General features: G+C 41.1%; 50 protein-coding genes, 1 pseudogene and 2 riboswitches. Of the genes and pseudogenes, 20 read left to right on the top strand and 31 right to left on the bottom strand.

What is annotated here, in order from left to right:
* Window positions 1-109 precede the first annotated feature (109 nt).
* Window positions 110-919 carry an alpha/beta hydrolase gene (locus ACFSY7_RS15700; protein WP_380148591.1) on the top strand — a complete coding sequence of 270 codons (810 nt, stop codon included), beginning with the start codon at window positions 110-112 and terminating at the stop codon, window positions 917-919.
* A 45-nt stretch (window positions 920-964) separates the two neighbouring features.
* On the opposite strand, the gene ACFSY7_RS15705 is transcribed toward ACFSY7_RS15700, so the two are convergent.
* The 4 genes from ACFSY7_RS15705 to ACFSY7_RS15720 form a co-directional block, all read right to left on the bottom strand.
* On the bottom strand, window positions 965-1,711 hold the full coding sequence (locus tag ACFSY7_RS15705; protein WP_380148592.1) for an Ig-like domain-containing protein: 747 nt from the start codon (window positions 1,709-1,711) through the stop codon (window positions 965-967).
* On the bottom strand, window positions 1,665-5,717 hold the full coding sequence (locus tag ACFSY7_RS15710; RefSeq protein WP_380148593.1) for a S8 family serine peptidase: 4,053 nt from the start codon (window positions 5,715-5,717) through the stop codon (window positions 1,665-1,667). The genes ACFSY7_RS15705 and ACFSY7_RS15710 overlap by 47 nt, the downstream gene beginning before the upstream one ends.
* Before the next feature lie 357 nt (window positions 5,718-6,074).
* Entirely contained in the window at window positions 6,075-6,314 is a 240-nt protein-coding gene (locus tag ACFSY7_RS15715; protein WP_233600620.1) for a hypothetical protein, read from the bottom strand.
* Between the two features lie 14 nt (window positions 6,315-6,328).
* On the bottom strand, window positions 6,329-6,541 hold the full coding sequence (locus ACFSY7_RS15720) for a DUF4017 family protein (protein WP_126991642.1): 213 nt from the start codon (window positions 6,539-6,541) through the stop codon (window positions 6,329-6,331).
* A 94-nt stretch (window positions 6,542-6,635) separates the two neighbouring features.
* Here ACFSY7_RS15720 and trxA point away from each other — a divergent pair, with 94 nt between their 5' ends.
* Window positions 6,636-6,944 (top strand): thioredoxin, encoded by a 309-nt coding sequence (gene trxA, locus ACFSY7_RS15725; RefSeq protein WP_139994142.1) that lies wholly within the window; start codon window positions 6,636-6,638, stop codon window positions 6,942-6,944.
* Between the two features lie 67 nt (window positions 6,945-7,011).
* Here trxA and ACFSY7_RS15730 read toward each other — a convergent pair whose 3' ends face one another.
* On the bottom strand, window positions 7,012-7,482 hold the full coding sequence (locus ACFSY7_RS15730) for a hypothetical protein (RefSeq protein WP_126991640.1): 471 nt from the start codon (window positions 7,480-7,482) through the stop codon (window positions 7,012-7,014).
* A 463-nt stretch (window positions 7,483-7,945) separates the two neighbouring features.
* Between ACFSY7_RS15730 and ACFSY7_RS15735 the strand changes: the two genes are divergently transcribed.
* Both ACFSY7_RS15735 and ACFSY7_RS15740 read left to right on the top strand, forming a co-directional pair.
* Window positions 7,946-8,788, top strand: a complete 843-nt coding sequence (locus ACFSY7_RS15735; protein ID WP_380148595.1) for a phosphotransferase family protein — start codon at window positions 7,946-7,948, stop codon at window positions 8,786-8,788.
* 68 nt (window positions 8,789-8,856) lie between these two features.
* Complete coding sequence (locus ACFSY7_RS15740; RefSeq protein WP_449274630.1) at window positions 8,857-10,365, top strand: methyl-accepting chemotaxis protein; 1,509 nt, start codon at window positions 8,857-8,859, stop codon at window positions 10,363-10,365.
* A gap of 157 nt (window positions 10,366-10,522) precedes the next feature.
* On the opposite strand, the gene ACFSY7_RS15745 is transcribed toward ACFSY7_RS15740, so the two are convergent.
* Together ACFSY7_RS15745 and ACFSY7_RS15750 are read right to left on the bottom strand one after the other, a co-directional pair.
* The gene (locus ACFSY7_RS15745; protein ID WP_380148596.1) at window positions 10,523-10,654 is read right to left on the bottom strand and encodes a hypothetical protein; all 132 of its coding nucleotides are present in this window, start codon (window positions 10,652-10,654) and stop codon (window positions 10,523-10,525) included.
* Between the two features lie 135 nt (window positions 10,655-10,789).
* A complete protein-coding gene (locus tag ACFSY7_RS15750; protein WP_126991636.1) occupies window positions 10,790-11,680 on the bottom strand; it encodes a LysR family transcriptional regulator in 891 nt (296 codons plus the stop codon).
* 252 nt (window positions 11,681-11,932) lie between these two features.
* On the opposite strand from ACFSY7_RS15750, the gene ACFSY7_RS15755 reads away from it, so the two are divergent.
* Entirely contained in the window at window positions 11,933-12,667 is a 735-nt protein-coding gene (locus ACFSY7_RS15755; RefSeq protein WP_380148597.1) for an alpha/beta hydrolase, read from the top strand.
* Between the two features lie 47 nt (window positions 12,668-12,714).
* Window positions 12,715-13,035 (top strand): SCP2 sterol-binding domain-containing protein, encoded by a 321-nt coding sequence (locus tag ACFSY7_RS15760; protein WP_380148598.1) that lies wholly within the window; start codon window positions 12,715-12,717, stop codon window positions 13,033-13,035.
* Window positions 13,036-13,076: 41 nt separating this feature from the next.
* On the opposite strand, the gene ACFSY7_RS15765 is transcribed toward ACFSY7_RS15760, so the two are convergent.
* The 3 genes from ACFSY7_RS15765 to ACFSY7_RS15775 are packed head-to-tail and all read right to left on the bottom strand — an operon-like array spanning window position 13,077 to window position 16,177.
* Entirely contained in the window at window positions 13,077-13,478 is a 402-nt protein-coding gene (locus ACFSY7_RS15765; protein WP_380148599.1) for a DUF1801 domain-containing protein, read from the bottom strand.
* 12 nt (window positions 13,479-13,490) lie between these two features.
* Window positions 13,491-14,651: an iron-containing alcohol dehydrogenase gene (locus tag ACFSY7_RS15770; protein ID WP_380148601.1), complete on the bottom strand. Its 1,161-nt coding sequence runs from the start codon at window positions 14,649-14,651 to the stop codon at window positions 13,491-13,493.
* Window positions 14,652-14,662: 11 nt separating this feature from the next.
* Window positions 14,663-16,177 carry a CoA-acylating methylmalonate-semialdehyde dehydrogenase gene (locus tag ACFSY7_RS15775; protein ID WP_380148602.1) on the bottom strand — a complete coding sequence of 505 codons (1,515 nt, stop codon included), beginning with the start codon at window positions 16,175-16,177 and terminating at the stop codon, window positions 14,663-14,665.
* A gap of 165 nt (window positions 16,178-16,342) precedes the next feature.
* On the opposite strand from ACFSY7_RS15775, the gene ACFSY7_RS15780 reads away from it, so the two are divergent.
* Window positions 16,343-16,942 (top strand): TetR/AcrR family transcriptional regulator, encoded by a 600-nt coding sequence (locus tag ACFSY7_RS15780; RefSeq protein WP_126991630.1) that lies wholly within the window; start codon window positions 16,343-16,345, stop codon window positions 16,940-16,942.
* Window positions 16,943-17,794: 852 nt separating this feature from the next.
* The gene (locus ACFSY7_RS15785) at window positions 17,795-19,261 is read left to right on the top strand and encodes an MFS transporter (RefSeq protein ID WP_380148604.1); all 1,467 of its coding nucleotides are present in this window, start codon (window positions 17,795-17,797) and stop codon (window positions 19,259-19,261) included.
* A 244-nt stretch (window positions 19,262-19,505) separates the two neighbouring features.
* Here ACFSY7_RS15785 and ACFSY7_RS15790 read toward each other — a convergent pair whose 3' ends face one another.
* A complete protein-coding gene (locus ACFSY7_RS15790) occupies window positions 19,506-19,775 on the bottom strand; it encodes a DUF7352 domain-containing protein (protein ID WP_380148605.1) in 270 nt (89 codons plus the stop codon).
* A gap of 135 nt (window positions 19,776-19,910) precedes the next feature.
* On the opposite strand from ACFSY7_RS15790, the gene cls reads away from it, so the two are divergent.
* The 5 genes from cls (at window position 19,911) to ACFSY7_RS15815 (ending at window position 24,527) form a co-directional block, all read left to right on the top strand.
* A complete protein-coding gene (gene cls, locus ACFSY7_RS15795; RefSeq protein ID WP_380148607.1) occupies window positions 19,911-21,374 on the top strand; it encodes a cardiolipin synthase in 1,464 nt (487 codons plus the stop codon).
* A 106-nt stretch (window positions 21,375-21,480) separates the two neighbouring features.
* Complete coding sequence (locus tag ACFSY7_RS15800; protein WP_126991626.1) at window positions 21,481-21,972, top strand: pyridoxamine 5'-phosphate oxidase family protein; 492 nt, start codon at window positions 21,481-21,483, stop codon at window positions 21,970-21,972.
* A 175-nt stretch (window positions 21,973-22,147) separates the two neighbouring features.
* Window positions 22,148-23,329 (top strand): NupC/NupG family nucleoside CNT transporter, encoded by a 1,182-nt coding sequence (locus tag ACFSY7_RS15805; RefSeq protein ID WP_126991625.1) that lies wholly within the window; start codon window positions 22,148-22,150, stop codon window positions 23,327-23,329.
* 95 nt (window positions 23,330-23,424) lie between these two features.
* Window positions 23,425-23,994 (top strand): chromate transporter, encoded by a 570-nt coding sequence (locus ACFSY7_RS15810; RefSeq protein WP_126991624.1) that lies wholly within the window; start codon window positions 23,425-23,427, stop codon window positions 23,992-23,994.
* Window positions 23,991-24,527, top strand: coding sequence for a chromate transporter (locus ACFSY7_RS15815; RefSeq protein ID WP_126991623.1), 537 nt, complete (start codon window positions 23,991-23,993; stop codon window positions 24,525-24,527). The genes ACFSY7_RS15810 and ACFSY7_RS15815 overlap by 4 nt, the downstream gene beginning before the upstream one ends.
* Here ACFSY7_RS15815 and ACFSY7_RS15820 read toward each other — a convergent pair.
* Window positions 24,431-25,849 (bottom strand): aldehyde dehydrogenase family protein, encoded by a 1,419-nt coding sequence (locus ACFSY7_RS15820; RefSeq protein WP_380148608.1) that lies wholly within the window; start codon window positions 25,847-25,849, stop codon window positions 24,431-24,433. The genes ACFSY7_RS15815 and ACFSY7_RS15820 overlap by 97 nt on opposite strands.
* Before the next feature lie 88 nt (window positions 25,850-25,937).
* On the opposite strand from ACFSY7_RS15820, the gene ACFSY7_RS15825 reads away from it, so the two are divergent.
* Window positions 25,938-26,561 carry a TetR/AcrR family transcriptional regulator gene (locus ACFSY7_RS15825; protein WP_139994160.1) on the top strand — a complete coding sequence of 208 codons (624 nt, stop codon included), beginning with the start codon at window positions 25,938-25,940 and terminating at the stop codon, window positions 26,559-26,561.
* Here ACFSY7_RS15825 and ACFSY7_RS15830 read toward each other — a convergent pair.
* On the bottom strand, window positions 26,548-27,219 hold the full coding sequence (locus ACFSY7_RS15830) for a GNAT family N-acetyltransferase (protein ID WP_126991620.1): 672 nt from the start codon (window positions 27,217-27,219) through the stop codon (window positions 26,548-26,550). The two genes, ACFSY7_RS15825 and ACFSY7_RS15830, sit on opposite strands and share 14 nt — an antisense overlap.
* A gap of 66 nt (window positions 27,220-27,285) precedes the next feature.
* Window positions 27,286-27,828: a TetR/AcrR family transcriptional regulator gene (locus tag ACFSY7_RS15835; RefSeq protein WP_380148609.1), complete on the bottom strand. Its 543-nt coding sequence runs from the start codon at window positions 27,826-27,828 to the stop codon at window positions 27,286-27,288.
* 163 nt (window positions 27,829-27,991) lie between these two features.
* Here ACFSY7_RS15835 and ACFSY7_RS15840 point away from each other — a divergent pair.
* Window positions 27,992-29,395 (top strand): annotated as a pseudogene (locus ACFSY7_RS15840) (DHA2 family efflux MFS transporter permease subunit).
* Between the two features lie 54 nt (window positions 29,396-29,449).
* Here ACFSY7_RS15840 and ACFSY7_RS15845 read toward each other — a convergent pair.
* The 17 genes from ACFSY7_RS15845 to cobJ all read right to left on the bottom strand — a co-directional run bounded on the left by ACFSY7_RS15845 (window position 29,450) and on the right by cobJ (window position 44,109).
* Window positions 29,450-29,692, bottom strand: a complete 243-nt coding sequence (locus ACFSY7_RS15845) for a hypothetical protein (protein ID WP_139994174.1) — start codon at window positions 29,690-29,692, stop codon at window positions 29,450-29,452.
* Between the two features lie 62 nt (window positions 29,693-29,754).
* On the bottom strand, window positions 29,755-30,075 hold the full coding sequence (locus ACFSY7_RS15850; RefSeq protein WP_380148610.1) for a hypothetical protein: 321 nt from the start codon (window positions 30,073-30,075) through the stop codon (window positions 29,755-29,757).
* 80 nt (window positions 30,076-30,155) lie between these two features.
* A complete protein-coding gene (locus ACFSY7_RS15855; protein WP_380148611.1) occupies window positions 30,156-30,749 on the bottom strand; it encodes a DUF3885 domain-containing protein in 594 nt (197 codons plus the stop codon).
* 4 nt (window positions 30,750-30,753) lie between these two features.
* Window positions 30,754-31,323: a hypothetical protein gene (locus tag ACFSY7_RS15860; protein ID WP_380148612.1), complete on the bottom strand. Its 570-nt coding sequence runs from the start codon at window positions 31,321-31,323 to the stop codon at window positions 30,754-30,756.
* A 64-nt stretch (window positions 31,324-31,387) separates the two neighbouring features.
* A complete protein-coding gene (locus ACFSY7_RS15865; RefSeq protein WP_380148631.1) occupies window positions 31,388-32,869 on the bottom strand; it encodes a cobyric acid synthase in 1,482 nt (493 codons plus the stop codon).
* A 30-nt stretch (window positions 32,870-32,899) separates the two neighbouring features.
* Entirely contained in the window at window positions 32,900-33,439 is a 540-nt protein-coding gene (locus ACFSY7_RS15870) for a cob(I)yrinic acid a,c-diamide adenosyltransferase (protein WP_126991612.1), read from the bottom strand.
* Window positions 33,430-33,990, bottom strand: coding sequence for a nitroreductase family protein (locus tag ACFSY7_RS15875; RefSeq protein ID WP_139994182.1), 561 nt, complete (start codon window positions 33,988-33,990; stop codon window positions 33,430-33,432). The genes ACFSY7_RS15870 and ACFSY7_RS15875 overlap by 10 nt, the downstream gene beginning before the upstream one ends.
* The gene (gene cobA, locus ACFSY7_RS15880) at window positions 33,968-34,744 is read right to left on the bottom strand and encodes a uroporphyrinogen-III C-methyltransferase (RefSeq protein ID WP_380148615.1); all 777 of its coding nucleotides are present in this window, start codon (window positions 34,742-34,744) and stop codon (window positions 33,968-33,970) included. Before cobA ends, ACFSY7_RS15875 begins: the two co-directional genes overlap by 23 nt.
* 3 nt (window positions 34,745-34,747) lie before the next feature.
* Entirely contained in the window at window positions 34,748-36,100 is a 1,353-nt protein-coding gene (locus ACFSY7_RS15885; protein ID WP_380148617.1) for a cobyrinate a,c-diamide synthase, read from the bottom strand.
* A gap of 12 nt (window positions 36,101-36,112) precedes the next feature.
* Window positions 36,113-37,231, bottom strand: coding sequence for a cobalt-precorrin 5A hydrolase (locus ACFSY7_RS15890; RefSeq protein ID WP_380148618.1), 1,119 nt, complete (start codon window positions 37,229-37,231; stop codon window positions 36,113-36,115).
* Window positions 37,231-38,007, bottom strand: a complete 777-nt coding sequence (gene cobM, locus ACFSY7_RS15895) for a precorrin-4 C(11)-methyltransferase (RefSeq protein WP_380148619.1) — start codon at window positions 38,005-38,007, stop codon at window positions 37,231-37,233. Before cobM ends, ACFSY7_RS15890 begins: the two co-directional genes overlap by 1 nt.
* Window positions 38,007-38,705 (bottom strand): precorrin-2 C(20)-methyltransferase, encoded by a 699-nt coding sequence (gene cobI / locus ACFSY7_RS15900; RefSeq protein ID WP_126991606.1) that lies wholly within the window; start codon window positions 38,703-38,705, stop codon window positions 38,007-38,009. The genes cobM and cobI overlap by 1 nt, the downstream gene beginning before the upstream one ends.
* Window position 38,706: 1 nt before the next feature.
* Complete coding sequence (gene cbiE, locus ACFSY7_RS15905) at window positions 38,707-39,912, bottom strand: precorrin-6y C5,15-methyltransferase (decarboxylating) subunit CbiE (RefSeq protein WP_126991605.1); 1,206 nt, start codon at window positions 39,910-39,912, stop codon at window positions 38,707-38,709.
* Window positions 39,875-41,008, bottom strand: a complete 1,134-nt coding sequence (locus ACFSY7_RS15910) for a cobalt-precorrin-5B (C(1))-methyltransferase (protein WP_380148620.1) — start codon at window positions 41,006-41,008, stop codon at window positions 39,875-39,877. The genes cbiE and ACFSY7_RS15910 overlap by 38 nt, the downstream gene beginning before the upstream one ends.
* A gap of 1 nt (window position 41,009) precedes the next feature.
* Window positions 41,010-41,705 carry a precorrin-8X methylmutase gene (locus ACFSY7_RS15915; RefSeq protein ID WP_380148621.1) on the bottom strand — a complete coding sequence of 232 codons (696 nt, stop codon included), beginning with the start codon at window positions 41,703-41,705 and terminating at the stop codon, window positions 41,010-41,012.
* Entirely contained in the window at window positions 41,695-42,459 is a 765-nt protein-coding gene (gene cobK / locus ACFSY7_RS15920; protein ID WP_139994196.1) for a precorrin-6A reductase, read from the bottom strand. Before cobK ends, ACFSY7_RS15915 begins: the two co-directional genes overlap by 11 nt.
* Before the next feature lie 12 nt (window positions 42,460-42,471).
* A complete protein-coding gene (gene cobJ / locus ACFSY7_RS15925) occupies window positions 42,472-44,109 on the bottom strand; it encodes a precorrin-3B C(17)-methyltransferase (protein WP_126991602.1) in 1,638 nt (545 codons plus the stop codon).
* Window positions 44,110-44,273: 164 nt separating this feature from the next.
* Window positions 44,274-44,450, bottom strand: a riboswitch (cobalamin riboswitch).
* A 228-nt stretch (window positions 44,451-44,678) separates the two neighbouring features.
* Window positions 44,679-44,863, top strand: a riboswitch (cobalamin riboswitch).
* 118 nt (window positions 44,864-44,981) lie between these two features.
* Between cobJ and ACFSY7_RS15930 the strand changes: the two genes are divergently transcribed.
* Genes ACFSY7_RS15930 through ACFSY7_RS15950 form a run of 5 tightly spaced genes read left to right on the top strand, consistent with a single transcriptional unit; the run spans window position 44,982 to window position 48,175 of the window.
* Window positions 44,982-45,728: an energy-coupling factor ABC transporter permease gene (locus ACFSY7_RS15930; protein ID WP_126991601.1), complete on the top strand. Its 747-nt coding sequence runs from the start codon at window positions 44,982-44,984 to the stop codon at window positions 45,726-45,728.
* The gene (locus ACFSY7_RS15935) at window positions 45,728-46,027 is read left to right on the top strand and encodes an energy-coupling factor ABC transporter substrate-binding protein (protein WP_126991600.1); all 300 of its coding nucleotides are present in this window, start codon (window positions 45,728-45,730) and stop codon (window positions 46,025-46,027) included. Before ACFSY7_RS15930 ends, ACFSY7_RS15935 begins: the two co-directional genes overlap by 1 nt.
* Entirely contained in the window at window positions 46,014-46,802 is a 789-nt protein-coding gene (gene cbiQ, locus ACFSY7_RS15940; RefSeq protein ID WP_380148625.1) for a cobalt ECF transporter T component CbiQ, read from the top strand. The genes ACFSY7_RS15935 and cbiQ overlap by 14 nt, the downstream gene beginning before the upstream one ends.
* Window positions 46,799-47,644, top strand: a complete 846-nt coding sequence (locus ACFSY7_RS15945) for an energy-coupling factor ABC transporter ATP-binding protein (RefSeq protein WP_380148627.1) — start codon at window positions 46,799-46,801, stop codon at window positions 47,642-47,644. Before cbiQ ends, ACFSY7_RS15945 begins: the two co-directional genes overlap by 4 nt.
* 33 nt (window positions 47,645-47,677) lie before the next feature.
* Window positions 47,678-48,175 carry a hypothetical protein gene (locus ACFSY7_RS15950; protein ID WP_380148629.1) on the top strand — a complete coding sequence of 166 codons (498 nt, stop codon included), beginning with the start codon at window positions 47,678-47,680 and terminating at the stop codon, window positions 48,173-48,175.
* The last annotated feature ends 405 nt before the right edge of the window (window positions 48,176-48,580 follow it).

Here is a 48,580-nt window from a genome sequence, read left to right on the forward strand (position 1 = left end):
ATCAATTAATACAAAATTAAGTTAGATATGCGTGTTGGAAAATATTTTTTTGACACTCAAAAATGGCGTGAGCCATTGATATATCAACATTTATAGAGGGAGTGATGATATGTTTCATGAAACGACAATTACAACTTTTGATGGCATCGATCTTTATTCTAGAAAGGATGAGCCAGCAAGTACCCCGCAAGCAACCATTGTAATTGTTCATGGACTTTGTGAACATGCGGGTCGCTATGATTATGTAACCAAAAAATTACTTGATAAGAATTTTGTCGTCTATCGCTTCGACCACCGAGGTCATGGCCGTAGTGAAGGGCAGCGCGTTTTTTATAAAGATTTCCACGATATTATCGAGGATGTGCGCACAATCGTCAACAAGGCAAAATCAGAAAACCCGCCACTCCCGCTATTCCTTATTGGTCATAGTATGGGTGGCTTTGCCTCAGCCGCCTATGGCACAAAATATCCTGGTACGGTAAATGGCTTTGTGCTTTCTGGAGCGCTAACTCGTTATAATACGAAGCTTGTGGGTGAGCTACCACTAGATGGTATGGGCACATATTTTGCGAATGAATTAGGTGATGGCGTCTGCAGTGACCCAGCTGTTGTAAAAGCCTATACGGAGGACCCGCTTGTTGAGAAAGAAATTTCCGTTGACCTTATTAATCACGTATTTGGCGAAGGGGTGGACTGGTTAAAAGAAGCACACGCACAATTTGTAGACCCTGTGTTTTTACTACATGGTGCAGATGATGGCCTTGTCAGTGAAGAAGATTCACGCATGTTTTTTGGTGATATTCATTCTACAAATAAATCACTTAAAATTTATGCCCATTTAATGCATGAAATTTTTAATGAGGTCGACAAAGATGCGGTAATTACGGAAGCGATTGACTGGATTGAAAAACAATACTAAAAAAAGCCGGGATCACTTATCCAGTGACTCCGGCTTTTTTATCAGTTATTTTGATTTTGCTACAACAATTTTTGTACCTTTTGAATAATTGTTTGATGAATCTTTCGCTTTTACATAAAGTGTTGTTGTTGCTTTTTGTTTTGGTAGACGCAGTACGTAGTTTCCTTTTTTATCTGTCTTCGCAGTTGCGATGACTTTACTATGTTTGTATAAGTAAACGCGTGAACCTGCTTCTGCTGTGCCTTTAATTGTTTTTGTCGATGATTTTACCTTTGTAGTTACTTTTGGTTTTGCTGGTGCTACGGCATCGACTACTTTACCTGTTTTTTTCGTTTCATTACCCGCCGTGTCCGTTACAGTCATACGCCATTTTGCATTGCCTTTTAAGTTTTTAATTGTGAACGTGTATTCACCATCTTTATTGGCTTTTTTCGTATATGTTTTGCCGCCAACTGTTAGCTTAATTATGGCATCTTTTTCTGTTTTGACAACAATCTTATTCGTTTTATTTGATGCTTTGACAGACGTTACTTTTGGTGCTGTTTTATCTGCTACTTTAATTGTTGTTATCGTTTCTTTACCGTCTTTAGATGCAATAAGTGTTAGCTTTGTATCCGCAGCTTGTTTCGGTACCTTAATTGTAAAGTTACCCGCTTCATTTGCCATCGCTTCACCAATTACTTTATTCCCGACTTTCACAACTACTGTTGCACCTGGTGTTGTTTTACCTGTGATTACACCTGTTTTATCCGAAACTTGTGCATTTGGCGTCGGTGCTACTGGGTGGCACAATGACAGTGGATGCTGCTACCTTGAATTTAGCTGCTGATTTCACAGCACCTAATGGGCTACCTGCAATCGCAAGCTGTAATGTATAATCGCCTGCTTGTGTTGGTGCATCTAGACCATGAATATGGTTGTAGAACATTTCATCTGAAGCTTTTGATACAACATTCCCCTCTGCATCTATAATAGAAGCAACTGGTTTAACGCTACCAGATACAGCGGCGTGTGTTTCACTACCATGCGCTACTTCATACGACACTTGGCCATTACGAAGAACATATGAACCTTGCTCTTCTTCATCTGCAATTGTGTAGTCATTTGTTTGGTTAACTAATACAGAGGATAATTGGTTGCCATACGCATCATTAATATGCGCTGAAGCACTTACTTCTTCGCCTGCTTTATATGTTGTTTTTGGTAACTCAACCTCAGTTGTTAACTGACCGCCAACTTTCCAAGTAGATACATCGCCTGTTGTAAAGCTTCGCGTTCCTTTTGAGAAGTAGTAATTCCAAATTTTATTGTTGTTTTCCGTATCACCAAAGCCAAGACGTACTTGCATATTCATTTTTAAATCGGCTGGTACATAGAAGTTATGACCTGTACGTAATGTCGTCGTGAATGAATCGCTATATTTATTATAAGGATATAAAATTGCCCCGCGGAAATCTTTAAATCCTTCTGTATCTGCTTTAATTTTCACCTGTGCTAAATCTTGTTTGTTGAATGTTACGGTGTTATTCGCACCTTCTGTATCATCTACAGTCACTTTATCATTTAAGAAATAGTAGTTATCTTGCTTCCCTTCTGCATCTGGTAATGTCACATAATTCCCTTCGATAACATAACCATTATCTTTTTCTGCTTCTAAAAAGACAGAGCTATGTTTGTACACTTGTAGTGTATTCGCTGTTGGATACGCTTCTTGACCGTCTACAGTTACCTTCTTCTTAATCATTAATAGCTTCGTCGAAATATTATTCATCGCTTGGTCTCCATCTTTTGGATCAACCGTCACTTCTGTCATATTTTCTGGAATGGTAATATCTTGCTGTAAATCTGACAATTCGTCAAATTGACGATAGATAAAGCCGAATTTCCCGCCTGAATTTGGTACATTATAGCGGATGATGGCGATATTTCCGCCTTCTAAGCTACTTGTTTTTAAATTGTCTGGAATATTTAATACTTTCGTGCTATCTGAGTTACGGTTATAGTATTGATTCCATTCGATGTTGCCGTTTTCATCTTTTTCAGCACGTAATAATGTTGTATACGTGGCGACATTGGCACCCTCTGCATCTTTTAGCGCTAATGTTGCGCCAGAATCAACTAAGTTCATCGTTAAGGTTTTTTCAAGACCTTTTGTTGCATCTGCAGCCTGACGTGTTAATGGGCTCGGTTTCGCTGATACCGTAATATCATACGTACCTTGTGTATACTCTACAGATGTTAAAACGATAAATGAATACATATAATACATACGATTGGCAGGATTTGTAGCATTTTTCGTATCACTATCTAATAAGACTTTGCCGTCACTATTACGCTTGATGTTATAGTTTGCATAAATATTACCGAAATCTTTTGATTCGATTTTCCATTCTTCGTCATCTGCTTTGATTTCGGTTTTTCCTGTTTCCACATCTTTTTTGTAAAGCGCATCTTCCTCTGTTAATGAGCCACGTTTCATCCCTACTAATTGGTTCCCGTATGCATCGCTAAACATTTGTTTTGTATAGAAGGCTTGATCCGCTTTATAGGCATCATTGGCCTGATCACGCTCAATATACGCTACATTACGTTGTTTAGCATAACGTGCGACTGCTTCTTGGTCTGCTTCTAATGTCATATCGACTTGACCGCCAGCTTGTAGTTTTGTTGTTTCTCCTGTTTTAACGGTTGCTTTTGTTGTTTCAGCGAATGAATAAATCCAGTTTCCTTTACCATCATTCGTATCATCTGCCACTTCAGCGTCGATTAAGTATTGGTAGTCACCAGGTGTTACATAGAAATGACGGCCTGTTGCGATTCCTTCACCGAATGCTTCGTTCATTGCATCGTTATAGACATATAACACCGCATTTTCTAATTTCCCATTATCGTTATTCACAGTGATTTGGCCTGCTTGTGCTGTATCAAATGTCAGACTTCCGGGTGCTGTGATTTTTTCATCTGTTTTAGATAAGAAATACGTATCGCCATCTTGTTTTGCATAAGCAAAAATGTTGTACGCGCCTTTATCTAAATAAACGGTTGGGCTTTCGCTAGCACCTAGTTTATTAATGTCTGTCATTTCACCGACTATATTTCCTTCATCGTCTTTCATTGTAATGAAGTATTGCGCGCCGTCGATGCCCTTGCCGTCTTTACCTGTTGTTTCAAGTGCTACTTTTTGTGTATCATCGCTTGTTAATGTAATTGCACCTGTTGTATTTAATTCACGAGAATACATGAACCATGAGTTTTTGCCTTCTGCGTCGTCAAATTTACCTTGTACAACAACACGCACATCTTTTAAATCTGTGCCGACATAGCTTGGTACACGTACAGCACCTGCATTATCCGTACCGCCTGTCCAAAGCTCTGAATAATGACCTTCATCGTCTTTTTCGTATAGCTTCACTGTCGCACCTTTTGCTACATTACCGTTTGGTGATTGAACACTAAACATATAGCCTGAAACTGGCGCGTTTTTAATATGAATTGTACGCTCTGATGCATCTAATTCTACGCCATCTTTATCATAGGCTTTCACTGTTACTGCGTAATCGCCGTCTGCAAATGCCGTTGTATCAAATGAGCTTGTGAATTGATGATCTTTTACTGTACCTGTTGTTACTTCTTTATCACCGACAAATACGCTCATTGTTTGTACCGCATCATTTGCTGTTGACACACTGATAGGTGTCACGCCAATAACATCCGCGTTTTTCTTCGGCGCGTTTACAGTGAAGGCATCGATTGAGACATTATTTTCTAATGCTTTTGCGGCATTTACTTTACCGTAACCTGTTTCTCTATCATGGCCTTCTGTATTTAGGTCTGTCGCTGTTTTTGTTAATACTTCTGACACTTCATTTGCAGAGGCATCTTTATGCTGTGCTTTGTATAAAGCGGCAACTGCTGCGACGTGTGGTGCCGCATAAGATGTCCCAGTGCCTGTCGTATAATAACCCGTTTCGTCCCCTAGGTCACCAGCAAGTGATGTACTCACTACCCCAACACCTGGTGCAACTAAATCGACTGTTTCACCTGTGTTCGAGCCAGCATAAACTTGGTCTGATTTGGATACAGAACCAACCGAAAGTACATTATCAAGTGCTGCAGGGTAATTTGTATCTGCATTCCCACCGCCATTACCTGAAGCAGCTACAACAACGATGCCTGCTTGTGCAGCTTCCTGTACGGCTGTATCGATTGCTTCACTGTATTCACCTGAAAGACTCATATTAATAACGTCTACTTTTTGGTCAATCGCATAACGAATCCCCTCAGCGATATCATTTGCTGTTCCTTCACCATTTTTCGCCATCACTTTTACAGGTAAAATTGTGACATCCTCTTTCCCAGCGACACCCGCAATCCCTTTTTTATTATTCGCATTGGCAGCAATAATACCTGATACAAATGTTCCGTGACCTTGGTCATCGTTACCTGTTTTATTGTCTGCTGCATTGTCAACAAATGTTGCACCTTCAAGTACACGACCTGCTAAATCTGTATGTGTTGCTTTCACACCCGTATCTAAAACTGCGACTGTTACACCTTCTTTTGAAGCGGCTTCAGCTTGTTTCCAAGCATTTTCTGTATCAATCGCTTTTAAATTCCATTGATTTGTATAAAATTCGTCATTCATTGCTGTATCATCAGCAATTGTATAAATTTTGTTTTCTTCTACAAACTCAATATCTTTATCTGCTTCTAATGTTTCAACTACTTCATCTACATCTGATACAGCAACGTCGATAACCGTTGTTTGATCATGTTCAGAAACAATTTCTGCGTTCAATGCTTTCGCTTGTTTTGTTGAAATTTCTGCATTTTCTTTATGTTGAACAAGTAATTGTGTCGTTTCTACTGTTGTTTCTGCCTGTGCTGATAATGTTGTTGGTAAACTTGTTGATGCTGTTAAGGCAACTGTTGCCGCCGTTGCAAGTGTTTTTTCATCATTTCTATGTACTCCCTTTGATAATCATTTTCATTTTATCTCGAAAAGAATCATAATTGAAAATGATTATCAATGTCAATTCTTTTTCTCGCAAAAATACAAAAGATAAGTCATTATACGGATAAAATTATCATCAATAGGAAATTTTTTTCTAAAAAAAAAGCGCCCCACCTTAGTGGGAACGCTTTTTTGCACAATTTACTTATCATGCTTATATTTTTTTGAGCTTGAGGACGTGCTTTTCGTATCCTCACGATTTTCCAGTTTTTCATCTTTCACTTTTTCATTTAGTTCTTCTACAGGAATCGGGTCAACGAACATCATTTCCTCATCCTTATCAAAAAGACTTTCTGTATCTGAATTCACTTGATCTGGGCTATCCATACGCTTAAAATCCGTATCTTTTTTCTTATCTTCTTTGTTCATTCGGTCACTCATAAGCTGACACCTCCTTAAACATTATTTTTATGGTCTTGACGTTTTTTGCGACGATTAAAGAACCAAATAAATAAAAATGCAAAGAAGAATACTGGTAAAGCAAGTCCTTGTCCCGCTAAAATTTGAGCTGCAACACCTTCATCTGTGCCTCGGCTCGTTGCTCTTGTAATAAAAACCCCTAATGCGACTAAATATAGCACAATGGGTATCCATAATAATTTCATCATACTCGATTCCCCCTTATAAAATAATTAACCTATCTTTCAGTAATTAAACACATATCGTGCTAAAATAAAGACAATATTAAAGGAGGCTATAACGATGGCAATTGTGAATGCGTCGGATCAAACATTTTATGAAGAGACAAAATCAGGGCTTGTACTTGTTGATTTTTGGGCAACTTGGTGTGGACCGTGTAAAATGTTAGCACCTGTGTTAGAAGAACTAGCACAAGAAATTGATGTGCCGATTGTAAAATTAGAAGTCGAAGAAAACCCTGCTACTGCAGGTGAATATGAAGTAATGTCTGTACCTACATTAGTGTTATTGAAGGACGGCGAAGTAGTTGCAAAAACGGGTGGCTATCAACCAAAAGAAGCTTTAATTGATTTTATTAATAGCTATCGCTAATAAATCCGTACAAAAAAGCACGTCTAACGAATAAAATGGTTAGACGCGCTTTTTATATTGTTAGAATTTAAAGAACGTATTTAATCGACGTTGTGGCATGTGTTAGTAATTCATTAACGGTGGCATCTTCTACTTGGAGCTCGAGCACATGCGCTTTGAGGAGACGGTGTTGTACTTTTTCAGCCTCTGCATTGTTTACCCGAAATTCTAGCATGCTTAAAATTAATTGAATTAACTCCTCATACGCACTTGGTGACTCTACGAGATTTTGTACATAGCCACGTTCTTGCCATTTCATTTGTTGTAGTATTTTGATAATTTCAGACATGGGCGCATATAAATCATGTACCTCATAATAATAGTCATTTCCCTGTAATTGCTCAAAATGCGTACGGTCTGACATTTTCCAAAGAAGGGCAAAGGTTGTTGTATTCGTACAAAACTCCTCAATTAATTGCATCCAATTCATTTTTAATTGTGTAAAAGAACAACTATGTAAATGCGTTTGTAGATTGGCAAAAGAAATTTCCCGCTGCATTTATGTGTCCTCCTTTAACAGTTTTTTTCTCTATAACAGGAACAAAAGCGCCCTTTCTCATGGAAAAGGCGCCTTTGTTTTGTGATAGAGGTTTGGTATGCGGTAAGGAATTTACCGTGTAACAAATTGCATTGGACGTTTTTGCTTAGGCTAGCACCAGCGTCCAACTGGTTAGGCATTTAAAAATAGGGATTTGACTAGCAAAGGAGCCTAGAAAATGTTTCCGCTTCATTTCCTAATAACGCCTGTAGAGTTTTCTCCATAAAAAAACCACTTTCGCTAGTTCTTATACATATTAACTCATTTTTTCTACTTTGTGTAGCTTTTTTCTAAAAAATATACCGTATGACATATATTTTATATTCCATTTAATGCTAATTCCTTATGAACCACTATTCAATTATTGAATTTCTTTATCATTCTCGTTAGAATAAGACCAACTTAATGATAACGGAGGGTAGACATGGAAAAAATCAAAAAAATAACCAAAGGATTTTCTGGAGAAGAAAAATGGCTCGTGCATTATGAGCAAAAACAATGCCTTTATCGACAATTTGATCCGCAGCAATACACACAAAAAAAGCAGGAATTTTCATTGCTACAGCAACTTTTTTCTACTGGTACACAGACCTATGAGCCGCTAGAAATTGGACCAAATTATATGATAACGAGCTTTTTAGAAGGATTGGATGCAGAGGATACAATTGGCACGCTTACAGCGACAGAGCAATATCAAGTCGGTGTGGATGCAAGCGCTGATTTACGTCGCATTCATGCGATTAAAGCAAAGGAAAATACATGGGCAAGCTATCAAAAAGCTAAATATGAGCGTTACCGAAAAACGTATCATGAACGAGAATACACATATGATTTTATGCCTGCAGTCGAGCAATTTATCAATGCACATCTCCATTTATTAAACGGGCGCCCTACGCATTTACAACATGATGATTTTCATTTGCCTAATTTAATTATTCATAATCGCCACTATGCGGGTGTTATCGATTTTGGGCGCTTTGATTGGGGTGACCCGGTTTGGGATTTTGTAAAACTCGGTCTCTTTAGTAGAGAGCATAGCATTCCTTTTTGCATGGGATTACTTGAAGGCTACTATGATCACCACTTGCCTGATGATTTTTGGACACTTTACACGCTATATGCCGGTATGCTTGCCTTCTCTTCTATCATTTGGGCGGATAATATCGGCCAATTACAAACAACATTGCCTCATGTCGAACGGATGATTCAGGACCACCATGGCTTTCAACATATCATTCCTTCGTGGTTTAAATCGATAAAATTTTAAACTTTTATTGTTTTTTATGCCAAAATATAGTAAATTATTCATAAACAAACTTGGAAAAGAGGGGTAATATGTTCTCATTTTTACAAACAACAGCAAAGGCTAGTTCCTCTCCACTTTTAGCCGTTATCGAATCATTGGTCGAAAATCTCGAAGCGGGTGGAAACCTTAACCTTACCGCTGCGATTCAACACCTCTCTCCTCACGAACAACAACTTATTCAAAAACTAACTTCTTATATAACACAGCAGCATGAACGCCTTGCACAGCATGATCAGTTATTTTCAACAATTTGTAATACAGCAAACATTGGTTATTGGGTTGCAGATGTTATGCATGGTGATTTGATGCATACGGACACAAAGTTAATAATGAGCGATGAATTGAAAGCGCTAATAGGAACGCTTGGCGATGATACAAAGCGTTCCATTATGCATTTTATTCATGAAGATGATGTCGTACATATTAAAAGTGCACTCGCGACTGCGCTTCAAACAACAGCAGAGCGTATTGAAGAGCAATGTCGCCTTGTGACACCACTGGGAGAAATCCGCTATATCGATTGTCATATTCAGCTTCTTTATAAGGAGCAAAAACTTAGTAAATGCTATGGCGTCATTCACGATCTAACCGCTCAACATATTGAAAAGCAGCGCTCAGTGCAACTACTTGAAAAACATGGATTAATTACCGAAGTCATGTATGAATCACCTTGGCATGTCCAAGTGAAAAATCCACAAAACTTAGCAGATGCTCAAAATACCGTGTGGTTTTCAGAGCAATTTTTAACAGCTTTTGGTTATACGAAAACGACACAGCCACAAACGTATAAGGATTTTGCAAATCTCATCCATCCAACAGACCGCGATGGCACAAATCCTATATTTAAAATATGTTTTAGAGAAGCGAAGCAAAACGGAAAAGCACAATGCGAGTTACTTTACCGCGTAAGAGATAGCCGCGGGCAATATATTGCGATGAGCAATCGGATTATTATTACATGTAATACAGATGGCATCGTGGAACATATCGTCGGTGTAATGCGTGATATTACACTAGAAAGTCAGGAAAAAGAACGTTCGGAACAAATGAAAGCAGGCATCCAACAATTAAATGCAAGCATTGATGAAATGACCTATGCTATGCAGGATATGCACAATCATGTAGGCGAATTGACGAATGCTCAGCAGCAATCAGCGAATGCCGCAATTGATGCTCATCAACGTGCGGACAATACCCAAAATATTTCATCGATGATTCGTGGCATTGCAGATGAAACGAATTTATTGGGCTTAAATGCCGCAATTGAATCTGCGCGTGCGGGTGAACAAGGAAAAGGCTTTGCCGTCGTTGCGGATCAGGTGCGTAAACTAGCGCTAAATAGTGCGGGTGCTACAGAAGATATTGAGCAAAGTTTAACCGATTTAAAAGTGCAAATTGATACGATTTTAATGCATATGGACCGTATTAATTCCCTTGTATCTACACAAAAAGCCTTGAGTGATTCTGTCACAACAGCGGTTGAGCATATTCAGGAAATGAGCACACAGCTCGCACAAGTTGCGACTTTAAACGGCTAATATATGTAAAAAGAGGCTGGGATAAAACACGTCATGTTCCTTTTTTAGCGTTCGCAACGAAAAACCGGAATCGCGCTATAGCGTGATTCCGGTTTTTCTTATGCTCATATGAACGGTTGTTTTTATACGTATGTCAAAGCCTCTTTTTAGTATGTATCTACTTGTCATCGGTGGCCTCTCGTTTAACGTATGAAAAAATCGCTAAGGCCAATAAAATAAGCGGAAAAACAAGCCATAAAAATGGTACGTGATAATCTTCCACTAATTCATCGAAAATGGATAAAACCATCAAAAAAGTATTATTTTTATCATACTTCTTTTGAGGAAATAATGAAATGAAGAACGTTTCAATGCAGTTTTAAATACGGCCAAAATACTGTTTTTGGGTGCCTTTTCTTTAAGAGCAGCTACCCTTTAGCATCTCTTACAGCTCTGGAAACCCTTTAAAATAATGAACAAGCTGCTCTTTCATTTCCCGCACGACAGCTGTTTCGACGACTTCCTTATTTGAGCAAATGCCGATATGACGCGCTGCTTTTTTTCCTTCAATCGGAATTTGCACGAGATCATTAAAGGCTAAATGCGTTAATTTTGGTAAAAATGAAATACCGAGATTTGCTGCAACGAAGCTAGCAATCGTTTGAACTTCTTCTCCTTCAAAGCTAATGGCTACTTGGATGCCCGCTTCTTTCAATAAATCATTTGATAAATGACGAAGCGCAAAGCCTTCTTTTAATAAAATAAACGTTTCGTCTTGTAATTCTTTTACGGTCAATGTTTCTCGCCCTGCGAAGCGGTGTGTCCGTGGCAACGTCACAAATAATTCCTCTGTTAATAGCGGCTGCCATTCAATATTTTTTTCAGTGGCTACATGCGTTGTGACACATAGGTCAATAATACCTTGTGCTAATAAATTTTTGAGTGCCTGTGAATTGTTTTGAACGAGCTTCACGCGCACATTCGGATGGGTGTCTTTGAATTGCTTCATAAAGAGCGATAAATAAGTCGCACCAACCGTATGAAGAAATCCAAGCGTTACCTCACCGGTTTCAACACCACTCATTTCTGACAAACGTGTTTTGACTGTTTCCATTTCTAAAATGATGCGATTGGTACTTTCTAAAAAGAGCTCGCCAAATTTATTTAATCGAATGGAACGGCCATTACGATCAAATAGTGACACATCCAATTCCTCTTCAATTCGCATAATAGCACGGCTTAATGCTGGTTGTGATACCGAAAGCTTCTCTGCTGCTCGCGTCATATGCTCCATCTCTGCTAAAACTTTAAAATAATGAAAATGATGCCATTCCATTATCACGTCACCCCTTATGTAACTTGCGCATGATTTTTATGATTACGATGTATTATACTCCATTAAAGCGCTTCCATTTAGAAATTTTGCTTAATTCAGGGCGAACAGCTCATAGATACTAGATTTTTAGTACTAGATTAGAAAATATATACACATTTCACTTATGCATTTTTCGCATGATTTTATTAAAAATAATGTATTATACCTCCATTTCATTGTGTGATAGTCTTTTTTTAGAAAAGAGGTTACAACATGAACATTAAATCCCCTGAGCGCTTATTTTTAGCAGGCGGTAAACATGCAGTGCTACTGCTTCATAGCTTTACGGGCACAGCCAATGAAATGAAACGTACAGCAAAACATTTACATAAAGCAGGCTTTACTTGTCTTGCACCAATTTATGCAGGGCATGGGCAGCATCCAGAAAAATTTTTCCAAACAGGTATTGCAGACTGGCTACAAACAGCGCGCGAGGCGTATTTGTTTTTACAACAGCAAGACTATGAAAAAATTGTGATTGTCGGTCAATCACTCGGTGGCGTCATTGCACTCCATTTAGCAGATGAAGTGGCACCGCAAGCACTTGTGACGATGTCATCGCCCATTGTCGAACGGGAGCTTAGCGGCCTAGAGTCACGCGTAAAAGCCTATACAACATATTATTTACGCATGCGCGACATCCCTGAGCCAGAAGCCTTTCATTTTGTGGCGACGCACTTCCCTCGTCCTGAGCATAAATTACATGCGTTGCAGCAATTTATTTTAGCGACATCTGATTTACTAGCGAATATCAACTGTCCTGCCCTTATCTTGTACGGCGAAGCGGACGCGCACATTTATCAGCATAGTGCCCAGTTAATTTATGATGGACTTGCCTCTACAACGAAGCAGTTACGTGGCTATAAGGAGGCCGGGCATCTTTTATCATTAGCGCGTATTCCTGAAATTCATGACGATATTGTCGATTTCCTTGCGGATGAATTGTAAATTTTTAGAAATTAATTTATGATGAGAGGAAACAGGGAGGTAGTTAGATGACAAATCAAGCAATGGAACAATTTTTATCAAAAATTCAGCAAGACCCAGCTGGTTTAAAAGGTTACAATGCACGTATTCAATTTGACTTTACCGATACAGCAGAAAGTACGCTCATTTCATTTGATGGCAATAACGCACATGTCGTAAAGGATGCACAGGCACCCGACTGTACCGTATCGATTTCTAGTAAAAATTTTGAAAAGCTCACAACGGGGCAAATGAATCCACAAACGGCTTTTTTAATGGGCAAATTGAAATCAAAGGGCGATATGAGTCATCTACTACGCCTAAGCAGCCTCTTAACGTATTATAAATAAACAAAAAGCCTTCTAGGGGACACTCCTTAGAAGGCTTTTATTTAGCGTTGTTCGTATACTTTAATCCACGCATCAGGCGCCATCTTCTCGACTAATTCGCCTAATAGCTCATACGGAATATGCGTCGCATTCGTCAAACGAATACAACTTTTTCCCATTTGTAATTTCGTTGACACTTCTTCCTTGTAGCGCGTCGTAAACCATTGTAGTAGCTCCGGATTGGCATAGATGCCCATATGATACACCCCAATATGATGCTTTTGCGGAATTACGCTTAAAAAAGGAAGCGGTGTACCGGGCGTCACATGATAACCTTTTGGGTAATCACGTAGTGGCACAACATAGTGAGTGCCACCATGCTCTTCACATTTTTTAAAGCCTACGGGAATATGTTTGTCAATAACAGCGATGAGCTGCTCATATGCCTGCTGTTGGTCCTTCATCACAACACCTCATTAAAACACATAATGATAAACATCCTTATACAGCTGCGCTAGCTCTTCTTCTGTCGGGATGCGCGGATTATTCGCTGGACTGCCACTGGTTATCGCATCAACGACCATTTTTGGAATCGCTGCATAAAACGCCGATTCCTCAATGCCATAACCCTTTAAATTTGGAATGTCTAAGCTACGACATAATGCTTTTACAGCCTGAATAACTTCCTCAGCAAGCTCCTCCTCGCTCAGATCGGCTGTTTGCTCAATGAAAAACGGCGCCATTTTTGCAAGTTGCGGCGTACAGTTTTCCTTTGAAAATTCAAGCACCGCTGGTAACAGCATCGCATTTGAAATACCATGCGGGACGTGGAATAGTGCACCGATTGGGCGAGACATGCCATGTACAAGCGCCACAGAAGCATTTGAAAATGCCATCCCCGCTTGCAACGAGCCAAGTGACATCGCCTCACGTGCCGTCAAATTGTGACCATCACGATATGCCGGCAGTAAGTTCGCGGTAATTAATTCAATAGCAGACAGCGCCAATTGATTCGAAAATGGATGCGCTTTGCGTGATAATAAACTCTCAATCGCATGGCTCATCGCATCAACGCCGGTTGCAGCGGTAATATGCCGTGGTGACGATACTGTTAGCTGTGCATCAACAAGTGCCACATCTGGCATAAAGGCTGCATCTTTAATCATCATTTTAATGTCTTCTGCAGTATTCGTAATAACCGTCACATCGGTTGCCTCACTACCCGTCCCCGCTGTTGTCGGAATCGCAATATGCGGAATCGGTAGCTCGGTAATGGGCGTCGCACCGTGCATATAATCCCCAATATAGCCGCGATTTGTTGCCACAACCGAGATGGCCTTTGCCGTATCAATACAGCTACCGCCACCAATAGAGACAATGACATCGCATTGATGTTCACGTAAAAGCGCAAGTCCCTCATTTACATAAACGTCTAGTGGCTCTGATGTCACCCCTGTATACGCTACAGAGGCTTGCTTTAAATGCGCTGCACATTGTGCCACAACCCCTAAATCTTCCATAATCGGGTCACTAATAATTAACGCGGTCGTCCCTAATTTCTGCGCATGGTCCCCAAGAGTTTGAAAGGCGCCATTACCATAAACAATTTTTGCCGGAGAATGTACTGTATATGCCATCTGAAACCCTCCTAATCATTACTTGGGAACGCGAATGTAGAGCCCATTTGAGAGCCCGCTTCTGGCCAGCGTTCCGATACGGTTTTTGTTTTTGTAAAGAAGCGCGCTTGATCTGGGCCAAACATATGCCCCTCGCCAAAGCGTGAATCTTTAAAGCCTGCAAAATTATGATAGCCAACTGGAATCGGAATTGGCACATTGACACCGACCATGCCCACATCGATTTCTGTCGTAAATTTACGTGAAGCATAGCCATCATTCGTGAAAATCGTCACGCCATTGCCAAGCTCATGCTCATTAATGAGCTGAATGGCTTCATCAAGTGTTTCCACGCGTACGATATTACGCACCGGGCCAAAGATTTCTTGCTCATACACATCCATGCCTGGCTTTACGTGGTCAAATAAAGTCGGGCCAATGAAGAAACCTTTTGATTCGTTGACGATAGGAAGCTCTCGACCATCACAAACGATTTCGACGCCCTCTTCTTCCCCCTTCTTAATCGCCGCAAGCATCGCTTCCTTCGCCTGCGCTGAAATCACCGGGCCGAAATCGGTATCCGCCTCTTCATAGGAGCCTACTTTTAACGCTGCTACTTTTTGTTTTAAAATAGCGACTAAGCGCTCAGCCGTCTCTTGTCCTACGGGCATAATCGTTGATAATGCCATACAGCGTTGTGATGCTGCACCATATGCCGCGCCCATAAAGGCTTCTGCCACCTGTTCTAAATCCGCATCTGGCATGACAACCATATTATTTTTGCCGCCGCCAAGTGCTGTGACACGCTTGCCGTATTTTGCCCCTGTTTCGTAAATATATTTTGCAACAGGTGTTGAACCAACAAATGAAATCGCCTTAACCGCTTTATGTTCGAGTAATTCATTCACCGCATCTTTATCGCCATTGATTACCGTCCAAATGCCATCTGGAAGGCCGGCTTTTTTCCATAGCTCACTAATAAATAATGCTGTCATTGGGACTTTTTCAGAAGCTTTTAAAATGACCGCATTCCCGACTGCTACTGCCATACTTGTTTGTGCAAGCGGTACCATAATTGGGAAATTGAACGGCGAGATTGCCGCGACAACGCCTAGTGGATATTTTGCAGAATACGCATTAATATTCCCACCAACATTGACCGAATATTCCCCTTTCACTAAATGCGGAGCGCCGATTGCTAAATCAACAGATTCAATACCACGCGTCACTTCGCCTTTCGCATCTTCTATCGTTTTTCCGCTTTCACGACAAATAATAGCTAAGAGCTCATCTAAATGTTGTGTTAATAAATTGCGGAAATTTAACAAAACCTGCGCACGCTTTGCGACAGAAACATCACGCCATGCTGGGAATGCTGCCTGTACCTCTGCAATGGCCTCACGTGTTTCCTCTCTAGTCGCGAGTGGTACTTTCGCAATGACTTCTCCAGTTGTCGGATTAAAGACATCACCAAATCGTCCGCTCTGCCCTTCTACGTTTTGTCCTCCGATAAAATGCGTTAATGTTTGAATTCCTGTTGTTTCCATATCGTTCGCCTCCCTAAATTTTAAAAAATTCTGAAAATACACTAGAAAAAAATATAAATTTCTCGTATGATTATTTCACTGACCTCGGTCACTTAAATCATAAACGATAGAAAATTCATTCGTCAACGATAATTTTTTAACTTTTTAGAGAAAAGGAGTGATTTTTTGACAACTGACCGAAAGAAAAAGGCGCTAGAGACGCGCCAAAAGCTCTTAGATACCGCATTAAAACTTTTTGCAAAACGAGGATTTGAGCATGTATCGATTGCACAAATTACGACAACTTGTGGCGTTTCAAAAGGAACTTTTTACACTCACTTTGCAACGAAATATGATATTGTGCTCGAAAAATTTCAGGAATTTGATGCACATTATGTAGAAGCCGCAAAAAAAATCGATGAAAACTTAAGTCCACCACAGAAAATTATTGCACTATACGATGAACAAATGATTTATTTAACGACTGTCGTTGGCAAAGACATTATGCGCACTGTCTATACAGCAGCGATGACGAATCAAGTCGAGCATGTGCATTATTTAATTCACCCACAGCGGACGATTTTTGAACTGATTCGTCGTTATTTAGAAGAAGGCGTGGAACAAAATATTTTCCGTAAGGATCTGTCATTTGAAGCGATTGAAAAAATGATTCAACGGGCGATGCGTGCCAATGTGTATGATTGGCTTATTCATGCAGAGGATTTTGATTTAATAAAAGAGATGCATGTCTTTACAACAACGCTACTTGATGGCATACGCGCGTAAAAACTAGCTTTATTTCACCAGCTTTTTTCGGTATACAGCCGCAGAGAGCTGGTTTTACTTTGCCCAATTTTATATAGTCTAGACTATTTATTATTTCTTCCGCTAATCTTTATATCAACGTTCTTTCAATGACATCTAGTTTGTTTCGCGTAAATGACACCAATTCACCTCTCAAAACTGAAAAATAGCCCTTTTTACTTCGTGCATTTATCCAACTTGCCAATATGAGCTAAATAAAAAGTAGAATGAGCTTTTACTCGAGTTTACTAAAAAATTTACTATCAAAAATACACGTAACAAAATATTAAAGCGTAAAAATGAGTGCGTATATAAGCACGTACTCACTCAGATTCATCAGGTACCTTTTGTTAGCGTAAAAATAAAAAAGTCCCCCAATGTTTCCACTGGGGGTCAAAGAGAAGAATATGAAAAGTACACTTATAATGTAGCCCTTTTTATAAAAGCTTAAACCTGTTTTTATTATTTTTTTATTTTTTTTTCAAAAAAAATCATATTTTATTAATGAAAGCAAATTTATTTAAGTTCAATTTCCTCTGTTTCTTCTTATTATATGAAAATAGTCGACTAATTTTCTGAAAATAAAAACTTCTATATTTTATGTTTCAAAGTAAAACAGAGGGGAATAGATAAAGTGTTCACGTAAAAAATTTTTTACTACATATGAACAACCTCGAGTAGATTTATTTTTGTTTTGTCGATAACAAAATCAGGATTTAAAAGATTGAGATTGTTGTTTTACTTTTCCGCTATTTTATTTCCCAACAATTAAAGTACTACATATCTTTTGCAATCCTCGAAAATAGCAAACCCAAAAGGAGCTGTTTAGAGAATATGCAACAAAATAATAATTTAGATATGGAACCGCAAGATATTAATGTTGTGAGTTCCAAGAAAGCACGTAAGGCTGTTGTCGCCACCGGTCTCGGTAACGCGATGGAGTGGTTTGACTTTGGTCTTTATGCTTATTTAGCTGTTGTCATTAGTCAGTTATTTTTCGCTGGTGTTGATAATAGTGGTCTTCAACTTGTCTTCACCTTCGCTACATTCGCTGTGGCCTTCTTAGTTCGCCCAATTGGCGGCATTTTCTTTGGTAAGATCGGCGATAAATACGGTCGTAAAATTGTCTTAAGTACAACGATTATTATTATGGCAATTGCTACATTAATGATTGGTTTATTACCTACGTATGAGCAAATTGGTATTTGGGCGCCTATTTTATTATTAGTCGCTCGTATGATTCAAGGTTTCTCTACTGGTGGGGAGTACTCAGGCGCGATGGTCTATATCGCCGAATCATCTCCCGATAAAAAACGTGGGATGCTTGGTAGTGGCTTAGAAATCGGTTCTTTATCTGGTTTCATTGCCGCTTCAGGTCTCGTTACCATTTTAACGTTCGCCCTATCTGATGCTCAAATGATGTCTTGGGGCTGGCGTATTCCTTTCTTCATCGCTGCACCAATCGGTCTAATTGGTTTATATTTACGTCGTCATCTTGACGAATCACCAATTTTTGAAGAAATGGAGCAAGCACAAGAAGAAAGTGACGAAGAACCGTTAACATTTAAAGAAATTTTAAAGCATTATAAAAAAGATTTAATATTAAGTGTTGTTATCGTGGCATTCTTTAACATTACCAACTATATGGTACTGTCATATATGCCTTCGTATTTAACCGAGGTTATCGGCATTGATAACACAACAAGTTTAGTCATTTTATTAATCACAATGGTCTTAATGATGCCACTCGCATTATTCTTTGGTCGCATGAGTGATAAATTTGGTAATAAACGTGTTGTTCAAATTGGCCTTGTTGGGTTAACCTTCCTAGCAATCCCTGCATTTATGTTAATGGGTGTTGGCCAAGTCGGCTTTATTTTCGCCGGTGTCTTCTTATTAGGTTTCCTATTAAGTTTTTATGAAGGGACACTTCCTTCATTACTACCAAGTTTATTCTTCTCAGATGTTCGTTATCGTGCACTGGCATTGACCTTTAATGTATCGGTGTCAATATTTGGTGGGACAACACCACTTGTATCGGCTTATTTAGTCCATGTAACAGGCGATCCACTTGCACCAGCGTACTATTTAGCAGCGGTCAGCATCATTGGCTTAATCGTCTTTAGCTTATTATTCGTTCAAACGTCAGGTCGCGCATTAAAAGGCTCGTACCCAACAGTTGAAACGAAAAAAGAAGTACGCGAAGTGATGAAACAAGATCCTGAAGATGCATTATGGTGGCATGAAGAAGCTCCAGATATCGAAACTGAGCAAACTCAACCGCCGAAAACAATATCTTAATAATAAAAAAAGTCGTGTCTAAAGGCACGGCTTTTTTGTTGATTTGATTATTTTGAGTGACGAAGTTATTACGTCTTTTCACATAAAAAAAGAGATACCCAGGCGTCGGGTATCTCTTTTTTAAAGGATAATGTACATTTCTATGAACATACTATACTCATTATATGGGAATCCTCTAAAAAACCATATCGGCATGTACACCTAATTTTCTTTTATAAATTAGGTATTTTGATATGTATTTTATTTATTTTTTATAAAACCCATGCAAATTCCACTGCTGGTCAAACATTTGTATCGTATTCAAGTAGGTAAATGTGTCAATGTCTTCTGGTAGTGGTTCTCCCGTTCCTGCTACAATAACTTGAACAGATGCTGTTTTTTGCTCTTCTGGTTTTACAAGCGCATAAATATATACCTTGTCATATTGAAATGCAATGGAAAGTGGCTTGGCTCCTAAAGGTAAATCAATTGTTTCTACTGTATTAACGCGTACTGGATATTTATATACTTTCATTTTTTTCCCTCCTCCTTTATTACTCTCTTTTCCTTTAATCATTAAAAATAAAACGCGGCGTTTTTTTCCTAATAGCTGCTTTCCTGTTAAACTATATACTATATGAAAAAATATGCATAAAAAGGGCGTGAGACATTGACTGATTTTTATCTTTATCTTTTTAAATCGAGTACGATAAGTGCCATTTTACTTGTGGTGAACATTATCCTTGCTATCACCATTATTTTCTTGGAGCGTAAAAAACCATCAGCTGCCTGGGCTTGGGTTTTCGTGCTATTCTTTTTACCGTATATCGGTTTTATCCTCTACTTATTTATCGGTAAACCATTGCGTCAAAAACATTTACGTCGGTGGATGCCAAAGGATAGCATTGGTATTCAGGAAATGATTGATGATCAAAAAGCACGTGTTTTAAAAGATGAGCTGAATATAGAAAACTTCGAAAATGCACGTGAGTTAATTCATATGAATTTACAAACGAATAATGCACTCGTAACAAAAAACAATCATGTGGAACTTTTTAATGATGGTCATGAAAAATTCGATGCGCTACTGCGTGATATTGCTAATGCGACAGATCATATCCACGTGCAATATTATATTTTCAAACTAGATGGCATCGGCAAAAAAATTACTGCTGCGCTAATCGAACGTGCCAAGGCAGGCGTTGAGGTGCGTATCCTTTATGATGCGCTCGGCTCACGAAATGTGCGCAAACGGCATTTTAAGGAATTGATTCAAGAAGGTGGAGAGGTTGAGGTCTTTTTCCCATCCATCTTACCGCTTATTAATCCCCGAATGAATTATCGTAATCACCGAAAAATTGTCGTTATCGATGGACAAATCGGCTATATTGGTGGCTTTAATGTCGGCGATGAGTACTTAGGGCTGGACAAAAAGTTTGGCTACTGGCGCGACACACATATGCGCATTCAAGGGGCGGCTGTTCATGCACTTCAGGCACGCTTTATGCTGGACTGGAACCAAGCTGGTAATTCACTTGATTTATCCTTTGCACCGCATTACTTCCCTGCTCATGACATTACAGGAGACATTGCGATGCAAATTGTTTCTAGTGGGCCCGATACACCACATTCAAGTATTGAAAACAGTTATATTAAAATGATTTTACAAGCAAAACGCTATGTCTATATCCAGTCGCCTTACTTCATTCCTGATGAAGCATTTTTAGAAGCGGTACGAATTGCGGTACTATCTGGTATTGATGTACGCATTATGATTCCTGATAAACCGGACCATCCATTTGTTTACATGGCGACCTGCTCGTATGCAGGCGACCTAATGGAATCAGGCGCAAAGGTTTATCACTATGCTAATGGCTTCATTCATTCAAAAGTCGTGCTCATTGATGACCAAATCGCTTCTGTTGGGACAGCAAATGTGGATAACCGCAGTTTCCGTTTAAATTTTGAAGTTAATGGCTTCCTATACAATGAAAAAGTCACGAAAGAACTGGCGGATATGTTCCATGAAGATTTAAATGTATGTGTTGAAATGACGAAGGAATCGTATGAATCTCGCTCGTTATGGGTGAAATTTAAAGAATCTGTTTCGCGCATGTTATCTCCTATTTTATAAACTCAAATCATCGTCTTATGGGCGGTGATTTTTTATTACTTTGTTTAATCCATTTTCTAAAGGGCAAACAAATTAAGAGACGACAAAAACAAAAGGAGTTTTTACGATGACAGAAGAATACCAAAAAGTTCGAGACAATTTAACATCGATTATTGAGGATGCATCTGTTGCGATGCTTGTAACGCAGCAGGAAGATGGAAAACTTGTATCACGACCAATGCAACTACAAAAAGTAGAATTTGATGGGGATATTTGGCTACTTACGCGTACAGATACAGATAAGTATGATGAAATTAATGTCAATAACCGTGTGAATGTCGCAATTGCTAGTAAATCGTATGCTTCAATTAGCGGGACTGCTGAATTTGTCGATGACGAAGCACGTAAAAAAGAATTTTGGAATCCTATCTATGAAAAAATGTTTGATGTAGCTTATGACGACCCTCAACTTGTATTAATAAAAGTACATGCAGAGTCTGCGGAATACTGGGAAACTGGTTCAACAGTAAAATCAGTGTACAATTTTGTGAAAAAAGTTGTCGGAAAGGAAGAACCTGTAAAACCTTCAAAAGATACCAACCAATCACTTGATTTATAGTCCATACAACTTCAATTTATTAGAATATTAAAAATCTTTAAAATAGCGTTTATTTATGAAAAATATTTACTTTTATCATATTTATGTTTTTTTCGCGAAAACGCTTGCAACTTATGGTCCGTACCTCTACGATAAGAAATGTAAGATTTTAAAACTTAAATATTGAGGTATCAACATGTCTATTTTAATCGGAATTTTAGGTTTAGTCGTCGTTCTTGGCGTCGCATACCTAATGAGTAATAACCGCAAAGCGATTGACTTTAAAGCGGTAGGTATTATGTTCGTATTACAAATTCTTCTGACATTAGTGATGTTCAAAACATCGGTTGGGTTAAAAGTAATCGAATCTGTAAGTAACGGGATTACGAAAGTAATTAGCTATGGTCGTGAAGGGATTTCATTCGTTGTTGACGGTTGGATTCCAGAAGGTGGTTCACCATTTTTCATTAATGTTTTATTAATTATTATCTTTACGTCTATGTTGCTTTCAATCTTGACTTATATCCGCGTTCTACCTATTTTAATTAAATATGTAGGTGGATTTTTATCAAAAATTACAGGTGTTTCTCCAGTCAAAACATTCCATGCGATTAATAATATTTTCTTCGGTCAATCTGAAGGTTTATTAGCAATCAAATCTCAAATCCTCAAAATGGATTCAAACAAAATTATCGTTATCTCTGTTGCATCAATGGCTTCAGTATCTGCTTCAATCATGGCATCATACATTACGATGCTTCCTGCACAATACGTATTAGGTGCGATGGCATTAAATGCATTATCAAGCTTAATTATCGGTATTATGATTGCACCAGATGTTGAAAAAGATACTGAAAAAGTGGATATTAAAGACGCTACTGAAGCGAAATCTTTATTTGAAGCCATTTCTATCGGTGCATTAGATGGTGGTAAGGTTGCATTAATCGTAGGCGCGATGCTGATTGCATACGTTGGTTTAATGGCTTTAATCGATGGTCTATTCAGTGCAGTAATCGGTATTTCATTTACAGAAGTATTAGGTTACATCTTTGCACCAATCGCTTGGATCATGGGTGTTCCAGCACAAGACATTTTAGTAGCTGGTCAAACAATGGGTACTAAATTAGCAACCAATGAATTCGTTGCAATGCTTCAATTTATGGATCATATTCCGAACCTATCTGAAAAAACAGTTGGTATCGTATCTGTCTTCTTAATTAGCTTTGCTAACTTCAGTTCAATTGGTATCATCGCCGGTTCTTTACAAGCAATCAGCGGTGAAAAAGCAGCAATCGTTTCTAAAAACGGTTTAAAAATCTTATTCGCTGCTACATTAGTTTCTGTATTCACAGCTACATTAGTTGGTTTATTTATTTAATACAAAAAGCGAGCGTCGCGATTATGCGATTCTCGCTTTTTTTACTATTCGACCGTTTCCAGTTCATGTAAAATAAACACTAAAGGAGGGATTGCATGAAGGAATTATCACTAGCGATGCTACGCGCTGGGATTTTTGGTTTTGGCGGCGGTCCATCCGTCATGCCGCTATTTCGCCATGAAGCGGTGAAAAAATATCACTGGATGGATGATGATGAATTTAGTGAAATATTAGCGATTGCGAATGCACTACCCGGCCCGATTGCCACAAAAATGGCAGGTTATTTAGGTTATCGACTGCATGGTGCCCTCGGTGCGATCTGGGGCGTTATTTGCCACATTCTCCCTAGTTCTATTTTAATGATTGCGCTTCTCTCAATTGTTGGTTGGCTCAGTAGCTCAAAAATTGTGATTGGTATGATTGCAGCCGTAATGCCCGTCGTAGTCATTATGCTACTTGAAATGGCGTTGCAATTCTCACAAAAATCACTCAAAGGGCTTGGCATTGTTATGAGCATTGTATTTTTCGCGATAGCCATTCTATTACTTGAAGTACTTCATATTCATTCAGGTGTGGCAGTCATTTTATTTTTAATATATGGTGCGGCACACTTTAAGCTAGTGGAGCGCGTTAAGAGATGGCGTAAAGGGGGCGACGCTTCGTGATTCAGCTTTTTATCGGCTTTTTTGTGGCAAATATTTTAGGCTATGGTGGCGGGCCCTCGTCTATCCCTCTCATTTACGAGGAGGTTGTTGAACGTTATCACTGGCTTAGTAATGAGGCCTTTTCAAATGTCTTAGCACTCGGTAATGCACTCCCAGGTCCGATTGCGACGAAAATTGCCGCCTTTGTTGGCTACGATACATATGGCATATGGGGTGTCCTCATTGCGTTGACGGCGACAATTGTGCCGACGGTGGTGCTCTTAATTATTTTAATGAATTATTTGCAAAAGCATCGTGCTTCTCCAGTCATTAAAGGGATGACGCTATTAATTCAACCAATTTTAGCAGTTATGATGTTTGTGATTATCGTGCAAATGTCTCGTGAGTCTCTGCAAACGATTGGCACACTACAATTTTTACTCATTGGCGGTGTGGCCTACTGGGCTTTGATGATTCGAAAATTCCACCCCGCCTTCGTCATTGCAGGCGCCTTTTTATACGGTGGGATTGTACTACCGTTTTTCATGACATAAAAAAACGCTTCAAATACCGAACGAGCATGTGAGAATGTTTTAAAGCCATGAATGCCATGAAAGCTACCAAGCCCTGAGTTATTGACACCACCAAAAGGTAGTTCTAAATACGTATTATGCTGGACGATACCATTGATCGTCACACCACCTGAAGACGTATAGCGTAGGCAACGTTCTTGGAATGCCTCGTCGTCACTAAATACATAGAATGCGAGTGGCTTTGGTCGCTGCTGAATATAGTGTAGCACCTCATCAAGCGATGTATACGCTTTCAAAAATGTTAACGGTCCAAAGATTTCTTCATGTGCAATATGCATGTCCTCTGTGACATTGCCAAGTAACGTCGGCTCAATTAGGCGATTGACGTCATCGAATGTTCCACCGCTTAATACGACCGCACCTTTTGACATCGCGTCATCATATAAGCCTTTTAAACGATTGAAATGCGCATCGTTCACAATTTGTGTACGCTCGGTTGTACGAATTTCGCCGTTTTCATATAATAGGCCTTGTGTTGTTGCGCGGTACGCAGCCGCAAAAGCCTCGACATCCTGCTCATGAACAAATAAATAATCGGGACAAATACAGAATTGACCACCCATTAATACTTTGCCGAATGCAAGTGCCTGTGCTGCCTTCGCTACATCATAGCCTTTATCGATGATTGACGGTGATTTACCGCCAAGCTCTAATGTAACGGCTGATAGATGATTCGCCGCTTCACGCATGACAATTTTGCCGACGCGTGGGCTTCCTGTAAAGAAAAAGTGGCTAAATGGTAATTTTAATAGCTGCTCAGATGTCTCCGCCTCGCCCTGTACAAATGCTACTTGCCGCTCATCAAATGTCGCCTCAATAATTTGCTGTAGTACGGCATTATAATGTGGATTAAACTCACTTGGCTTGATGACAACGCAGTTTCCTGCCGCAAGTGCCTCTGTTAATGGGTGAATTGTTACCGACATCGGGGAATTCCATGTACCAAAAATACAGACAGTGCCACGTGATTCGTATACAATATAAGCACCCTTGCCATCTTTTGGCTGCTCGACGCGCTCTGGTTCCATCCACTGTGCCACATGCTCACAGGCATAATCAATCGCCTCTATTGCAGCATATACCTGATGCTCTGCGGTCATGCGTGGTGTTTTATAATCCTTGATGCTCGCCGCAATTAAATCTTCTAAACGGGCTAAAATATTTGTCTTTAAACGTTGTAGCATCTCCACACGTTCAGAAGCGCTTGTTTGACGCATCTCCCATTGATGTTTCGTTTGTTGATTAAAAATATCATGGATCTTTTCTACTGCAACTTGTACCATTTTAGCTCACCCTTTCAAATTATTTACATTTATTATAAAATAAAGAGAGTCGACTCTCAAGTTTTATTATACGAAATGAGGAAAAAATATGACAACTAGACAGCAAGCAAAAAACGCACGTCACGAAAAAATCATCGATGCCGCGTATACATTATTTTTAGCGCAAGGCATTGGCTCCGTCCAAATGCTCGAAATCGCAAAGGAAGCGGGTGTCAGTAACGCGACGCTATTCCGCTATTTTGCGAATAAAGCCGCAATTATTTTAGCAGTAATGGACCGCTTTATGCAGGATGCCGGGCGCGATATGCAAAAAATTACGACCATGCCTTTGACGGCCTATGAAAAGCTCGAAAAAATGTTTACGTATTTTATGGCGACAACGCCCGAGGTAACGCAAAAGCTCGTCCGCTATCTTGAAGCTACTGAATATTTAGCAGCGGTTGAAGGCATTGAGGTGCCTTCTTCTACTACGATGTTCAGTGAAGTAGTCGACCATATTATTGAAACAGGTAAACAGGACCAGTCGTTTCATACAACCATCGATTTAAAAGTAGCGATTCATACAGCCGTCACGACATTTAGCTATATGAATATGAAAATTGAAAAAGATCAGACGCTGCCGTTCGCACAAAAAAGCGCTCATTTTGACATTCAAATGAGCGCGTTAAAAGATATGTTACTACGAGCATTAGCCCCCATTAATCCAGTGTAATATCAATGCCAATGCGTTTCATTGCGAGCTTTTCCGCAATCATACGAGAGCTAAAATTGTCCCATGATGTTGAATAAAAGGTCGTTCGATTTTGCTGTTGCACTTTTTTAGCCCATGCACGTACGACATCGACCGCATACCCACGTCCACGGTAATGCTCATTTGTAAAGACACTGGCCTCTGCCGCTTCGGTCGTTTGGCGTGCACTACAGCAAAGGGACACCGGAACGCCTGCTTCAATAACTGTAAATACTGGTGCACGCTCAGCTAATTCATCATGCGTGTACGGAAATGCCTCTTTAATTAAATATTTATTGTCCTCTGTAATTTCAATTGGGCCTTCAATTTGTGATGCAATCGTTGGGATTTCATAAAATGGGCCTAAATGAAAATGTTGCAGCTTTTGCTCGGCTGAAAATAATTGAATCGCCTGTAATAGCTGCTCATTCGGTGTGTCGCTCACGATGGCCTCTAGCTGCTTTCGAAGCTCTGGTGCCATATGCTCTTGATATTTGGTGATGCTTTTTTTACGTGTCACCCCTACATAAAACTGAGGTGCTTTATCATATGGCGACTCATTTAGTACCGTTAAATCGCCCACTTCATTTTGCTGAAATAATACATCAATATGCTGTTGCAGTAAGGTCTGTTCGTCCATTTAAAAGCCCCCTAGTTCTCTTCTTATTACATCAATTCCCGGCTCGAAACCATCTCAATCCATATTTCAGCGGTACATTTCATAAATTTCTGTCGCAATATAGTCTGAGCTATAATGGAGCCCTCGTTTTAGCCACCACATCATAATGCCAACGAGCGACGCTGTTTTAATATCGATATCAATGTCACGACGTGGCGTTTGTGTGACGCTATTTTCGCGGCGCACGCTAATAAGACGCTTCATTTGCTCATATAATTTCTCTTCAAAATCATTCTTTTGAAATAAGACGAGCAAATGTTGGCGCTGATTGTATAAATAATCGAGTAAGCGGATCAACTGGGATTTCTCGCTTAATTCGCGCACCTGCATAAGCTCTTCAATTTGCTTCGTAATTTCACCGACGATTTCATCAGTTAATTTTTGCAAAAGATCGTGAATATCCTCGTAATGCAAATAAAAGGTCGTCCGGTTAAGCCCAGCTTGTTGCGACACTTTTTGAATCGACAATTTTTCGGCAGGAATGCCTTGCTGTAACAGCTCAATCACAGCTTGTTTCAGCATTTCTTTCGTGCGTATGGCGCGCGGGTCTTCTTTTTTCGACATATTCATTCTCCTCGTCCATCTTTTTCGATTTTATCTACATCTTTTTTATTTTTGTCTTTTAGTCGACAACTTGATGAAAATTGTGCATGGTCAACAAAATTCATTCCTTGTTATGATATTTCATAGACAAAGTGTCTATAAAATTAATAGTAGCGTAAGGAGATGTACGATGCAAAACGAAATACCTAACAGCACGAAAAAGATTTTAATTACGATTATGATCATCGGCTGTTTTTTCTCAACACTCAACCAAACCCTTTTAAACGTCGCGCTTAGTGACTTAATGGAAATTTTTAAGGTAACACCGGATACGATTCAATGACTTGCGACAGGCTTTATGCTTGTCAATGGGGTGCTTGTACCACTTACGGCATTTCTGATGAAGCGCTACACAACACGTCAGCTTTTTATCGCCTCAATGCTCTTTTTACTGATTGGTTCGATTGTCAGCGCATGTGCGACAACATTTGGCGTATTATTAGCTGGCCGTATGATTCAGGCGGCTGGAGCGGGAATTATTTTACCGCTGATGATGACCGTTATTCTTTATTTATATCCACAAAATGAGCGTGGTGCGGTCATGGGTAAAATCGGCTTTGCGATTATTTTCGCGCCCGCAATTGCGCCAACAGTTGCTGGCTTTATGCTAGATTTCGTATCCTGGCGCTGGCTCTTTATTATGATGATTCCGATTTCAATTATCGTCATTTTATTAGCAGCGAAGTATTTATTTAACGTCGGCGAAACAAAAGATGTCAAGCTAGATATGATGAGCATGATTTTCTCAACAGTTGGCTTTGGCCTTTTACTCTTTGGCTTTAGTAGTGCCGGAAGCCGCGGTTGGTCCGACTGGGTAGTACTTACTTGTATCATCGTCGGTCTAATTGTCATTGGCCTATTTTGTAAAATGCAGCTTCTTTCAAATGAGCCGATGCTTAATTTACGCGTCTTTAAATACAAAATGTTTACGATGACATCCCTTGTGAATATTTTAGTAACGATTTTAATGTATGCCGATTTAATTTTATTACCGATGTATTTACAAACAGGTCGTGGCTTTAGCGCCTTTGAAGCGGGCTTACTGCTATTACCAGGAGCCGTTATTAATGCCTTCTTATCCCCTGTTACCGGGAAACTCTATGATAAGCACGGCGCACGACCATTATTTATTATCGGTATGCTGTTAATTGGGATTTCGATGTGGATGGTCACGGATTTAACTGCAACAACTAGCTTCGTCTACATTATGATGCGTACGATTATCCTTCGTATTGGTCTATCCTTTATTACGATGCCACTTAATACAGCCGCATTAAATGCACTGCCACTCGAACTTGGCTCACATGGCTCAGCTGTAAACAATACGGTTCGCCAATTAGCTGGTGCAGTCGGAACGGCGGTTATTGTGACGGTGTATACGATTCAATCAACTGCTCATGCAGATGCGAAAGCACTTGCACCGATTATGGGCGCTAATGATACGTATTTATTTATGCTCGCGGTCGCTGTTGTTGCGTTTGTGCTTATTTTATTCGTTCCAGCAGAAAAGAAAAAACGACAACGGGAAGTTTAACACTCGACTAAATAAAAAAAGGAGAAATCGCCATCCACGCGATTTCTCCTTTTTTTAATAAATAGCAGTTACAATAATACTCGCTACAATAATAATAAAGCCGACGACACTAATAGCGCCCATCATTTTATTTTTGACGCGGAATTGATTTAGCACAACAATTAATAATACGAGCGCTAATACAAGCTGCCCCCACATTGGCAAATTAAAGCCTTTTTGCAACATGAAAAAGGACACGACGATATAGAGCGTTAGCGCGCCCATTAACACCAACCCTATTGATTGAAATAACTTCATTGGAAACCTCCCTTACCAGTAATTATTCTACGGATAACTCCGGGAAATGTTTCATAATTAATTTAGGCTAGTTGTTGTCGCTTTAAAAAAGAAAGCATGCCGAAAAGAGCAAGAAAATAAACCGCGATAAAGCCATAGATAAACACATTAAAAATCGGAAACAGTGCTTCGGCATGATGGAGCGGCCAGAAATACGTGAACAGTTGAAGCAATGTGTAAAATAGCATCAATGCCAAAGCTGTAGTGAGCCATGCATTGGTCGTATAATTTAAAATTCGATACAAATAAACGGCTGTGCCAATGAGCAACACACCATTTATTATACCGATAAACAGAAGTGTATATGTGAGGTCTAGCTCAAATAGGCGACTTAATCGGTACACATTGATGAATAGCTCTACAATTATAAATGCGGTAAGTGCCGCGATACTACTCGTCCATAAAGATTTTATTGTAATTCCCCCTACTTTGAAAATAATTTATTCATTTGTTCTCTATCATAATCCAATAACCAATCATTAAATGTTTCGTAAATTGGTCGCAGCGTCTGCAGTGTAGTGGCTACGATATCACAGCCCTGGTCATCATACACATAAAACACTGTTTTTTTCGTTTTATTTACAAAGTAGACGCGCTGATGAACGCTTGGTTTCATACCTAAATCCTGATTACAAATTGCCTTAATCAAGGCATGATAGCGAATATCCTGCTTTTTACAATGTAATGCGAAGCGATATGTAGTTAACTCTTCTTCATCTAGCCTTTGTATCACTTCATGCTGCAAATGATAAAGCAGTGATTTAGACTTTATATACTTTGAAAAAACGCCTATTTTTTTATCTTCATCATGATCAACAATTAACAGCAATTCATCGGTGTTATCATGTAGTGCTTCAAAAAGCGTAAGAGCCTTCTCGTAAACTCGTGGTAAATAAGTGCTCTCTCTAAAAGAGCCTTCTCCTAATTCCACACGTAATGCCTTATCATTCCGATAAAACATCGGTCGCTCGAATATAATCTCTGGCAATTCCTGCTGTAAAAAAGATGTACTCCCCATCTACTCAACCCTTCCAGTAAAAAATAGCATCCCATATTAAATAATCTTTTGGCTTACGAAAAATAGTTGGGATTTTTGCTTTAAAAGGTAATGCCTTGTCGACATCTTCCTTATGTAAAATCGTCAAGTGATATTTCATGAACAAGCGCTCTAGTTTTTGCGCTAATTGTTGAAGTGACGTTGTTTCAAGTTCTAGCTGTTGCGGATGACTTAAAAACGTATAGCTACTAGTCTCTTCTTCGCCGTCCTCATCATAACAGCTCGTCTCTTCAGCTTGTCCGATGACAATGACCGGTGCGAGGCGGCTCACTAAGACATGTAATCCTTTGATTGTCACTTCATTTCCCTCTATTAGTTGATGCTCTTTTTCATAGCAAAGTAGCTGGATATACGAGGCATAGCCACTATCAAAATGGTCACTCGCAAGTCGACATTGGATATGCTGTCGCTTCATTTCTTCTTGAATCGGTTTTAAATAATTTATAAGTACCTGCTCTTCTGGTGTATCATATGGATACCTATCCCCTACAACTTCGCCACGAATCAATGCTTTTAACTGCGCTTCTGTAAACATTTCACCAACCCCTTTATTTTCCATTATATAAAAAAGAGACTACGTTTTCACGTAATCTCCCAGATTATTGCATTACGCGCTCTAAGCCCATAATGCGATACAGTTTGTCCATGTCGACGGCTTGCTCAAAATGCTCAGCCGCAATATTATACGCCTGCTCGCGCAGTTCTTTTTCTGATTGAACTTCCTCTGATAGCGGTGCGAGTCCCTTTTGGGTACGCCATGTATTCACTAGCTCACGTGTAAAGGCGCGATTATGGAAGATTCCATGGAAATACGTGCCTAGCACATGCTCACAAACGGCACCATCTGTTCGTCCATTGTCTAATAATAAAAATGGTGCACAATCTGCAGTGCGCTCCGTACGTCCTAGATGAATTTCATAACCGGTTAAGATGTCCTCTGTACCATAGCGTGTGCCGGACATTTGAACGGTTCGTTTTTCACCGACAAATGTCGTCGTAATCGGCAATAATGCGAGTCCAAGCTCGTCCCGACCATCGCCTTCAATAGCATGTGGGTCAAGCAACTGCTCACCTAGCATTTGATAGCCGCCGCAAATGCCAATGACTGGCTTCGACTGACGTGCATGCTGTAATACGCATGCATCAAGGTCCGTTTCACGTAGCCAGCGTAAATCGTCAATCGTGCTTTTCGTGCCGGGTAAAATGACGACATCTGGCTTTCCAAAGTCCGCAGTAGTTTTCACAAAGCGTACGCCAACACCCGGCTCATCCATCAGTGGATCTATATCGGTAAAGTTTGAAATACGCGGTAGCTGAATGACCGCCACATCAATCGCGAATTCATCCCGCTTCGGCTTTTTAAAACGTAGTGCCGATAAGGCGAGCGAATCCTCTGCTTCAATTTGAACATTCATATACGGTACAACACCTAAAACCGGAATGCCTGTATAGTCCTCCAGCCACACGAGCCCATCATCAAGCAGTTCTTTCATGCCGCGAAATTTATTAATAATAATGCCCTTTACGCGTGCACGTTCGTCGTCATCTAAAAGTGCCAATGTGCCGACAATCGACGCAAACACACCGCCTCGGTCAATATCAGCTACAAGCAACACATCGGCATCCGCCGCATGCGCCATTTTCATATTCGCAATATCTCGCGCCTTTAAGTTTATTTCCGCAGGACTCCCTGCTCCTTCAAGGACGATAACATCATACTGCTCCTTGAGACGTTGAATCGCAGCCTCTGCAATCGGAAGGGCCTCATCGACAAATTTATGACGATAATCACGCGCCGTCATATCTAAATGATGCTTGCCATGGACGATAATTTCTGACATCATATCATGCTTTGGCTTTAATAAAATCGGGTTCATATCCGTTGTTGCATCGACGCGCGCTGCTTCCGCCTGCACCCCTTGCGCACGTCCGATTTCGCCACCACTTGTCGTCACAAATGAATTCAGTGCCATGTTTTGTGATTTAAACGGTGCGACGCGAAATCCTGCATTCGAAAAATGCCGACAAAGCGCTGTCGCTAGCATACTTTTCCCGACATCTGATGACGTTCCTTGAATCATAACCGCCTTTGCTTTCACCTGAATTCCCCCTTAGAATTCGAGCCCTTTTACTGCCGGAATGCCTTCTTCATAATAATGCTTCGTTGCATCAATCGTTGATACAAGATCTGCTAAATCAATCAGCTCCTGCTTCGCACTACGCCCTGTGACAACTAAATGCATCGATGCCGGGCGATTTCGAATCGCCTCAACAACTTCCGCAAGTGGTAGCACGTCGTCTACTGGGAATTTTGAAATAGCTAGTGCATTATTGAGCTCATCTAATACGAGTAAATCAATTGATTCATCCGCAAGCTTTTCCTTTGTAATGGCCCATGCTTTTTGTAGCGCCTCGCGATGCTCCTCAGGCGTTTTCGTCCATGTAAAGCCAATGCCCATCTGCTTCATGTCAACACCGAGTTTTTGTAGCGCAAGTTGCTCTCCGTATGTACGCTGTGGATTTTTAATAAATTGTAAATACTCCACATGTAGGCCTCGTCCAATAGCGCGTAATGTCACGCCAAGTGAAGCCGTTGTTTTCCCTTTGCCATCACCAGTATACAATAAAAATAAGCCGCGTCTTACAGCCATGTCGTTTTCTCCTCAAATGGCGTACGCTTCGTTACGTTTACTTCTTCATCCGCTGGGTAACCAATGAAAATTGTGCCGATCACTTTTTCATCATTCGCCGCACCAATAAATTCGGGTAGACGTGCATCATGCACAAGCCCAACGCCGCGTGTGCGCCATACAAAGCCAAGTCCTAATTCGCGCGCTGCTAGCCACATCGCATGTATGGCACAGCTTGTCGCGAAAATATCATCCTCGGTCGCATCCGCATCCCCTGCTACTTGCTTCGCTGTCACAACGATAACGGTCGGTGTTGTTAACACAACTTTCATTGAACTTTCAACAAGATGTGGCTTCGTTGGAAAACGTTCTTCTAAATAAGCTGTAGCTAATGCTTCATATGCTTTTTTCTTTTCCGCACCAAGCACGTAAAAATGCCAAGGCTCACGTAAACGGTCCGTTGGGGCATACGTTGCTACATCTAATAATTGTTCGATTTTTTCTTTTTCAACAGGACGGTCCTCGTAATTACGAATGGCACGACGCTGTTTAATTTCCTGAATGATTGACATATTGTGCTTCCTCCTCGACCCAGGCAAGTGTGTCATGTAGACTCGCAACCTCACCGACAAGTACCATTGCTGGGTTTTTAATTTGTTGTGTTACTGCCTCGTCAGCAATTGTTTCTAGTGTGGCGGTAATTGTACGCTGCTGGGCAGTCGTACCTTTTTCAATAATCGCAACCGGCGTTGTACGCGGGCGACCATATGTCATTAATTGGTCTGCAATATAGCGCAAGTTTCCAACGCCCATATAAAAAGCTAATGTATCAATACCTGTGGCGATGTGCTCCCATTTAATCGTATCTTGGCCCTTTGAATCGCGGCCATGCCCCGTAATAATCGCAAAGCTTGAGGCCATTTCACGATGCGTCACCGAAATGCCCGCATAAGCTGGCGCTGCAATCCCGGCCGTAATACCAGGCACTACTTCATAGCGAATACCTGCCGCACGTAATACTTCCGCTTCCTCAGCACCGCGCCCAAAAACAAATGGATCGCCGCCTTTTAGACGGGTCACGGTTTTACCTTCTTTTGCCTTTTCAACGAGTAATTGATGAATTTCCTCTTGAATAAAATGATGACGTCCAGGTTCCTTACCACAATAAATAAGCTCAGCATCTGGCTTCGCCTGTGCTAATAACTCCTTATTGACAAGGCGGTCATATGCAATAACATCTGCCTGTTGAATGCATTCTAAACCTTTGACCGTAATTAATTTTGGATCCCCTGGACCTGCGCCAACTAAATAAACTATTCCGTACATGTCTTACTCCCCTTTTACGCAGGCACGAACAAAGCGCGCTGCAACTTCTGGATTTGAAGCAAAGTGGAAATGCGTATAACCAGCGACGATATTCCCCTGCATATAGCCTTCCCCCTTCGCCTTAAATCGACTTTTTGTGTCATAAGCAAATTGCTCTGGCCCTTGCTCATACGTTGAATAATGGAATTCATGCCCCTTCGCAAGCATCCCCTCGTCTAATAAGAAGTTGTCCTTTTTACCAAAAATCTCACGATAACCGAGCGCTACACGTTTGCCCTGCATTTTGGTGACACCTGGAATCGCGCCAACCATATCAAAACGGGCACCATCTAATGTCTCAATGGCCTCCGTTAAATACATAAAGCCACCGCACTCTGCAAATACAGGCTTATCCGCGGCAATAAAGGAGCGAATCGATTCTTTCGCTTGTGTAGTAGTAGCTAAAATATTCGCAAATTCCTCTGGGAACCCTCCACCGATATAAAGACCATCCGCTTCTGCTGGTACCTCTTCATTTGCAAGCGGTGAGAAGTAGGCGATATTCGCGCCATTTGCTTGCAGTAACTCGATATTTTCCTCGTAATAGAAGTTAAAGGCCGCATCATGCGCAACCGCTATCGTACAGCAAGCCGCCTTTTTTTCATCAAAAATCGATGTTGGAACCGTTAATTCCGGTGCCTCTGTTAGTGCAAGTAGGGCATCAATATCAATCGTATCCGTCACAAGTGCCGCTAGGTCATCGAAGTAGCCTTGCATTTCCCCGCGTTCAAGCGCTGGAATGAGCCCTAAATGACGACTCGGCATATGCAGCTCACTATTTTTCTTTAAATAGCCAATGACCGGCACATCGCACTCCGCTTCAATGGCTGTTTTAACAATGTTAAAGTGACTTGCACTCCCGACCTGATTGGCGATAACAGCGACGATATTCGGCTTACCTGATAATAGCTGGAAGCCTTTTACGATGGCTGCTGCACTACGCGCCATTGCACCACAGTTGACGACTAAAACAACCGGTGTTTCTGTTATGACCGCAATGTCTGCTGTTGAGCCTACATTCGATAGTGGGTCCTTGCCATCATAAAAGCCCATCACACCTTCAATAATGCCAACATCACTGTCCTGTGTCGCGCGGCGTACGATATCACGCACGACATCCGCTTCAAACATAAAGCTGTCGATATTGCGTGATGGACGCCCGGTTACTGCCTTATGAAATGATGGGTCGATGTAGTCGGGTCCACATTTAAATCCTTGTACACGTAATCCTTTCTTTTGCAATGCGGCCATTAAACCGATTGTCAGTGTCGTTTTTCCGACGCCACTATTCGTCCCTGCAATGACAAAACGCTTCATGCGGTCCCCTCCTTAAAATAAAATTTCTGCAACAGAAATGGTTGTATTCCCTGATTTTTTCTTCACGAGTAGGAGCTCATCATTGCCACTATAAAGTCGTACTGCTGGCTCACTCACGCCGTAAACTCCTGTGTATTTAAAGACGGTATCGGAAGGATCGGTCACAAGCTGGCTGTTTAACTCATCCTTTGTATACCATTTAAATTGCCAATCATATTTTGATGTAATGTCGTGGAAGCATGGCTCATCACGTTTTAGCTCAAATGTGACAAGTGCTTTGACGCTTTTAATCGATAATCCAAGTTCCTGTAAGGTTTCCTTGATCACGGCATCGACTTCCTCCGCCGATGTACCACGATTACAGCCCATACCAATGACGAGTGATTTCGGGCGATAAATAACATGATTTTCAACTAAGTCGTCCTCGTTCAGTAAACGATGACTAATGATCAGTGCCGCATCTGGTTTTGCGGCCATAGCGCTTTCAAGTGACGCATATTCTACTAAGCTCGGCGGCATCGGGGCATCGTGCATCCACCAATTTTTCTCACCCGCTTCTTGTACAATTGCGACATGCTCTTCATTCACAACAGCGGCTGATACAGGCGTTAACTTCTCTGCCGAATCCCACTGCCAGCCAAATTTTGCACCGAATAAATCAACGGGAATCGTTTTTTGTACATCCGAAGCCGTTGTAATAACCGCATTGGCGCCAAGTGCATCTGCTACGGTATGAGTCAGTGCATTAGCACCGCCTAAGTGACCCGACAGCATACTAATGACATTGTCACCGCGGTCATCAATGACCACAACCGCCGGGTCAACCTTTTTATCAACAAGAAGCGGCGCAATCATACGTACGACCGCACCAAGTGAAATAATCGTAATGATGCCATCATAATGTTTAAAAAGTGCCGGAAAAAGCATACGTACACTGTTTTTAAACAGCTGCACATTATGCTCACGCTCATCACCGCGCTCAAATTTACTCATATAATAAACATCTGTATTTGGAAAATTAGCATGCAAACGACGTGCAATGTCGACACCATGCTTTGTAATCGCTACGACCGCATATTGGTGCTTCACCTCAATCGGCGCTAGGACGTCTTCTTGTAGTTCGATGACCATTACTCTGTCACCGCTTTACGGAAGCCATGTGTAAATGTTTTATCATATAATTTCGAACGATAATCTTTTTCGTGGATGTTTGGATCAAGTGCCCAGCCCGCTAAAATCATCGCATGTTTACGAATGCCGTTTTTACGCATATCTTCGTCTAAGTTAATGAGCGTTGTCCGCACGATTTTTTGGTTGGGCCATGTAGCACGTTGCACAACGGCAATCGGTGTATCATCGCTCCAACCAGCTGCTTGCAATTCTTTGACGATTTTTTTCGTTAAAGTGGCACTTAAGAACAACGCAATCGTACAATGATGGCTTGCTAAGTCTTTTAATTTTTCCATTTCAGGGACAGGCGTACGCCCTTCTGCACGCGTTAAAATAAGCGTTTGTGTCAGGTCTGGAATTGTTAATTCAGCACCCACTGCAGCTGCTGAAGCGAATACCGAGCTAACGCCTGGAATGATTTCGCATGTAATATCATGCTGTTTTAAAATCGCCATTTGTTCCATAATAGCGCCGTACATTGCCGGGTCACCCGTGTGCACACGTGCTACGACTTTGCCGTCATTAACACGGTCGACGATGGCTTGTACCATTTCATCTAAATGCATGCCCGCTGTTTTCACGACTTCCGCTTCTGGCTTTGCTTTTGCGATTAATTCTTGATTAACAAGTGAATCGGTATACATGACGACATCTGCCGTTTGAATCATTTTTAAGCCTTTGACTGTTACTAAATCTGGATCCCCAGGGCCAGCACCTACGATATAAATTTTCTTCATTATTTACGCACCACCATTAATGTTAAGTATTCAAGCTCGACACCATCAAGCTCAGATGTTTTCCAAATGACTTCCTCATCAGACGTTACTTTTGTCACCACATGTGCTTTTTCTAGTAAATCTAAGTCACGTAACACACGTAACATTAAATCAATGACTTTTGCGACTTTAATGAACACAACGGCATCATGGTCTTCGATTGCTTTACGCATTTGGTCGTAATCATCCACTGCTGGAATCATCGCAATATGGTCATCGCCGTCACCTAGCGCAATGCCTAGACGAGAGGCCGAGCCATTGAATGATGAAATCCCCGGCACCATTTTAATATCAACTTCTGGGTGACGCTCCTTCATCAAGTTCATTAAGTGAATGAATGTGCTATAAAGCATCGGGTCACCCTCTGTCACGAAGGCCACATCATTTCCAGCCGCAATGCGCGCATATACCTCATCGACTGCCTTATTCCACTCGCGGTCCAATGTTTCCTGATGCTTTGTCATCGGGAATACAAGGCCTAGCATTTCTTTATCCATGCCACTGACGTACACATCAACGATGCGCTGTGCATAGCTTTTTTTGCCCTTCATCTTTTTAGGATACGCAATGACCGGTGATTCTTTCATAATGCGGAATGCTTTTACGGTAATTAATTCTGGATCCCCAGGTCCTACCCCTAAGCCGTACAATGTTGCCATGTTAAATTTCCTCCCTAACTGCTGTAATAATGTATATTGGATTTAATGGCACAAAGCGTGTCATATTTAAAATTGGTTTGCTGCGAGAAATTTGCGCTTGAATAATCGATACAGTAAGCCCTAATTCTTTAAATGTTTCAACAGCTTTTGCTAAGTTTTCAATCGTTGCTGCATTTAAAACGATGCGTCCACCTTCATTTAAACGGCCCGCAATCGTCGCGAGTAAATCTTTCATATTGCCGCCTGTACCGCCAAGGAATACGGCATCTGGATTTGGAAATTCATCCAAACGCTCCGGTGCCTTGCCATGAATAGCGGTCATATCCACGCGGAATTTGCGCTGATTTTCTAAACAATTGGCTAAGTCAGGCTCATTCTTTTCAATAGCATACACCGCACCGTTTTTCGCGATGCGTCCGGCTTCAATGCCCATCGACCCTGTGCACGTACCAATATCCCACACAATCGAATCCTCTTTGACATTTAGCTGCTGAATCGACAACACACGAATTTCCTTTTTCGTAATCAAGCCTTTATCGGGCTTACGCTGTGAAAATTCCTCATCCTCAATGCCAAGTGGCCAAACTTTCGGCGCTTCTGTGGCGTGTAAAATAACGACATTTAGCGGTGAAAATTCGGCTGTACGCATGTCCTCTAATGAAAAATGGCGACAGCGCTCATCGGCCCCCTCTAAATTTTCTGCCACAAAGGCGCGGTATTCATGAAAGCCAAAATCAAGTAAATAATCGGCAATGGCATTGGGTGTATTGATGTCATCTGTCAGCAGCGCAACTTTTTTCTCACCATTTATTTTTTGTGCGAGGCCTTTTATTGACCGGCCATGTAAGCTCACAACTTTGGCGTCTTGCCATGACAATTGATGACGCGCAAACGCTAATTGAACCGAACTTAAATGCGGGTATACCTCTAGTGTCATTTTTGATGCAAGATAGTTGCCAATGCCGTAAAATAATGGGTCACCTGACGCTAAAATGACGATATTTCCCTGTGACGCTAAAATGTCTGCGACGACCTTTTTTAGCCCGCCTTTAATAACAATTTTCTTGCCGTTATATGTATCGAAGAAGGCGAGAACACGCTCTCCTGCGACTAACACATCACTGTCTTCGATGAATTGTTTCTTTTCTGTGCTTAATGAATCGACACCACTATCCCCGATGCCAATCAATTTGATCGATGTTGTCAATGTTCTCAGCCCTTCCTAGTTGTTCGCCCTTCATGGAATAAATAAAGGTACTTAATTCGATGCCGCCACCGGTATGATGAATCGCCGAGTAACAGCATGCCTCACATAAATGATTGAAAAAGATATCATAGCCATGCTCGGACATAATTTCACCAACATGTGAGGCCGTATTTGCCGCGCGTACTTCGTCTTGCAAATTCTCTGGTACTCCAACATCGCCTGCAAGCTCTGCAAGGAAGTTAAAGTCAATCGGCGCGCTTTTTGAATGCACCATCATGACACCCTGTGCGACTTTTGAAAATTTCCCCATCATGCCAACGAGCGTTACTTTTTTAATGTCATGCTTTTTACAATGCTTCAGTGCATGTCCTACAAAATCGCCCATTTCAATAAAGCATTCCTCTGCAAGCTCCGGAAACAGCGCCATCGCATAGCGTTCACTACGCCCACCAGTTGTCAGCACTAAATGTTGCTGACCGGCAGCATGTGCCACGCTGACCGCTTCGGAAATACTCGCCATATACGCAGCGCTTGAAAATGGTACGACGGTGCCACGCGTGCCTAAAATCGAAATGCCGCCTAGAATTCCTAGACGTCCATTCAGTGTTTTCTTCGCCAATTCCTCTCCTGCCGGAACAGAAATGACGACCTTCACCCCACGCTTCACACCAAATTGTGCAAGTGTTTCATTTACGACTTCATGTAGCATCTTTCGTGGTACTGGATTGATGGCTGCCTCCCCTACAGGCACCGGTAAACCAGGCTTTGTGACACGCCCTACACCGATGCCACCATCTAGTACAACGTCTTCCCCATCGATAAACGATACGGTCGATTCGATAAGTGCTAAATGCGTCACATCCGGGTCATCGCCCGCATCTTTAATTGTGCCGCATCGCACCGCATCCCCAACATGTACGGTATGTTCCATCGTAAATGTCGCATACTTGCCGACCGGTAAAAAAATAGTTACCGTTTCTTGCTCCTCGCCCGTCAGTAGTGCAATAAGTGCGGCCTTTGTGGTGGCCGTTGCACAGGCGCCGGTCGTATACCCCGAGCGCATATCTTTCGGGTCTTTTTTCTTTCGTTTCTCCACGCTAGTCTTGACGATCCGCCATAATCGAAATCGCATTTAGCGCTGCAACAGTTACCGTACTACCGCCTTTACGCCCTACATTTGTAATGAATGGTACTTCTGTTACTTTCGCAAGCTCTTCTTTTGACTCAGCCGCTGATACGAAACCAACCGGCATCCCAATAATTAAGTCTGGTTTTGCGATGCCTTCACGAATTAAACGAATCAGTTCAAGTAAAGCAGTTGGCGCATTCCCAATGGCATAAATACCACCTTCATGTAAGCGAGCCGCTTTTTGCATCGAAATAATCGCACGCGTTGTATTATGCTCTTTCGCCATTTTTGATACGTCCTCATCGGCGATATGACAGAATAAGTCGCCGCCATGTTTTTGGAATCGTTTACGTCCTGAGCCACTTTGAATCATTTGCACATCAGCAATAACCGGACGACCTGCACGAATTGATTCCACACCTGCACGAATCGCATCCGGATGTAAAATTACACTTTTTCCTAATTCAAAATCCGCTGAAGCATGGACGATACGGCGAATAATTGACCATTCATCGTCATTGTAATCATGTGGACCATACTCTTCTAAAATCGTTTCAAAGCTATAGTCATAAATACGGTTTGGCTCAACTGTAAGCGGTGTAAAATCCGTATTGAAGTTATCGGTATTGATAAATAATTCTTTTTGCTCTGTATCATTTGTCATGTAAAATTCCCCCTATAAATTGTTCGACTGCTTCAAATGTGTCGAATGCATTGTCATATTGAATTTTCGGTCGTGTAATGAGTACAACCTCGATGCCTAAATCAAGCGCCGCCGTAATTTTTTCATCTACGGAGCCAGCTTTTCCGCTTTCCTTCGTAATCATTAGCGTCGTGTCAAACTGCTTATATAGCGCCTCATTCAGCTCACGAGAAAACGGTCCTTGCATCGCAATAATATTTTTTTGTTCAACGCCAAGTGCGGCGCATTTTTCCATATTGTCTAGACGCGGTAGCATACGCGCAATCATGCGAATACCGTCAACACCAACTAATTTATCTGCAAAAATTTGCAACGTCTTACTGCCTGTTAGTAGCATAACGTTCCCCTTACGAGCGAGTGCGACATCTGCCGCTTGTTCATACGTTTCAACCGCTGTAATGAGTGGATTTGTAAAATCCTCTGATGTACGCTCATAGCGGCAATACGGTACATCCGCTAACTTCGCAGCTTCCTGCGCATTTTTTGACGCCTCTTCTGCAAATGGATGGCTCGCATCAACGATCATGTCGTCACCGCGTTCTTTCACCTTTGCGGCCATTTCCTCAGCTGTTAAACGCCCAACAAAGGTAGGAATGCCTTCATCTGTTAAGCTTTTCGCCGCCGAATCGGTCACGACGGTTGCAAGCACATCATAGTGTGCAGCTAGACGAACAGCGAGTGCACGAGCATCACTTGTTCCAGCTAAAAATAACATACGCTTTATCTCCTAATCTCCGCATGGTGCAGGAGCAATTTTAATTTTCGGTGCAATATCCTGATAGACAAAGTTGCCTAGTTTCTTCACGCGTTTGAAATATTTAAATAATCGTTCATTTGGATGCGCATTCTCTTTATATTCCGCCACAAGCCCTTCTACCATTGGCACAAGCTGCTCTTTTGATAAGCCTTCGACAACGGGCTGACCAGGATGCGCGGTACGACCAACTGGCTTCGCGCCGATAAAGACATCAAAGGCCCCTTTACGGTAGACAATCCCAATGTCATCCATCACCGCGCGGTAACATGCCATCCCACAGCCATTAAAGCCAATATTTAATTCCTTCGGTAAATTCATACCGCCAAGAACGCTGTGTAGCTCCTCTGCATATGGAATTGAATCCGCCTTTTCACCATCACAGAAATCACACGCTTTAATACGTGCCACGTCGCCGTATGGTGAAACTAGTAAGCCTGATTCCTTCAAACGGTCCGTAATAAGCTCAGGGGCCGTCGTTGGAATGCGCAAAATGAATTCATGCTCTGGCGTATATTCCATCGTGCCTTTTTCACCGACAACATCTGCGAGTGTCATCATTTGCTGTGGCGTAATTTTTTTATTAGCCACACCTGGACTAACGGCTAATTCAAAAATCGATTCCATTTTCTGATGCACATAGTGCTTTGGCTCAAAAACCTCGACACCTAAGCAACCAAGTGCCTCCTCCGCTAAAGATAGGGCCGACTCGGCAGGCTTTAATGGCTCAGGCTTTTTTTCTGGTGCAGGTGCTACGGGCTCATAAGAACGCCCTGTCTCCTGATCCATTGCCCATGGTTCTGCTTCCTTCTTCAAGCGCTGATGCGGCTTAAGCGGTTGCTTTTCTTCGCCTAGTGTATATTTCTTTTGATAGCCACGAGGCGTAATCATTTTATTATCATAGAAAAATGTTGATGAATTCCCGATAACAACGGTTGTCAACATGCCAATGTCATGCGTCAGCATTTCCGATAAGGTCGTCATCGTAATATGCTGTGAATCACGATACGCACTTTTTACCAGGCCAACTGGTGTATCCGGATGACGATATTCAAGTAAAATACGCTGTGCTTCAACGATTTGGCGCGTACGACGACCACTTTTCGGGTTGTACAGTGCAATAACGAAATCCGCCATTGCGGCTGCTTCAATTCGTTTTGAAATTAAATCCCATGGTGTTAAGTGGTCACTCAAGCTAATCGTACATGAGTCATGCATGACCGGTGCACCAAGTAACGATGCACATGAGTTGATTGCCGAAATACCTGGCACGATTTCAACCGGTATACCCGTTTCTTCCGTCCAGCCCTTTTCGATTAACACTTCATACACAAGCCCTGCCATACCATATACACCCGCATCACCACTTGAAATAACGGATACGATTTCGCCGGCCTCTGCTTGCTTCACCGCTTCCTGTGCACGTGATACTTCCTCCGTCATCCCTGTACTGACAACTGCTTTTGCTGTAATTAAATCTTTGATTAAATCGACATACGTTTTGTACCCGATCACCACATCACTCATTTTCAGTACATCGACTGCACGATTCGTAATATGTTGAAAGTCCCCTGGTCCAAACCCGACGACGAATAATTTACCCTGTGCCATGCTACTTCCTCCATTTCTTGTCACTCACAACTCCCCATTCGGACAATGAAGACAACAAAAAAAGCCTTCTATTCCGGAGAATAAAAGGCTGAACATACTGAAAATTTGCAAATTTAAAAAATACTGCAAATAAAGTTTGTCCAAAAGCTTCTCCCTCCGAAAAGTTTTGTCCGATTTTAAAAGCAGGTTTCCTGACTCAAGTGTCTATGACGTCATCCCTTCTCAGCTTTAGCCAATGGATTTGATGACCTCAACACTCTTACAGTAGCGGGGGCTGTAATGGCTTCTCACCATTTTCCCTATTATCCTCACAACGAGGCACTTCTAAAATGTATCGTTAGTATTTAGTTTTTAAAAAATCTTGTTTTCATCATATCGGTAATTATCTTACTTTTCAAATCTTTTTTTACTATGATGTTATAGTACAAAAGAAAATTCACATAAATCGCTTGAAATTACAGCGTTTTCTCTGTATTGATACAGTTTTTTTAATTTCAAATAAATTGAAATAAAAATTGTTATTGGCAAATTTCCACGACAATGATAAGCTATTTTACGAAATGTCGAAAAATTATATACAATTTTACGGTGCGGATAATCAATTATTCGCTTAAAAGGGAAACTTGTGAAAAACAAGTGCTGTCCCGCAACTGTGATGCTGAGTTTCATTGCGTATGCCACTGTCTAGACGATGGGAAGGTGTAATGAAATGTTGACGCGAAGCCAGGAGACCTGCCGTAAAATCAATTCGGCCTACGAGGATAGGTGTACGAAAGACAAACTTACGATGAATGCTGTCTTTTTGTGCCTATTTCCGTTATGGAGATAGGCTTTTTTCGTACATTCCTCTACTTTTATAAGGAGGATTTCGCATGAAAAAATTATTAAAATTAATGTACTTCGCGCCCATTTTACTGCTCGTACCAACGCGGGCGAATGCGATGCACATTATGGAAGGGTTTTTACCAGTCGAATGGGCCATCTTTTGGTGGGTACTCGCGCTACCATTCATTATTTTAGGGATTCGTTCAATCACGAAAACGATTAAAGAGCATCCCGAAACAAAAATGATGCTTGGTTTATCTGGCGCGTTTGCATTCGTCTTATCTGCACTAAAAATACCATCTGTGACAGGAAGTTGTTCACATCCAACAGGTGTGGGCCTTGGTACGGTATTATTCGGACCGCTTGCGATGAGTGTTGTCGGCTCTATCGTTCTACTATTCCAAGCACTTTTACTTGCGCATGGTGGCCTGACAACACTTGGCGCCAATGCTTTTTCAATGGCAGTCGCTGGTCCAATCATTGCGTGGTATGTTTTTAAAGGCGCACAAAAAGTTGGTTGGTCGTTCTCTGTTGCGGTCTTTTTAGCAGCGATGCTTGGTGACCTCGGTACATATGTAGTGACATCCTTCCAATTAGCACTTGCCTTCCCAGCTGAGTCTGGTGGTATTTTCGCATCATTCGGTAAATTTGCGAGCATTTTCGCCTTCACACAAATTCCACTTGCGATTAGCGAAGGATTATTAACCGTTGTTGTCATGAACTTCTTACGTAAATACAATATTGCTGAATTAAAAGCATTAAATATTTTCAAAAAAAATAAGGAGGCGGCATAATGTTCAAAAAAAATCTCTTATTAATCGCCATCGTTATTATTTTAGCCATTGTGCCACTATTCCTTCAAAAAGGCGCTGAGTTTGGTGGCGCTGATGGTGAAGCGGAAGCGGCCATTACTGAAATCAACAAAGATTATGAGCCATGGTTTTCAAGCCTTTGGGAACCACCAAGTGGCGAAATTGAAAGTTTATTATTTGCACTACAAGCGGCAATTGGTGCAGGATTTATCGGTTACTTCTGCGGTTTAATGCGCGGACGCTCAAAAAAAGTGGACAAGGATCTGCATGATTCCCATTGATCAATACGCCTACGTTAATCGTTTAGCGACGGTGCATCCACTCGAAAAAATGGCCTTTTCATTTGTATTTTTATTATTTGCCATTTCAACAAAAGATGTGCTGATTTCACTCATTACGTTTTTCGTAATGAGTGTTTTCATTTTAATTGCCGCAAAAATTCCGCTAATAACGTATCTTAAACTGCTCCTTCTACCCGGCTTCTTCTTATTATCGAGCCTTGCAGGAATTTTAATTTCTTTTACAACCGCCACTCATTTACCGAGCCATGTTGCGGATTGGACCGTCTTTGGTGTGACGATTTTCATCGGCACCGCAAGTATTCATACGGCCTATCATTTATTTTTTTCAGTGCTCGCAAGCATTAGTTGTTTGTATTTTTTAACGCTGACGACACCCATTACCGCCATTACCTATGCGATGCGAAAACTAAAATTCCCAATTGTATTTGTTGATTTATGTGAATTAACGTACCGTTTTATTTTCGTGTTCTTAGCGAGTATGCAGCGCATTTATCAGGCACAGCAGTCACGTCTCGGCTATCAAAATAAGAAGCGATGGATTCAGTCAATTGGCTTTTTAATTACTTCGATGTTTAAGGATGTCTTCAAGCGTGCGCATGAGCTCAACAATGCGATGCAGGCGCGCTGTTATGATGATACAATCACCGATACATTGTATGGCTATAGTGTATGTCGTCGTAATTGGTACGGTGTTGCCGCTTGTCTATGCGGTTTATTTATTATTTACTTCATATTAGGAGGGCTTCTTACATGACGATTTCTTTTCAGCACGTCACTTTTCAATACGCAGACGGGACGACCGCATTACATGACTTATCCCTCGACATTCCAACGGGGAAAAAAATCGCCCTTCTTGGCAATAACGGTGCCGGGAAATCGACTCTTTTTCAGCATATGAATGGCCTTTTACAGCCAACAAATGGCACCGTTTTATACAACGACGTGCCGCTAAACTATAAACGTAAAGGCCTGCAAACATTACGCCAAAAAGTGGGCATCGTCTTTCAAGACCCCGACTCGCAGCTCTTTTCTGGTACGGTTGAGCAGGATATCGCCTTTGGACCAACCAATCTTGGCTGGGATAAGAAAATCGTTAAACAAAAGGTCGATGCTGTTATTGATCTTCTTGAAATTGAAGCCTTGCGCAAAAAGCCCCTTCATTTTCTAAGTCTCGGCCAGAAAAAACGCGTGGCCATTGCGGGTGTTCTAGCAATGGAGCCAGAATTGATGATTTTGGATGAGCCCTCTGCTGGACTTGATGGCTATTATACACAGCAAATCATGCAGATTTTATCGACACTGCACACGCCTGAGCGCACGATTATTTTATCGACACATGATGTGAATTTTGCCTATGAATGGGCAGATGAAATTATTGTCGTCAGTGATGGCCAGCTGCTTTATCAAGGGGACCCAGTTCATTTATTCAAGCATGATACGATTTTAAAAAAGGCCCATCTCGACACACCGTGGCTTTTTGAAACGACGATGGCCTTAATTCAAAAACAGATTATCAAGCCACTCGAACACTTCCCGCGCTCAAAGGAGGCTCTTTTTGAGCTGTTACCAACAGGGCGCGCAGTGCAATTCATCTAAAATTGGGGTATAGGATACTGAGGTGATGGCCGCATGAAAAAACTATTCGCAATTGCACTGATGATTCCTATTCTCACAGGCTGTACGACCACGCCAACTGAAACACCCACGCCTACAAACCAAAAGCTGACTTGGTATGATAGCCGCGAGGAAGCGCTCCTTAAAGGCTTAAAAAAAGAAGGCACACGGAAGGAAAATATTTTAGAGACAAAGCAATTTGGCGATGAGCAACTCATTATTTATCACGCCACAACTACACAGGGTGAAGGCATTGGCGTCGCAGCGATGCAGCAAGAAAACGACGAAAAATTCGCGTGGACGCGTGTATCGAATAAGCTCACCGTTCGCTTTACAGATGGTCAGACCGCCAATAGTCAAACGACATTCCATAGCCCTGAAGGTGTGCATTATCGCCTGTATATCGGCATTATGCCTAAGGATAAAAAAACGGTTGTCATTAATGGTCGTTCAATCCGGCCTACTGTAGATATGGATACACGTATGTATTATCATATTAAAAAAGTGAAATAAAAAAACGGCTCCCTGTGAGCCGTTTTTTTATTCTAGTTGATTTCATTGATTATCATTTACCTCATTAAAGTATCCTAAAATAAGACTACTACAGGGCACTTAAAATGGAATTATCAAGTTCCCTACGATTATTCGATCGATTTCGAATAATTTGACTGAGTTATTTTTTATTTTTTGTAAACATATAAACAAAATTACATATTAACTAAATTACATTGGTAGCATGATACGTTCATTTAACGACCTTATAGTAGGTGTGCATTTTTGCATCCCCATTTCGTTCCTTTCAGTTTAATGAATTAAAAAAGAGGCTGGGACATAAGTAGAAATTCCAGTCTTTAATAGAGAAGGTGATGTCGAATTTGACATCACCTTCTCTATTTTTATGCGCAAATTGGGAATTAC

It is taken from the genome of Kurthia populi, assembly GCF_042686175.1.
Lineage (GTDB): Bacteria > Bacillota > Bacilli > Bacillales_A > Planococcaceae > Kurthia > Kurthia populi.

Excerpts from the sequence above, each read along its gene's own strand:
- ACFSY7_RS15700 (WP_380148591.1), top strand. The coding sequence starts at position 110 with ATGTTTCATGAAACGACAATTACAACTTTTGATGGCATCGATCTTTAT.
- ACFSY7_RS15715 (WP_233600620.1), bottom strand. The coding sequence starts at position 6,314 with ATGAGTGACCGAATGAACAAAGAAGATAAGAAAAAAGATACGGATTTT.
- ACFSY7_RS15720 (WP_126991642.1), bottom strand. The coding sequence starts at position 6,541 with ATGATGAAATTATTATGGATACCCATTGTGCTATATTTAGTCGCATTA.
- trxA (WP_139994142.1), top strand. The coding sequence starts at position 6,636 with ATGGCAATTGTGAATGCGTCGGATCAAACATTTTATGAAGAGACAAAA.
- ACFSY7_RS15730 (WP_126991640.1), bottom strand. The coding sequence starts at position 7,482 with ATGCAGCGGGAAATTTCTTTTGCCAATCTACAAACGCATTTACATAGT.
- ACFSY7_RS15735 (WP_380148595.1), top strand. The coding sequence starts at position 7,946 with ATGGAAAAAATCAAAAAAATAACCAAAGGATTTTCTGGAGAAGAAAAA.
- ACFSY7_RS15740 (WP_449274630.1), top strand. The coding sequence starts at position 8,857 with ATGTTCTCATTTTTACAAACAACAGCAAAGGCTAGTTCCTCTCCACTT.
- ACFSY7_RS15745 (WP_380148596.1), bottom strand. The coding sequence starts at position 10,654 with ATGGTTTTATCCATTTTCGATGAATTAGTGGAAGATTATCACGTACCA.
- ACFSY7_RS15750 (WP_126991636.1), bottom strand. The coding sequence starts at position 11,680 with ATGGAATGGCATCATTTTCATTATTTTAAAGTTTTAGCAGAGATGGAG.
- ACFSY7_RS15755 (WP_380148597.1), top strand. The coding sequence starts at position 11,933 with ATGAACATTAAATCCCCTGAGCGCTTATTTTTAGCAGGCGGTAAACAT.
- ACFSY7_RS15760 (WP_380148598.1), top strand. The coding sequence starts at position 12,715 with ATGACAAATCAAGCAATGGAACAATTTTTATCAAAAATTCAGCAAGAC.
- ACFSY7_RS15765 (WP_380148599.1), bottom strand. The coding sequence starts at position 13,478 with ATGAAGGACCAACAGCAGGCATATGAGCAGCTCATCGCTGTTATTGAC.
- ACFSY7_RS15770 (WP_380148601.1), bottom strand. The coding sequence starts at position 14,651 with ATGGCATATACAGTACATTCTCCGGCAAAAATTGTTTATGGTAATGGC.
- ACFSY7_RS15775 (WP_380148602.1), bottom strand. The coding sequence starts at position 16,177 with ATGGAAACAACAGGAATTCAAACATTAACGCATTTTATCGGAGGACAA.
- ACFSY7_RS15785 (WP_380148604.1), top strand. The coding sequence starts at position 17,795 with ATGCAACAAAATAATAATTTAGATATGGAACCGCAAGATATTAATGTT.
- ACFSY7_RS15790 (WP_380148605.1), bottom strand. The coding sequence starts at position 19,775 with ATGAAAGTATATAAATATCCAGTACGCGTTAATACAGTAGAAACAATT.
- ACFSY7_RS15800 (WP_126991626.1), top strand. The coding sequence starts at position 21,481 with ATGACAGAAGAATACCAAAAAGTTCGAGACAATTTAACATCGATTATT.
- ACFSY7_RS15805 (WP_126991625.1), top strand. The coding sequence starts at position 22,148 with ATGTCTATTTTAATCGGAATTTTAGGTTTAGTCGTCGTTCTTGGCGTC.
- ACFSY7_RS15810 (WP_126991624.1), top strand. The coding sequence starts at position 23,425 with ATGAAGGAATTATCACTAGCGATGCTACGCGCTGGGATTTTTGGTTTT.
- ACFSY7_RS15820 (WP_380148608.1), bottom strand. The coding sequence starts at position 25,849 with ATGGTACAAGTTGCAGTAGAAAAGATCCATGATATTTTTAATCAACAA.
- ACFSY7_RS15825 (WP_139994160.1), top strand. The coding sequence starts at position 25,938 with ATGACAACTAGACAGCAAGCAAAAAACGCACGTCACGAAAAAATCATC.
- ACFSY7_RS15830 (WP_126991620.1), bottom strand. The coding sequence starts at position 27,219 with ATGGACGAACAGACCTTACTGCAACAGCATATTGATGTATTATTTCAG.
- ACFSY7_RS15835 (WP_380148609.1), bottom strand. The coding sequence starts at position 27,828 with ATGAATATGTCGAAAAAAGAAGACCCGCGCGCCATACGCACGAAAGAA.
- ACFSY7_RS15845 (WP_139994174.1), bottom strand. The coding sequence starts at position 29,692 with ATGAAGTTATTTCAATCAATAGGGTTGGTGTTAATGGGCGCGCTAACG.
- ACFSY7_RS15855 (WP_380148611.1), bottom strand. The coding sequence starts at position 30,749 with ATGGGGAGTACATCTTTTTTACAGCAGGAATTGCCAGAGATTATATTC.
- ACFSY7_RS15860 (WP_380148612.1), bottom strand. The coding sequence starts at position 31,323 with ATGTTTACAGAAGCGCAGTTAAAAGCATTGATTCGTGGCGAAGTTGTA.
- ACFSY7_RS15865 (WP_380148631.1), bottom strand. The coding sequence starts at position 32,869 with ATGATTCAAGGAACGTCATCAGATGTCGGGAAAAGTATGCTAGCGACA.
- ACFSY7_RS15870 (WP_126991612.1), bottom strand. The coding sequence starts at position 33,439 with ATGGCTGTAAGACGCGGCTTATTTTTATTGTATACTGGTGATGGCAAA.
- ACFSY7_RS15875 (WP_139994182.1), bottom strand. The coding sequence starts at position 33,990 with ATGTCAATCATTCAGGAAATTAAACAGCGTCGTGCCATTCGTAATTAC.
- cobA (WP_380148615.1), bottom strand. The coding sequence starts at position 34,744 with ATGTACGGAATAGTTTATTTAGTTGGCGCAGGTCCAGGGGATCCAAAA.
- ACFSY7_RS15885 (WP_380148617.1), bottom strand. The coding sequence starts at position 36,100 with ATGAAGCGTTTTGTCATTGCAGGGACGAATAGTGGCGTCGGAAAAACG.
- ACFSY7_RS15890 (WP_380148618.1), bottom strand. The coding sequence starts at position 37,231 with ATGGTCATCGAACTACAAGAAGACGTCCTAGCGCCGATTGAGGTGAAG.
- cobM (WP_380148619.1), bottom strand. The coding sequence starts at position 38,007 with ATGAAGAAAATTTATATCGTAGGTGCTGGCCCTGGGGATCCAGATTTA.
- cobI (WP_126991606.1), bottom strand. The coding sequence starts at position 38,705 with ATGGCAACATTGTACGGCTTAGGGGTAGGACCTGGGGATCCAGAATTA.
- ACFSY7_RS15915 (WP_380148621.1), bottom strand. The coding sequence starts at position 41,705 with ATGACAAATGATACAGAGCAAAAAGAATTATTTATCAATACCGATAAC.
- cobK (WP_139994196.1), bottom strand. The coding sequence starts at position 42,459 with ATGTTATTTTTAGCTGGAACAAGTGATGCTCGTGCACTCGCTGTTCGT.
- cobJ (WP_126991602.1), bottom strand. The coding sequence starts at position 44,109 with ATGGCACAGGGTAAATTATTCGTCGTCGGGTTTGGACCAGGGGACTTT.
- ACFSY7_RS15930 (WP_126991601.1), top strand. The coding sequence starts at position 44,982 with ATGAAAAAATTATTAAAATTAATGTACTTCGCGCCCATTTTACTGCTC.
- ACFSY7_RS15935 (WP_126991600.1), top strand. The coding sequence starts at position 45,728 with ATGTTCAAAAAAAATCTCTTATTAATCGCCATCGTTATTATTTTAGCC.
- cbiQ (WP_380148625.1), top strand. The coding sequence starts at position 46,014 with ATGATTCCCATTGATCAATACGCCTACGTTAATCGTTTAGCGACGGTG.
- ACFSY7_RS15945 (WP_380148627.1), top strand. The coding sequence starts at position 46,799 with ATGACGATTTCTTTTCAGCACGTCACTTTTCAATACGCAGACGGGACG.
- ACFSY7_RS15950 (WP_380148629.1), top strand. The coding sequence starts at position 47,678 with ATGAAAAAACTATTCGCAATTGCACTGATGATTCCTATTCTCACAGGC.